At 46.7% G+C, this 57,671-nt stretch carries 54 protein-coding genes, 1 tRNA gene, 4 pseudogenes and 1 other annotated feature (2 of these 60 only partly in view); of the genes and pseudogenes, 16 read left to right on the forward strand and 43 right to left on the reverse strand.

Features of this window, described 5'->3' with window-relative positions; genetic code table 11:
• The 7 genes and pseudogenes from JO375_RS19280 to JO375_RS19310 form a co-directional block, all read right to left on the reverse strand.
• Positions 1–145 carry the 5' end (the start) of a DUF1361 domain-containing protein gene (locus JO375_RS19280; RefSeq protein WP_229525985.1) on the reverse strand. It extends 596 nt beyond the left edge of the window, so the window shows 145 of its 741 coding nt (coding positions 1–145); it begins with the start codon at positions 143–145; its stop codon lies off the left edge, out of view.
• A gap of 287 nt (positions 146–432) precedes the next feature.
• Positions 433–690, reverse strand: a complete 258-nt coding sequence (locus JO375_RS19285) for a hypothetical protein (protein WP_229526926.1) — start codon at positions 688–690, stop codon at positions 433–435.
• A gap of 26 nt (positions 691–716) precedes the next feature.
• Positions 717–874: pseudogene (locus JO375_RS19290) on the reverse strand (sugar phosphate isomerase/epimerase); the annotation flags it as partial.
• Positions 875–1,418: 544 nt separating this feature from the next.
• Positions 1,419–2,060, reverse strand: a complete 642-nt coding sequence (locus JO375_RS19295) for a hypothetical protein (RefSeq protein ID WP_229525986.1) — start codon at positions 2,058–2,060, stop codon at positions 1,419–1,421.
• Positions 2,061–2,745: 685 nt separating this feature from the next.
• Positions 2,746–2,871, reverse strand: coding sequence for a hypothetical protein (locus JO375_RS24635; protein WP_267497813.1), 126 nt, complete (start codon positions 2,869–2,871; stop codon positions 2,746–2,748).
• A gap of 78 nt (positions 2,872–2,949) precedes the next feature.
• Complete coding sequence (locus JO375_RS19305) at positions 2,950–5,526, reverse strand: beta-mannosidase (protein ID WP_229525987.1); 2,577 nt, start codon at positions 5,524–5,526, stop codon at positions 2,950–2,952.
• A gap of 247 nt (positions 5,527–5,773) precedes the next feature.
• The gene (locus JO375_RS19310; protein WP_229525988.1) at positions 5,774–6,802 is read right to left on the reverse strand and encodes a LacI family DNA-binding transcriptional regulator; all 1,029 of its coding nucleotides are present in this window, start codon (positions 6,800–6,802) and stop codon (positions 5,774–5,776) included.
• A 280-nt stretch (positions 6,803–7,082) separates the two neighbouring features.
• On the opposite strand from JO375_RS19310, the gene JO375_RS19315 reads away from it, so the two are divergent.
• The gene (locus JO375_RS19315; protein WP_229525989.1) at positions 7,083–8,774 is read left to right on the forward strand and encodes an ABC transporter substrate-binding protein; all 1,692 of its coding nucleotides are present in this window, start codon (positions 7,083–7,085) and stop codon (positions 8,772–8,774) included.
• Between the two features lie 322 nt (positions 8,775–9,096).
• On the opposite strand, the gene JO375_RS19320 is transcribed toward JO375_RS19315, so the two are convergent.
• Both JO375_RS19320 and JO375_RS25145 read right to left on the reverse strand, forming a co-directional pair.
• Positions 9,097–9,657, reverse strand: coding sequence for a GNAT family N-acetyltransferase (locus tag JO375_RS19320; RefSeq protein WP_229525990.1), 561 nt, complete (start codon positions 9,655–9,657; stop codon positions 9,097–9,099).
• A 78-nt stretch (positions 9,658–9,735) separates the two neighbouring features.
• Positions 9,736–9,804: a hypothetical protein gene (locus tag JO375_RS25145; protein ID WP_377532182.1), complete on the reverse strand. Its 69-nt coding sequence runs from the start codon at positions 9,802–9,804 to the stop codon at positions 9,736–9,738.
• A gap of 455 nt (positions 9,805–10,259) precedes the next feature.
• Here JO375_RS25145 and nrdI point away from each other — a divergent pair, with 455 nt between their 5' ends.
• The 3 genes from nrdI (at position 10,260) to nrdF (ending at position 13,863) form a co-directional block, all read left to right on the forward strand.
• Positions 10,260–10,619 (forward strand): class Ib ribonucleoside-diphosphate reductase assembly flavoprotein NrdI, encoded by a 360-nt coding sequence (gene nrdI, locus JO375_RS19325; protein ID WP_229525991.1) that lies wholly within the window; start codon positions 10,260–10,262, stop codon positions 10,617–10,619.
• Positions 10,606–12,690: a class 1b ribonucleoside-diphosphate reductase subunit alpha gene (nrdE, locus tag JO375_RS19330; protein WP_229525992.1), complete on the forward strand. Its 2,085-nt coding sequence runs from the start codon at positions 10,606–10,608 to the stop codon at positions 12,688–12,690. The genes nrdI and nrdE overlap by 14 nt, the downstream gene beginning before the upstream one ends.
• 207 nt (positions 12,691–12,897) lie before the next feature.
• On the forward strand, positions 12,898–13,863 hold the full coding sequence (gene nrdF, locus JO375_RS19335) for a class 1b ribonucleoside-diphosphate reductase subunit beta (protein WP_229525993.1): 966 nt from the start codon (positions 12,898–12,900) through the stop codon (positions 13,861–13,863).
• Positions 13,864–13,960: 97 nt separating this feature from the next.
• Here nrdF and JO375_RS19340 read toward each other — a convergent pair whose 3' ends face one another.
• The 8 genes and pseudogenes from JO375_RS19340 to JO375_RS19375 form a co-directional block, all read right to left on the reverse strand.
• Positions 13,961–14,386, reverse strand: coding sequence for a VOC family protein (locus JO375_RS19340; RefSeq protein ID WP_229525994.1), 426 nt, complete (start codon positions 14,384–14,386; stop codon positions 13,961–13,963).
• Between the two features lie 104 nt (positions 14,387–14,490).
• Positions 14,491–16,431 (reverse strand): class I SAM-dependent methyltransferase, encoded by a 1,941-nt coding sequence (locus tag JO375_RS19345; protein ID WP_229525995.1) that lies wholly within the window; start codon positions 16,429–16,431, stop codon positions 14,491–14,493.
• A gap of 235 nt (positions 16,432–16,666) precedes the next feature.
• Positions 16,667–17,635 (reverse strand): glycoside hydrolase family 43 protein, encoded by a 969-nt coding sequence (locus tag JO375_RS19350; protein ID WP_229525996.1) that lies wholly within the window; start codon positions 17,633–17,635, stop codon positions 16,667–16,669.
• A gap of 45 nt (positions 17,636–17,680) precedes the next feature.
• Positions 17,681–17,917 carry a hypothetical protein gene (locus JO375_RS19355; protein ID WP_229525997.1) on the reverse strand — a complete coding sequence of 79 codons (237 nt, stop codon included), beginning with the start codon at positions 17,915–17,917 and terminating at the stop codon, positions 17,681–17,683.
• Positions 17,918–17,942: 25 nt separating this feature from the next.
• A pseudogene (locus JO375_RS19360) lies at positions 17,943–18,164 on the reverse strand (arabinan endo-1,5-alpha-L-arabinosidase); the annotation flags it as partial.
• Between the two features lie 83 nt (positions 18,165–18,247).
• Positions 18,248–19,090, reverse strand: a complete 843-nt coding sequence (locus JO375_RS19365; protein WP_229525998.1) for a carbohydrate ABC transporter permease — start codon at positions 19,088–19,090, stop codon at positions 18,248–18,250.
• A 28-nt stretch (positions 19,091–19,118) separates the two neighbouring features.
• Positions 19,119–20,009 (reverse strand): carbohydrate ABC transporter permease, encoded by an 891-nt coding sequence (locus JO375_RS19370; protein ID WP_229525999.1) that lies wholly within the window; start codon positions 20,007–20,009, stop codon positions 19,119–19,121.
• Between the two features lie 91 nt (positions 20,010–20,100).
• Complete coding sequence (locus JO375_RS19375) at positions 20,101–21,444, reverse strand: ABC transporter substrate-binding protein (protein WP_229526000.1); 1,344 nt, start codon at positions 21,442–21,444, stop codon at positions 20,101–20,103.
• 534 nt (positions 21,445–21,978) lie between these two features.
• Here JO375_RS19375 and JO375_RS19380 point away from each other — a divergent pair.
• Together JO375_RS19380 and JO375_RS19385 are read left to right on the forward strand one after the other, a co-directional pair.
• Positions 21,979–22,410: pseudogene (locus tag JO375_RS19380) on the forward strand (transcriptional regulator); the annotation flags it as partial.
• 59 nt (positions 22,411–22,469) lie between these two features.
• Positions 22,470–22,712, forward strand: a binding site (T-box leader).
• Between the two features lie 42 nt (positions 22,713–22,754).
• A complete protein-coding gene (locus JO375_RS19385) occupies positions 22,755–23,939 on the forward strand; it encodes an aminotransferase class I/II-fold pyridoxal phosphate-dependent enzyme (RefSeq protein ID WP_229526001.1) in 1,185 nt (394 codons plus the stop codon).
• A 140-nt stretch (positions 23,940–24,079) separates the two neighbouring features.
• Here the strand turns inward: JO375_RS19385 and JO375_RS19390 are convergent, their stop codons facing one another.
• The 5 genes from JO375_RS19390 to fabF all read right to left on the reverse strand — a co-directional run bounded on the left by JO375_RS19390 (position 24,080) and on the right by fabF (position 28,840).
• Positions 24,080–24,658 carry an MFS transporter gene (locus tag JO375_RS19390; RefSeq protein WP_322098774.1) on the reverse strand — a complete coding sequence of 193 codons (579 nt, stop codon included), beginning with the start codon at positions 24,656–24,658 and terminating at the stop codon, positions 24,080–24,082.
• Between the two features lie 38 nt (positions 24,659–24,696).
• Positions 24,697–25,437, reverse strand: coding sequence for a zinc ribbon domain-containing protein (locus JO375_RS19395; protein ID WP_229526003.1), 741 nt, complete (start codon positions 25,435–25,437; stop codon positions 24,697–24,699).
• Positions 25,438–25,543: 106 nt separating this feature from the next.
• On the reverse strand, positions 25,544–26,497 hold the full coding sequence (locus JO375_RS19400; protein WP_229526004.1) for a helix-turn-helix transcriptional regulator: 954 nt from the start codon (positions 26,495–26,497) through the stop codon (positions 25,544–25,546).
• Between the two features lie 277 nt (positions 26,498–26,774).
• Entirely contained in the window at positions 26,775–27,131 is a 357-nt protein-coding gene (locus JO375_RS19405; RefSeq protein WP_229526005.1) for a hypothetical protein, read from the reverse strand.
• Positions 27,132–27,601: 470 nt separating this feature from the next.
• The gene (gene fabF, locus JO375_RS19410) at positions 27,602–28,840 is read right to left on the reverse strand and encodes a beta-ketoacyl-ACP synthase II (protein WP_229526006.1); all 1,239 of its coding nucleotides are present in this window, start codon (positions 28,838–28,840) and stop codon (positions 27,602–27,604) included.
• Positions 28,841–29,002: 162 nt separating this feature from the next.
• On the opposite strand from fabF, the gene JO375_RS19415 reads away from it, so the two are divergent.
• The 4 genes from JO375_RS19415 to JO375_RS19430 all read left to right on the forward strand — a co-directional run bounded on the left by JO375_RS19415 (position 29,003) and on the right by JO375_RS19430 (position 34,048).
• Positions 29,003–29,842: a helix-turn-helix transcriptional regulator gene (locus tag JO375_RS19415; protein ID WP_229526007.1), complete on the forward strand. Its 840-nt coding sequence runs from the start codon at positions 29,003–29,005 to the stop codon at positions 29,840–29,842.
• Positions 29,843–29,976: 134 nt separating this feature from the next.
• Positions 29,977–31,737, forward strand: coding sequence for a DEAD/DEAH box helicase (locus JO375_RS19420; protein WP_229526008.1), 1,761 nt, complete (start codon positions 29,977–29,979; stop codon positions 31,735–31,737).
• Between the two features lies 1 nt (position 31,738).
• Positions 31,739–32,695: a YqhG family protein gene (locus JO375_RS19425; protein WP_229526009.1), complete on the forward strand. Its 957-nt coding sequence runs from the start codon at positions 31,739–31,741 to the stop codon at positions 32,693–32,695.
• Positions 32,696–32,956: 261 nt separating this feature from the next.
• Entirely contained in the window at positions 32,957–34,048 is a 1,092-nt protein-coding gene (locus JO375_RS19430) for a hypothetical protein (protein WP_229526010.1), read from the forward strand.
• Positions 34,049–34,143: 95 nt separating this feature from the next.
• Here JO375_RS19430 and JO375_RS19435 read toward each other — a convergent pair whose 3' ends face one another.
• Positions 34,144–34,335: a YqzE family protein gene (locus JO375_RS19435; protein WP_229526011.1), complete on the reverse strand. Its 192-nt coding sequence runs from the start codon at positions 34,333–34,335 to the stop codon at positions 34,144–34,146.
• Positions 34,336–34,580: 245 nt separating this feature from the next.
• On the opposite strand from JO375_RS19435, the gene JO375_RS19440 reads away from it, so the two are divergent.
• Positions 34,581–35,342, forward strand: coding sequence for an N-acetylmuramoyl-L-alanine amidase (locus JO375_RS19440; RefSeq protein WP_229526012.1), 762 nt, complete (start codon positions 34,581–34,583; stop codon positions 35,340–35,342).
• Here the strand turns inward: JO375_RS19440 and JO375_RS19445 are convergent.
• The 6 genes and pseudogenes from JO375_RS19445 to JO375_RS19470 form a co-directional block, all read right to left on the reverse strand.
• A pseudogene (locus JO375_RS19445) lies at positions 35,317–36,269 on the reverse strand (divergent polysaccharide deacetylase family protein). The gene JO375_RS19440 and the pseudogene JO375_RS19445 sit on opposite strands and share 26 nt — an antisense overlap.
• A 297-nt stretch (positions 36,270–36,566) precedes the next feature.
• Positions 36,567–37,223, reverse strand: coding sequence for a 3-oxoacid CoA-transferase subunit B (locus JO375_RS19450; protein ID WP_229526014.1), 657 nt, complete (start codon positions 37,221–37,223; stop codon positions 36,567–36,569).
• Positions 37,216–37,884 carry a CoA transferase subunit A gene (locus JO375_RS19455; protein WP_229526015.1) on the reverse strand — a complete coding sequence of 223 codons (669 nt, stop codon included), beginning with the start codon at positions 37,882–37,884 and terminating at the stop codon, positions 37,216–37,218. The genes JO375_RS19450 and JO375_RS19455 overlap by 8 nt, the downstream gene beginning before the upstream one ends.
• A 39-nt stretch (positions 37,885–37,923) precedes the next feature.
• Positions 37,924–38,664, reverse strand: a complete 741-nt coding sequence (locus JO375_RS19460) for an acetoacetate decarboxylase (protein WP_229526016.1) — start codon at positions 38,662–38,664, stop codon at positions 37,924–37,926.
• An 80-nt stretch (positions 38,665–38,744) separates the two neighbouring features.
• A complete protein-coding gene (locus tag JO375_RS19465) occupies positions 38,745–39,929 on the reverse strand; it encodes an acetyl-CoA C-acetyltransferase (RefSeq protein WP_229526017.1) in 1,185 nt (394 codons plus the stop codon).
• Between the two features lie 1,058 nt (positions 39,930–40,987).
• Positions 40,988–41,075, reverse strand: a tRNA-Leu gene (locus JO375_RS19470).
• Positions 41,076–41,296: 221 nt separating this feature from the next.
• Between JO375_RS19470 and JO375_RS19475 the strand changes: the two genes are divergently transcribed.
• Positions 41,297–41,692: a hypothetical protein gene (locus JO375_RS19475; protein WP_229526880.1), complete on the forward strand. Its 396-nt coding sequence runs from the start codon at positions 41,297–41,299 to the stop codon at positions 41,690–41,692.
• 130 nt (positions 41,693–41,822) lie between these two features.
• On the opposite strand, the gene JO375_RS19480 is transcribed toward JO375_RS19475, so the two are convergent.
• The 5 genes from JO375_RS19480 to JO375_RS19500 form a co-directional block, all read right to left on the reverse strand.
• Positions 41,823–42,152 carry a carboxymuconolactone decarboxylase family protein gene (locus JO375_RS19480; RefSeq protein WP_229526881.1) on the reverse strand — a complete coding sequence of 110 codons (330 nt, stop codon included), beginning with the start codon at positions 42,150–42,152 and terminating at the stop codon, positions 41,823–41,825.
• 120 nt (positions 42,153–42,272) lie between these two features.
• Complete coding sequence (locus JO375_RS19485) at positions 42,273–42,497, reverse strand: hypothetical protein (protein ID WP_229526018.1); 225 nt, start codon at positions 42,495–42,497, stop codon at positions 42,273–42,275.
• A 139-nt stretch (positions 42,498–42,636) separates the two neighbouring features.
• Positions 42,637–42,981: a hypothetical protein gene (locus tag JO375_RS19490; RefSeq protein WP_229526019.1), complete on the reverse strand. Its 345-nt coding sequence runs from the start codon at positions 42,979–42,981 to the stop codon at positions 42,637–42,639.
• Positions 42,982–43,083: 102 nt separating this feature from the next.
• Positions 43,084–43,656: a xanthine phosphoribosyltransferase gene (locus JO375_RS19495; protein ID WP_229526020.1), complete on the reverse strand. Its 573-nt coding sequence runs from the start codon at positions 43,654–43,656 to the stop codon at positions 43,084–43,086.
• 85 nt (positions 43,657–43,741) lie between these two features.
• Positions 43,742–44,347 (reverse strand): DedA family protein, encoded by a 606-nt coding sequence (locus JO375_RS19500; protein WP_229526021.1) that lies wholly within the window; start codon positions 44,345–44,347, stop codon positions 43,742–43,744.
• Between the two features lie 140 nt (positions 44,348–44,487).
• On the opposite strand from JO375_RS19500, the gene JO375_RS19505 reads away from it, so the two are divergent.
• Positions 44,488–45,594: a YkvI family membrane protein gene (locus JO375_RS19505; RefSeq protein WP_229526022.1), complete on the forward strand. Its 1,107-nt coding sequence runs from the start codon at positions 44,488–44,490 to the stop codon at positions 45,592–45,594.
• On the opposite strand, the gene JO375_RS19510 is transcribed toward JO375_RS19505, so the two are convergent.
• Positions 45,591–46,715 carry a glycosyltransferase family 4 protein gene (locus tag JO375_RS19510; RefSeq protein WP_229526023.1) on the reverse strand — a complete coding sequence of 375 codons (1,125 nt, stop codon included), beginning with the start codon at positions 46,713–46,715 and terminating at the stop codon, positions 45,591–45,593. The two genes, JO375_RS19505 and JO375_RS19510, sit on opposite strands and share 4 nt — an antisense overlap.
• Positions 46,716–46,908: 193 nt before the next feature.
• On the opposite strand from JO375_RS19510, the gene JO375_RS19515 reads away from it, so the two are divergent.
• Positions 46,909–48,102 carry a GGDEF domain-containing protein gene (locus tag JO375_RS19515; RefSeq protein ID WP_229526882.1) on the forward strand — a complete coding sequence of 398 codons (1,194 nt, stop codon included), beginning with the start codon at positions 46,909–46,911 and terminating at the stop codon, positions 48,100–48,102.
• Between the two features lie 87 nt (positions 48,103–48,189).
• Here the strand turns inward: JO375_RS19515 and JO375_RS19520 are convergent, their stop codons facing one another.
• Together JO375_RS19520 and JO375_RS19525 are read right to left on the reverse strand one after the other, a co-directional pair.
• On the reverse strand, positions 48,190–48,972 hold the full coding sequence (locus tag JO375_RS19520) for a pseudouridine synthase (protein WP_229526024.1): 783 nt from the start codon (positions 48,970–48,972) through the stop codon (positions 48,190–48,192).
• Complete coding sequence (locus JO375_RS19525; RefSeq protein ID WP_229526025.1) at positions 48,969–50,633, reverse strand: RsmB/NOP family class I SAM-dependent RNA methyltransferase; 1,665 nt, start codon at positions 50,631–50,633, stop codon at positions 48,969–48,971. Before JO375_RS19525 ends, JO375_RS19520 begins: the two co-directional genes overlap by 4 nt.
• A 163-nt stretch (positions 50,634–50,796) precedes the next feature.
• Between JO375_RS19525 and JO375_RS19530 the strand changes: the two genes are divergently transcribed.
• Positions 50,797–51,324, forward strand: a complete 528-nt coding sequence (locus JO375_RS19530) for a thioredoxin family protein (protein WP_229526026.1) — start codon at positions 50,797–50,799, stop codon at positions 51,322–51,324.
• 88 nt (positions 51,325–51,412) lie between these two features.
• Here JO375_RS19530 and JO375_RS19535 read toward each other — a convergent pair whose 3' ends face one another.
• Genes JO375_RS19535 through JO375_RS19545 form a run of 3 tightly spaced genes read right to left on the reverse strand, consistent with a single transcriptional unit; the run spans position 51,413 to position 53,916 of the window.
• Positions 51,413–51,973, reverse strand: coding sequence for a DUF309 domain-containing protein (locus JO375_RS19535; protein WP_229526027.1), 561 nt, complete (start codon positions 51,971–51,973; stop codon positions 51,413–51,415).
• 3 nt (positions 51,974–51,976) lie between these two features.
• On the reverse strand, positions 51,977–52,786 hold the full coding sequence (locus tag JO375_RS19540; RefSeq protein ID WP_229526028.1) for a GTP pyrophosphokinase: 810 nt from the start codon (positions 52,784–52,786) through the stop codon (positions 51,977–51,979).
• Positions 52,787–52,821: 35 nt separating this feature from the next.
• Positions 52,822–53,916 carry a quinone-dependent dihydroorotate dehydrogenase gene (locus tag JO375_RS19545; protein ID WP_229526029.1) on the reverse strand — a complete coding sequence of 365 codons (1,095 nt, stop codon included), beginning with the start codon at positions 53,914–53,916 and terminating at the stop codon, positions 52,822–52,824.
• Positions 53,917–54,132: 216 nt separating this feature from the next.
• Here JO375_RS19545 and JO375_RS19550 point away from each other — a divergent pair, with 216 nt between their 5' ends.
• A complete protein-coding gene (locus tag JO375_RS19550) occupies positions 54,133–54,279 on the forward strand; it encodes a hypothetical protein (RefSeq protein ID WP_229526030.1) in 147 nt (48 codons plus the stop codon).
• A 27-nt stretch (positions 54,280–54,306) separates the two neighbouring features.
• Here the strand turns inward: JO375_RS19550 and JO375_RS19555 are convergent, their stop codons facing one another.
• The 3 genes from JO375_RS19555 to JO375_RS19565 all read right to left on the reverse strand — a co-directional run.
• A complete protein-coding gene (locus tag JO375_RS19555) occupies positions 54,307–55,719 on the reverse strand; it encodes a L,D-transpeptidase (RefSeq protein WP_229526031.1) in 1,413 nt (470 codons plus the stop codon).
• Between the two features lie 270 nt (positions 55,720–55,989).
• Complete coding sequence (locus tag JO375_RS19560) at positions 55,990–56,232, reverse strand: ferredoxin (protein WP_229526032.1); 243 nt, start codon at positions 56,230–56,232, stop codon at positions 55,990–55,992.
• Between the two features lie 161 nt (positions 56,233–56,393).
• Positions 56,394–57,671, reverse strand: the 3' portion of a protein-coding gene (locus JO375_RS19565) for a DNA polymerase IV (RefSeq protein ID WP_229526033.1). The gene runs 3 nt beyond the window's last position; only the last 1,278 of its 1,281 coding nucleotides appear in the window; its start codon lies off the right edge, out of view; it ends in the stop codon at positions 56,394–56,396.

The following is a 57,671-nucleotide window of genomic DNA, read 5'->3' on the forward strand; positions in this document are numbered from 1 at the left end:
TCCACCATATAAAAAAGTAAGGGTGCCCTCCTGAGGGCAACCGCACGTTAATGATCCATAAAGTGCTGATCACTGAGCATACGGCCAATACGATAAAAACATACCCTTTTGCAGGATAATTTAACGATCTTAAACGGGCGTACATGTATGTAATTTCCTCCTTTGCAACCGTCCAGCTTTCCTGACGTTCCAATTACACCTGTTCTGGACAGTGTACACTACAATGACTTCAAGCTCAATGGAATCGCTCTACCTCCGTATATATGAAAACACAAATATACTTCAGGCTTCAAGCTCAGGCAAAAGCGACATCCAGCATCGTGTCATTTCATTCACCAGCCTGTACTCTCCGCAGTAAAACTCCCCTCACGTCCAAAAACAAACTGATCTGCGTCATGCAATCTGCCGGACCCTCTGAGCGAAAACAAGCCTCTATACACCCTTCTCACGCCCCACATCGGCCCGTAGATCGTGCCGCTGTTCATGGGTTAACGGCCGTTTGTAATGCGAGAGCAGATACCAAGGACTGACCTCCTCCTGCGAGGCGGGTGGCAAATCCGAAGCCGCTACAGGGCCATAGTAGCCTTTGGCCTGATGACCTGCCAGTGTCCAGCCCGTTTCGTGGGCTGTCAGTTCCTGCATCGGTACAAACCCGGGCGAGAAATAGGAGGCAGCCTGTACTGCCAGCAACCGTGTATCTCCATGCTGCAGTGACAGGAACGATGAGGTCTCAGTATGCCGATCTCACCCCGTTCAATCATCGGCTCAATCGTCATCAGCATTTCCCGGGTAATGTTATAATTCAGCTCCACCCGGCTAAGCCGAGCTCGCGAATTTCCTTAATAAGCTCTCGACCGACGATATACTTTTTCATATACAAAATACCTTTGCAGCCACGGATAAACGAGCAGAATCGAAACCGTGGAGAAAATGACACTCGCCGCCTTCAATCCTTCAGACGTAATTCTTACTCCCCTGGCTCCCTCAGTTTGGCCAGCTCGGATTGCATGTTATTTTAAACCGACAGTGCAACTGTAGCTGCAAGCAGCAGACGCAGTTTCTTCAATGTTCCTCCGGCCTTACTTCCTCTCATTCCTGAACACCCCTTTGTCTGCTTTTTCCCGTTCATCGCCACTTCATTTATAAAAAGGATTTGGCGACATATTATGCATTGGCATGAGTCCGACCCCGTTGATCCGGGATGTGCCTTAGTATGCATGACCGCAGGAAAACTGACAATAAACTAGTTTTCCGTTTATCGGGTTTTATATATATGCCAGCCAAGTAATATGATAACGCTGTAGTGTGTGATGGTGGGAGTCCGGGAGATCGAGAAGAGTAAGTACGGACGATTATAGAAAAAAAGCTGCTAAGGAAAAATCCGCTTAGCAGCTTTTTAGAATTAATGACTCTTTGTTTTAAGTAAAGTAAGCGCTACCTGAATATCTTCCGTTTCCGGAAATATTCAGAATTAGTTTTCCATTCAGATGTTGAGGATTAACTTCCCAAATGCCAAAACTAGTCTTTATAGAAGATGTAGCACGGATTCCCCTGGGGTCGTCTGGACTTTGGTTAACACCTACGACTTCACTGTCTAAGTTCCATAAGCTCCAGGATGGAACATAGAAGCCAGTGGAAGGAACTGAGTTATACCAAGTAATTGAACTTCCGTTAGATCGATATTCTTGATCCATAGTATATGTCCATAAAAGCAGATTGTCTCCTGTTACAGCGCTATATGCTTTGAGGGATACTGTGGCCCAGCTAGTAGAAACAGCAGTAGCAAAAGAAGCCTTGGAAGATAATTGATCAATGTTAGCACTTAATTGTATGTAGCTTCCATCTTCAAAAGTGTGTGTGGCAGTGGGATGGGTTTCATCAATTGTTAATCCGTCTGCTAAAGCTTCTTTTAACTTAGCAGGGTCATTTGCATCAACACTTTGTGATCGTTGTTGAAGATCAGCGTTAGTCGGGTTTTCGATGTCGGATGCAAAGGTGGGGGTTGAAAATGAGAGAAGCAGAATCATAGAACAGAGAGAAGAGAGAAATTTTTTCACCATTTTTTCCTTCAATTTAGTATAATTTGTTACATAGCCATTATAAATGAATAACTTGGAAGTTGAAAGCCTTTTCTATGTGTTTATTTACAAAAAGCGAGGTAATTTCATTTTATGGGTAATAAAGTTAGAAAAAAAGATTATATCATTTTCTTTTTAGTTGTGTCGCTAGGATTAGTTCTGAATATCATCGACTCATCAGAAGCTATGTATATGGCCATAATTAAGATATTGCTAATTGCTCTTCTTGCTAGTTTTGTACTCGGATCAATTACTAATTTACTCTTCAAGAAAAAGAGTGGCTCCAAATGATCTACTCCTCAACTCCAGAGTGATCCATCAAACATCCAAAATTTTTTTGAGAGACGAGTCATGTGCTGGAAGCTTCAGGCCGATCCGGTCTGAAGCTTTCTTTGTTTCGTCTACCAGGTCCACTTTGAAGTTTGAGCCTTGAGAGGACCCGGGAGATACCTATAATAATTTTGTGATCTGAGATATTCGGCCTTGGGGCACGACAAGCCATTCAGCATATTCGCTCTGCTTGGCTTTTGGATGTTCACGCATGAGTTCCTGCGGATTTTAAGCATTTGTAATGTAGCCGATGGACTTTGTGTTTTTTCCGTAGGTTCAAGATATGGACATAAATATGGCATTTGAACCCCTGTGCCGCAATAAACTAAATTCCGGCTCATAAACCGGCTTGCTCTACCCGCCCAAAGGTGATTGAATTGGCATAACCAATCTGTGTCGCAATATGCTGACCGTCTCCGTGGTATTGCACAGCATTTGCTGGGCGTGATTCATACGAAGCCATGTCAAAAAATCAACAAACTTCATGTCGAATTCAGTTTTAAACAGATGACTGACATATTTGAATGATACATCAAAACGTTCACTCTAGTGATTTAGGGATAAATCCGCCTTGTATCCAATCTGCCAGTGATCGCACTGTCAGTGTACCTGGTGAAACAGTTTCAAACGTTGAGGTGTCGTTGTTCAGGGCCATAAATTCCACGATTTTCGGAATACCTGGTGCCAGGTCCAGATGGTTATCGCTGAAAATGCCCTCCCGCTCAGCCGACAGCCACACATGTCTGGCAAGCACATCCGAGTAAAGCATAAAGCTGCTGCCCCTGCTTTCCTGCACCTCCGTTACTTTAATATTCGCTGGCGGTAAATCCAACTCTTTTGTATCTGCAAAATAAACCTCACAGGAGGCCACCTGCTCGCCATGTTGTGTCAGATGTGCAACCAGCATATGCTCCGCACGGCCTAGGCCAGACAACCATTGCTCGGTTGGCAGTATATGTACGATTCCTGCGCCGCCTGCTTGCTGCTCTACCTGAATCTCCTCTTCACGGATCAATTGACGATCGCGAATATGCAAAAGCAGCAGCCGCAGCGTACCTGCAACCGGCTTCAGCGTATCATTGACGAGATGCAGCTCCTTATCCCCCTGCTCTGTATCTGTCACGCTTAACAGCACGTCGGCAAAGCTGCGCTTCGCCGCATATTGAAGAGCCTTCCAACGGCCAAAATAGTCCATACTCGACCAGGATGCGACAGGCCAGCAATCATTCATTTGCCAATATAATGTCCCCATACAATAAGGCTTGTGACGACGATGCGACTCTATGGCCATTTTCATCGCTTCTGCCTGTAAAATTTGGCTCATAGAAAGAAAACATATAAAATCCTTGGGTTCGCGCATATACCGTTTCATATATTCTGTAATCAAGCGGTTACCTGCCCCGTTCTTCTGATGAGCCAGCATAACCGGAGATTCCAGTCCCAAATCCTTCTCCTCTGCATAAGCACGCACAGACTTGTATTCAGGAAAAGACTGAAAACCGTATTCACTCATAAAACGTCCCACACGTATATGATAATTCTCAAACGGCTCCGATGCGTGCCACACCCCCCAGTAGTGAACATCTCCTGCCTTTGAGGACGGATGTGCATGCTGGTTTCGATCCCCGGTCAGGCCGATGAGCGGGGAGGAGGGCCAATAAGCCGTTTCCGGGGTCCAGGTTCGCACCGCCTCCGGTAAGATCTGGTGAAACAGCGTTTCATAATCAGCCCACAAGCGTTCCCGCTGCTCAGACGTGTAATCTTTTTTCCAGCCCCAGCCTCCGTTCTCCTCATAATGCGCCCATGCCGAATCAATCTCATTATTGCCACACCATAACGCAATGCAGGGATGATTCCGCAGCCGTTTGATGTTGTCTTCTGCCTCCTGTGCCACATTCTCAAAAAAAGCCTCATCCCCCGGATACATGCTGCATGCGAACATAAAATCTTGCCACACCAGCAAGCCGTTTTCATCACATAGCTCGTAAAATACATCTTGCTCATAAATACCGCCGCCCCAAACCCGCAGCATATTCATATGAGAAGCGGCCGCGCTGGCAATTTCATGCCGATATCGTTCCTTCGTAACCTCGGTGGCAAAGCTGTCATTCGGAATATGGTTAGCTCCCTTTACAAACACCGGAACTCCGTTCAGCTCAAAGTAAAAGCTCTCTCCCTCCGCATCCCGTTCACGTACAAGCCGGATCGAACGCAAGCCTGTTTTCACCTTTTTGTCTGCAATGACAGCGCCTTGCCCCCGCTCTATAAGTTCGGCTGTAAATGTATATAGATGCGGCTCTCCCAGCCCTCTGCACCACCACAGCTTCGGCCTACTCATATCCAGTTCCAGCTCCACTGTTTGCTTTCCCTTCAGCAGTTCGACAAATTTGGACCACACCTTGCTTTCCGTGGATATGCGCAGCTCGGACTCGGCCTCCTCACCCGCATTTTCGATTTCTATTATCGCCGTAAGTCTGGCCTCTTCAGGATGGACTTCATCCTGTCGAATAAACAAATCTCTCATGACCATACCAGACCAGGCCTCGATCCGCCCCTCTCTCCAAATGCCGCTCGTCACCAATCTCGGTCCCCAATCCCAGCCATAATGATAGGGGGCCTTGCGAGCGAAAACGCTTACCTTTTTATCGGCCAAGCCACCAGCTTCGGACTGATCATTTGGTGCGGGAAGCGCATAGCCCAACCCCTCCAGCTTGGGAACATCCTCCGCAACCGGGGAGCGGAAATAAATTTCCAGCCGATTTTCTCCTATTTGAACAAATGGCTTCACATCCCGTCTCCATTGCCGAAACATATTATTGGCCGACAACACATGCTGCCCATTCACTTTTACGTCCGCATAGGTGTCCAGCCCCTCCAGCACCAATTCGAGACATTGGTATTGCAGCTGTTTGGCATAGATTTCAAAGCGGGCTTCATATATCCAATCCTGCTTATCTATCCACTGTACCTCCGCCTCGTTCATACCGGCAAACGGATCAGGAATCTGGCCAAGCCGTAATAGATCGGTATGTACACAACCCGGCACTTTCGCATTAAACCACTCATTACTTTGCGCTTCCCTAAATCTCCAGCAATCCAGCCCTATCACATTGAACATTGTCACAAGCCTCCCTAGTAAAGGATGATTGGGAACATCTGGGTTTCTCTTTGAACATAACAAAAATAACATTAAGCTAACAAAATAATCAAATCGTTTTTTTCTCAGTGCGATTTTCCCACAGGCAAAAAAAGTCGCTTATGCCCCCTAAACAGGCTAAAAGCGACCTCTTCATCTCTAACACATATTCGGCGTAGTTTCCATGATAGCCGGATATTAGCTATATCGGATTGGATGCTCATGCCTATCATTCTCCCAATATGATCCGCGGAGCGTAGCCTTCCCGTATAACCAGCTCGGCGTGCAGCAGCTTTTTTTCGACAGGCGAATCCGGGTTGGTTATACGCCATAACAATTGATCAACCGCACGCATTCCCAGCAGTTCCTTATCCACTCGAACCGTGGCATAAATCGGCATTTGTTCGTTCGTATCGTCAAAACCGGTCACCCCGCAGCGCCTGGGCACGTCTATTCCCTTCCGTTTCAGCATATCCACCGTTTGGGCAGCCGTCACATCATTCGCGCATACAAACACCTCTGGCAGCTCATCCTCAGTCAGCCTGTCCAGTTTCTCAGCCAAAGCTTGTACTCCCCCGTGAAGAAGAGTCTTGTTCTGCTGTAATTCCACCCCGCTCATTTCCAGTGTTGAGCGAAAAGCTTCCCACCGTTCATAGAAGCTGTAAGCGTCATCAATGCAACCAACAAATTGAAAGCGTGTATAACCTCTGCACAACAAGTCCTTCGTTAATTCACTCATGCATGTGCGGTTGTCTATTAATACCGTATCGCTTAAAAACGCAGAATCCCAATGATCGACCATGACGACTGGAATATCCATCCGATAAATATTCAGCAGCAGCGACGTGGTAATCGACCCGACTGTGATAATCCCCTTGATCGCTTCCGGATTCAACAACGAAAACATATCTTCAGTCGAGGGCTCCGTTAACGTGATCATATCCATACCCTTGCGTTTCAGACGTTCAGAGATCCCCTCAAACACAGGCCCCCAGTATTTGGATTCTCTATTCTGGTGTCGTATATTAGGAAATAATACCAGTACATTGCCCGACCATGTTCTGGCATCCATGTCCCGGGGCTCTAGCCCAGCCACTTTTGCATGATTGCGAAAATAGCCCATCTGGGCAGCCAACTTGACCAGCACCGTCCTCGTCTCCTCGCTTACACCGGGCTTGCCGGACAATGCACGCGAAACGGCGAACTTTGAAACCCCCGCCGCGTCCGCAATTTCCTGCAATGTTACTTTTCCACGCATCTTCTCACCCAACCCTATTTGGAATCTTGTTCTACCTCAATCTTATAAATACAGGAGTGATACCCATAAACTGGTACCATCGTAGCATACTTTGTTTTAAATCATCAAACGATAGATTTGCACAAATCCGCATCATCACCAAAATATGTTTGTATAATAAAAAACAAACCACATAACAGTCCTAGTATAATTCACTTGACATAACTTCATTTATTTCCTATAATTTACTATTGTAAGCACTCGCATTGTGTGAATCATACATATTGAGGGGGATTTGTAAATGTTTAAAAACAGGTCGGTACACCGAAGTTCCATCCTGCTTCTGGCCTTGTTTCTGCTCGTAACAACGGGTTGTGCGAGCGGAACAGGCAGTACGGCAGTCAAAGATGACCCTGATGACACCAGCCCCATTACCTTAACTTTCTTTGGCGGTGACCCTAATTCCAACTGGAACAACATGAAAGACGCTGTTGGACAGGAAATCATCAAAAAAACAGGCGTTACACTAAATGCCGAACATGCTGTCAACGGTCGTGGCGAGGAAAAATTTGCATTAATGGTCGCCAGCGGAGAATATCCTGACCTCGTGTATCCCAAAGGAGAGGTTGGAAAAATGGTCGATGCCGGAGCACTCATTGACTTAACCGACCTGATTGACAAATACGGGCCTAATATTAAAAAGGTGTACGGAGACTATTTTAACCGTATCAAATATAGCAGTGAAGATCCTGGCATATATACGATCCCGACCAATCTGGGCGTGGATCACCTCGCATTTGATGCCCAAGCCGGCTTTGAAATCCAGCATCAGGCACTTAAAAAGCTCGGTTACCCCAAAATTCGCACTGTCCAGGATTTTGAAAAAGCACTCAAGGATTATGTCGTCAAATATCCGACCACCAACGGCCAGCCGACCATTCCCCTCTCACTTGATGCCGAAGATTGGAAAATTCAGATTACCGTGACGAATCCTGCTGTGACCGCCACAGGCGGACCGGACGACGGCGAGTATTATATTGATCCCAAAACACACCAAGCCATCCTTCACTACAAACGTCCAGAAGAACGGGAATATTTCCGTTGGCTCAATCATATGAACAACGAAGGACTGCTGGACAAGGATACTTTCGTACAAAAAAGTGATCAGTACAAAGCCAAGATCGCCTCAGGGCGGGTCATTGGACTTATTGATCAGGAATGGAACTATCAGGATGCCGAAAACGCACTCAAGGCAGCGGGTAATGATGAATTTACCTACGCCCATTTTCCGGTCACTTTAAATGAAAAATATAAAGATCATTCCCTCCAGCCGATCGGCTTCGATTCTGCATACGGAATCGGCATTACAACTTCGTGCAAAAATCCGGTACGGGCCATCAAATTTCTGGATTTCCTGGCCTCCGATGAAGGACAAATTTTGCGCAACTGGGGAATTGAAGGCCAGCATTATAATATAGAAAACGGCAAACGGGTTGTTCCGGCTGCTGTACAGCAGCGTAAAAACACTGATAATGCTTCTTTTAGCAGAGAGTCAGGTATCGGTTTGTACTGGATTTGGGGACCTCATTACGGAGATGGTATCAAGGACCCTTCAGGCAATTATTATACGACCAATTTTCCTGAGATGATTGCTGAAAATTACAGTCAAGCCGAAAAAGAATCCCTTCAGGCTTATAAAGCCCGGACGTGGAAGGACTTATTCCCGAACGAAAAGGATTTTCCGGTAAAGGAGTGGGGTGCTGCCTACAATATGCCTATTCCGACCAATACCAACTACAATGTCATTTTTCAGAAGTCACAGGACATTGTACGCAAGCGTATTCCTGAGGCTATACTCGCCAAACCGGATCAGTTCGATACCGTCTACGACCGCATGCTTCAGGAGCTAAACCAGGCGGGTGTACCGAAGGCTGAAAAAGTCTATACGAGCCTGATCCAAAATCGCCTGAAGCAATGGTACGGTAAGAAATAACACTCCTATAAGCTGAACTAAAGTTATCTATTGTGCCACTACGCAGTCGGATGGTGCTTCCCATCGCCACCGCTCCCGGATTTCTGGAATAAAGCCTCTGATAAGGGTAGAAATCCGGGGAAGTGATGCTTCCGAAGCGAGCTTTCCTACGGAAAGCTTTGAAAGCGACCGCTTCGCTTGTACAACACCATTCCGACTACTTCATTTTTATGTTTTTTTCAAGCCCAGCTTATAGTTCGAGTTTCTACTATTATATGAAAGACTACAAGGCGGACAGTCCGATGCTGTCCGCCCGGTTTAAAATATTAATGTGCCTTCACGCTCAAGATTCCGCCGCTTGCTCTGCGGCCTCGTATTCACTGCGCAAAATTCCCAGCTGGATGATGTCATAGTATTGGTCTTCTCTGAACAGCCTTTCCCGCAGCCGCCCTTCCTCCTTGAAGCCGCAAGCCAGGTAGCATCGATAGGCACGTTCATTGAACGCATATACCTCCAGCTCCAGCCGATGCAGATTCAGAGAATGAAATACAAATTTTTGCAGCAGCCGAATCGCTTCTCGTCCGTAGCCCTTACCCAGGTCACTTTCACGCCCGATCACAATACCAAGTGCAGCATGGCGATTCACCCCATTTATTTTGAATAAATCCAGTTGCCCGATATAATCCAGCGTGTCTTTATGCGCAATGATAAAGCCCTTGATCTCGGAGCTGCCGTCGATCATCATCTGTACAAACGATTCTGTATTGGATTGTGAATGCGGATAGATAAAAACATCGCTTAAACCATGTGTAATTTCCGGGTCATTAACCCATTTTCGTATCTTAGGTATATCCTCCAAACGGTATTCTCTCAATACAATTCGTTCCCCAATGATATGCGGCATTGTCATCTTCCTCCCGGTTATGTATGTTTGTCAGAAATTCCACTTCCTCATCAACACACGATTACGCTTCCATAACTCTCACAAACTCCTATAATGAAGCTCCCCGCGATCCCCAACCACAGTCATACCGAAGTCCGTATCCCTCACCTCCAGCTCCTTGTGTTCACCCCCGTCAAATTCAAAAGTGATATAATATCTACTTCATCCTTACTCTAGTAAAATGAAGATTTTCCATACTATTGCCCATTGACAAATGGTACATCTTTGGTGTCAAAAACTCCATTACTTTTTTAACAAACTTACGAAAAAAAAGTTCTTTCGCTCTTTCCCGCACCCTGCTTGGACTTACGCCCAATCTCGTCCCTCTCCCCCCCTTTGGACTGATTGACAAAACTATATATAGATATAAAATAGAAAATGTGCTCTAAATATAGTGTGAAAAACGTATTCTCACCCGATATCTTGAAGATACAGGTATAAGAGTACATGTAAATATTGAGTTCATAATTATAAATGGCACAGCCATCAAGGGACTACACACCACGATGAGCTTGGGGAATGCTGTTTTCTTTTTTTGCTAATTGTTAAGGAGGATGCCTACAATGCTGATTGCTTATGATTCCAAGACCGGCAATGTAAAAAGATTTATCGGAAAGCTCAAACTTCCGGCGGTTCAGATCCAGGAGCAAATGACTATAGATGAACCTTACGTACTCATTACATATACAACAGGGTTTGGTCAGATACCTGAGAGGGTATCTTCCTTTTTGCAAAAAAACGCGAAAAACCTTGTCGGTGTAGCTGCAAGCGGCAACCGGAACTGGGGCGATTTCTTTGCAAAAAGCGCAGATTTGATCGCTGATCACTATAATGTCCCCATTATTAGTAAATTTGAATTATCTGGAACGTTCGGAGATGTAGAGCGTTTCAAACAGGAGGTGAGCCGGGTTGCGGCATATTGAATTAAACAACATGTTGATGAAACGCGATACAGACGGCTTTTTCCAGTTGGAAAAGGATCAAGAGGCTGTACAGGAATTTATGAAGGAAGTTCAGGAACGAAGCTTGAAGTTTGCTGATACAGAGGCTCAAGTGCTGTATATGATTGAAAATGATTATTACGAGAATTTCTATAACAGCTACACAGCGGATGAAATTAAAGATATTTTCCATATTACCCATAGCTATCAGTTTAAATTTCCTTCCTATATGGCAGCATCCAAGTTCTATACCGATTATGCATTGAAAACCAATGACCGCAAGGTCTATCTGGAGCACTATCCTGATCGGGTAGCGGCTGTCGCCCTGCATTTGGGACGGGGAAACGTCGATACGGCTCGTTTGCTGGCCCGCTCAATGATGGAGCAGCGCCTCCAGCCAGCCACACCAACCTTCCTGAATGCAGGCAAAAGCCGCCGTGGAGAGCTGGTATCCTGCTTCCTGCTCGAAATGGACGACTCGCTCAATTCCATCAACTACGTGCTGAACACATGCATGCAGTTGTCAAAAATCGGTGGCGGTGTCGCAGTCAACCTGTCGAAGCTGCGGTCGCGCGGCGAAGCGATCAAAGGCGTAGAAGGTGCAGCCAAAGGCATTATGCCTGTGCTGAAGCTGATGGAAGACGGCTTCTCCTACGCGGATCAAATGGGACAGCGTAAGGGCTCTGGCGCGGCGTACTACAACATTTTCGGTTGGGATGTACTGGAGTTCCTGGATAGTAAAAAAATCAATGCGGACGAAAGAGTGCGTCTCAAAACCCTCTCCATCGGATTGCTTGTGCCGAATCGCTTTTACAAGCTGGCTCAGGATAATGAACCCTTGCATGTATTTGCTCCATACAGTGTGTACAAGGCTTATGGAACGCATCTGGACGACATGGATCTGGACGAAATGTACGATACGTTGCTCGCCGATGATCGGGTAAAGAAAAAAATAGCGATGAGCGCACGTGACATGCTGACGAAAATTGCCATGATCCAGTTGGAATCCGGATATCCATACATTATGAACAAAAGTAACGCCAATCAGGCACATGCCCTTAAAAACGTGGGTCAAATCAAGATGTCGAATCTGTGCACGGAAATATTCCAGTTGCAGGAAACCTCTGAAATTGCAAATTATGGCCAGCAAGATACCATCCGTCGCGATGTCAGCTGCAATCTGGCTTCTCTTAACATTGTCAATGTCATGGAGCATGGCAAAATCCGCGAATCCGTTCATGAGGGCATGATTGCACTCACCTCGGTTAGCGATATGACGCAAGTTGCTAATGCACCAGGGGTTGCCAAAGCGAATCGTGAAATGCATTCCGTGGGTCTGGGCGTCATGAATTTGCACGGTTACCTTGCCAAAAATAAAATCGCGTATGAAAGCAATGAAGCGAAGGATTTTGTCCGCACCTTCTTTATGACCATGAACTACCATTCCATAGAGAAAAGTATGGAAATCGCCAAAGCGACCGGACAAAGCTTTTACGGGTTCGAGGAATCGGATTATGGGACAGGCGTGTATTTTGAACGTTACCTGAATACAGATTACCGTCCGACTACCGCACGTGTACAAGCGCTGTTCAGCGGTATTTATGTTCCGACTCCGGCCGATTGGGACAAGCTGAAAGCCGATGTCATGAAAAATGGTCTGTACCACGCCTATCGTATGGCGATTGCGCCGACGGCCAGCATTTCGTATATTCAAAATGCGACCTCCAGCGTGATGCCGATTGTTGAACAGATTGAAACACGTACTTATGCCAATTCAACGACATACTATCCAATGCCTTATTTGCAAAGGGATAATGTGTTCTTTTATAAATCTGCATACCAAATGGATCAGTTCAAAGTCATCGACCTGATTGCCGAAATCCAGCCTCACGTGGACCAGGGAATTTCGACCGTGCTGCATGTGAACAGTGACGTGACAACACGCCAGCTAGCCCGCTCCTACCTGTATGCTGCACATAAAGGACTAAAATCGTTGTACTACACACGTACCAAAAAGCTGTCTGTGGAGGAGTGCCTTACCTGCTCAATCTAAAGCAGGATATATATGATAGAGATTAAAAATCTATGATATAAAAATGCTTTTCATTTCGAAGCTGTATCCAGCGTGAGGTTCAGCCCATTTCGGGATAGATCACAGTCATGCGGATGCAGCTTCCGTATGTCAAGCATACGATGATTCGCCTGCATCATTTCATTGTGATTCCGGGAATCTCGCAAGCTGAAGGGAGAATGCTAAACTATGACAGGTATACAAGCTGTAAACTGGAATCGCTCGGACGATGATTTCACACTCATGTTCTGGAATCAGAACATCATGCAATTTTGGACGGACGACGAAATTCCGCTGTCTGACGATAAAATGACCTGGGTGACCCTCAGTGATACTGAAAAAGAAGCCTACATGAAGGTGCTGGGCGGCTTGACACTGCTGGATACCATTCAAGGCGGGGTAGGTATGCCGCAAATTATGGAGCATGTGGATGGGCTTCAGCGTAAAGCCGTACTCAGCTTCATGGCGATGATGGAGCAAATTCATGCCAAGTCGTACAGCAGCATTTTTACCACACTGGCTTCTACAGAAGAAATTGACGGCGTGTTTCGCTGGGTAGAAGAAAATTCGTATCTGCAGACCAAAGCGGAAACCATTCGGCAATATTATATGAACATCCACACTCCAAAAGACCTGTATCTCGCGATGGCGGCCTCGGTACTGCTGGAAAGCTATTTATTTTATAGCGGCTTCTTCTATCCTCTCTACCTGGCAGGCCAGGGCAAGCTGACATGCAGCGGAGAAATTATAGACCTGATCTTGCGGGATGAAAGCATTCACGGTGTATATGTTGGTGTGCTGGCACAGGAGATTTATGCAGAACTGGACGAGGAAGAGCAACGCGATCTCTACCAGACGCTGGTAGGCTTGCTGCGCTATCTGCACAACAACGAAGAACAATACACGGAGCAAATTTACGCTCCTATCGGATTAGTTGATGATGTGAAAGTCTTTTTACGCTATAATGCCAACAAAGCCATGATGAACCTGGGCTTCGATCCGCTGTTTGAAGACGAAGAGGTGAACCCGATCGTATTCAACGGCATCAGCACTCACACCAAGCAGCATGACTTTTTTTCCAAAAAAGGAAACGGGTATGTACGTGCAATGAATGTAGAGCCGCTGACAGATGATGATTTTAATTTTGACGAATAAAAAACGGCTCAACATTCCTTCGTGAACATGGAAAAATAGCATACACGCAAAAAACGGCCAGATCGCCAAGATAGCTTGATCTGACCGTTTTCCATTTTTAAGGTCGAGCTTCCGTGAAAATTTGGAATGTGATCCCAAACTTGTCCGTTACATTCCCGTAGGCCGGACTAAAGTGGGTTTCTTGCAAGGGCATGCCTACCTGTCCCCCTTGCTGTAGAGCATCAAACATTTTTTGGGCTTGCTCCACACTGTCGGTTGTAATGCAGATGCTCACCTGGTTTCCGCTGCTAAACGGCGACCCGGGAAAGGTATCGGAAAACATAAGCTCGGTCTCACCGACTTTAAGGGTAGCATGTCCGATACGTCCTTTGACCTCTTCCGGAATCGGAAAATCCGGGTTTTCCGGCATTTCGCCAAAGGTTTGAACAAAAAGCTGTTGCGCATCCAATGCTTTTTCATAAAATTCGATCGCTTCTTTTGCATTTCCATCCATGGTGATGTAAGGAATTAAACGTTTTGACATCTTCAACACAGCTCCTTTATTGTCATTCACTAGGCACTCCACCTGTATTATATGCAAAACTTGTTAAGAAAAACAGAGCTGTCCGGTTAACGCTAATTCCAGTCCTATTGCGGCTTCTCAATCACGATCAGACAGGTACTGTCTGGCAAAGGAACCGGTTGCCCCTGTTCATCCGTCAACTCAATACGCCCGGACAACGCATCGGTATACCCCTCTTGTAAATAGTGGCGGCTCACCCGTATCATCGCCTGTGGTCCAAGTGTGCTGCGAATGCATTCCTCATACTGAGAGGGAGTAAAATAACCTCGCAGCAGCCATTCCATCCCATCCTGCTCCAGAACCCGGATACGTCTGCGCTGTTCTGCCGGTTCGGTCATGATGCCATCACGAATAATGATCCGCCCGCCGGGTGCCAGCACACGATAGGCGCTCTGCAAAGCAGTCGCCACCGTTTGCGGATTGAACCGGGTTCCATCTCGTTCGATGTAAGAATACAGCTCGTGGAGTATGGAAGAAAAAATGACGGTGTCCATGCTTTCCGCCTCCACAAATTCCTCTAATCGAAGCGCGTCCCCTTTGATCACATCCCAGCGGTGCCCCTCCGAATGCTTTTTCCGTTTTAGTGCCTCAATTACATTCACAGAGATATCAAGACCCAGCGGCTTGGCATCCGGCCTTTCCTGTTCGATCAGATCCAGCAGCACGCCCCCGCCAGGTCCAATATCCAGTATGCGGGTTCCGATGATGTAATCCAGAATGACTCTTTTGTAATCTGTGGTCCGGTTCATCTCTGTAAGATACGTCTCCTCATTGTGAAAACGATCATAAACATCACGCCGTAATCCGAACAGATCGAACAGCAGCAGCACCGCTTTGTCATACAGAGGCGTTTTTTCGGCTTCAATACAAAAGTCAATCAGCTTCTCGGCCGCAGATGAAAAGGCAAAATTGAAAAAAACGGTGCTAGGCAGCTCCTCCTTATGCTCTACAATCACACTCAAATGCGGGTTATGTTCGCGCTTTCCTTTTAAAACATCCTGCCAGGCCAGCGCACCTAAATATTGTTCAATCATTCGTTTTTTGTATACATTAATCTTCTTGACACCACGATAGTCATAATACATCGTGTTCATGAGAGATTCAAAGCTGATATGACGGACCGCAGCTGGCTGCTCCTGCCCTGTACTATCTCTCAATGTGAGCAAAAATACCTTAACCATCTCTTGAAGCGAAAAATCCTGCAAAGCCGACTCAACATACCAAAGCGTGCGATTCTCCAGCGGAGCAAGCGCCTTTTCTACATTCAGCTCACGCTCCAGCTCTGCGTATCCCTGTTCAAACGGCTCCCCTTCACGAATAGAAACGGATCGCAGTCGCTTGAGCCGCTCTTTTACGCCCCACACCACAGGCACGTTATCCCATGCAATCCAGCCGATCAACTGCTCTACCTCACCACGAACCTGCTCCCATAGATCAGGGTCCACCCCGGCGATAATACATTCGTTCAGAGCACGTAAAACAAGCTCCAGTTCCTCGGAGCTTAGCCAGCCCTTGCGGGTAATTTCCAGCAAAGCCCGATTTTCCGAAAAAGGAATTTCGCCCCGTATATACTGCCCGATTAGTCCATGCGTCTCAATCAAAATCCGGATCATGCTGTTGCGCGGGTACGCTGGGAACTCTGCTTGAGCCTGTCTGACATATAGCTGGGAGGAGCCAATATTATGCACAAATAAATTAATCCCCTCCTGCTGCCAGCGCAGCCGTTCACGGCCTGTGCCCCCTTTGGACGTCTCAGACCATACCAGCACATTCTCCAGCAGCTCCTTAATCCAGAAAGACAATGGGAGTCCGTCCAATATAAGCAACGTACGCTCCACATAATCCAGTACAGGATTGGAATCCTTTAGCTCTCCTATGGAACGGAAGCGTTCCAGATTGACAATACGCTCTTCAGCCGAAACGAGGATCTTCAGCCAAGTCGGAGCATCCCAGACCAGATCATTTTCTTTCCGATAGTTAGCAATGGCTTTTAACGATTGCAGCATTTTTCTCACCTCGTGTGATTCGGATTCGGTATGCACATGAGACTTTGGAAAAAAACGTTAGGATTTGTCTTGTTTAAGCTACACTTTACCATACTTTTGCTGCTTCTATCCCGTGGAAAATATTAAACATTTTTATCAATCCAGCTTTTTTCATACTTCTCCTAAAAGAAAAAAAAGACATCCTCCAGCTTTAAGCTCAGAGCATGTCCTATTATCCTTGTTATGCGCAGTAAAATTATACGTCTGTTATACCATCTGGCACTGGAATACCAAAATCAGGTGTTCCATCCTTATTCCAGTTCAACGGCTGAACGCGTGTATGGCGATTCGGATCATACAGCGGGTCGCCTGTAATTTCCTTATAATTGCGGGCGTGATATATGAGAACATCACTACCGTCGGACGCTACTGTAAAGCTGTTGTGACCTGGCCCGAATTGGCCTGTTTCCTCATTGGTACAGAATACCGGCACAGGCGACTTCGTCCACGATTTCGGATCGAGTAAATCCGCATTCTCATCCGCCGTCAGCAGACCCATACAATAATTGTGGTCAGTGGCGCTGGCCGAATAGCTGATAAAGATACGTCCGTTCCGTTTCAGAACCGCCGCTCCCTCATTCACCTTAAAGCCGATGACCTCCCAGTCATATTCCGGGGTAGAGATCATCACTTGCTCGCCGCGAAGCGTCCACGGGTTACTCATTTCAGAGATATACAGATTGGAATTTCCGACAATGTCCGGGTCCTTCTGAGCCCATACATAGTACAGCACCCCATGATGCTGGAAAGTTGTCGCATCAAGTGCGAACGATTCCCAACGGGTTTTGATCTGTCCCTTCTCCACCCATGCTCCTTCCAGCGGGTTGGCAGAATCATTTTCCAGTACAAACATCCGGTGATCGAACAGACCTTCCTTCGTTTCGGTTGTACGAGCTGCTGCAAAATAAATGTACCATTTTCCGTTAATATAATGAATTTCCGGTGCCCAAATGTTTGCGCTTAATGGACCTGTTTCATATTTGTGCCACACGGCTACAGGTTTTGCTGTTCTCAAGTCTTGAATGGTTCGTGCCCGCCGCACCTCAATGCGGTCATACTCCGGCACAGATCCGGTAAAATAATAGTATCCGTCACTATGCTTGTAAATCCAAGGGTCTGCCCGCTGCTCAATGACCGGATTCATAAAAGATACTGGTTGATTCATGGTTCTTCTCTCCTCTATGTGTAATATGTGATTTGCAAGCTGAACTTAAGATTCACATGAAGCACCACCACGCAGACGGATGGTGCTTACCATCGCTGTTGCCCCCGAATTTCCTGAATGTACTATTAAGGGAGAAAATTCCGAGGCAAAGGCGACCGCTCCGCTTGTCCAGCACCATTCCGCCTGCTCCGTTTTCCATATGTATTTTCTAAAGTTCAGCTCTATTTTGGGGTTTGTTATTGCTGATACGCCGCCCCAAATTGAAATTCCCTTATGATTCATGCCTGTAAAAACGAGCGTCTGGCGACACGATCTTGTTGCCAATCTCGTATTGAGGCAAATAACCGGTGTCTGCCATATCATGTCCATTCACATCCATGTAAGGTCCCATAATCGAAACCGAGCGGGCAACAAGCACATTGTAATCCTCAAACAGAGAATCATAAGAGACGAACAAATAATATTTACGGAAGACCGGATTGTACACAATGTAAGGCCCTTCCACAGCACCGTCCTCCGTTGCCCTGTCCATAACTGTTCTTCTCCCCCTTCCTCTATGGATTCCATCTTGTGATCGACTGGTTTCGTTCCTCGGTGTCTTCCATGTATCCACTACCCTTTGACACCAGAGATCGCAACCGATTCAATAATTTGTTTCTGGAAGATAAGGAATATCATCAATACGGGTAACAACGCAATAATGGAAGCTGCCATAATGAGCGGATAGTCCGTCTGAATGGCGTAAGTCGCATTAAAATTCGCTATAACCAGCTGCAATGTCTGCTTTTCCGGTGAGTTCAGGTAAATAATCGGCGCCAAGTAATCATTCCAGATGCCCATGAACCACAAAATAAGCTGGGCCGCAACTGCCGGCTTAATGAGCGGGAACGTAATGGACGAGTAGAGCCGGAAATAAGAGCTTCCGTCAATTTTGGCTGCTTCGATAATGGCATTCGGTACACTAAGCAAATACTGCCGCAGGAAAAAGATCATAACTACATTCCCGAACAAACCGGGAACAATCAGAGGCAACAGTGTATCTACCCAACCGAGCTTGGAAAACATCATAAACTGTGGAATCATCACGGTTGGATAGGGAATCATCATGGAGGCGATAAGTGCAAGAAACAGTTTGTTTCTATGTGGAAATCTCAGCTTTGCAAAGGCAAAGGCAGCCACACTGGAGGTAAAGGTGCCGACAATCGTAACACTTACAGCGACGATTACGCTGTTCTTGATCCCACTTAACAAAGGTCCTGCTTCCCAAATTTCCTTGTACTTATCAAACTGGAATACCTCTGGTATCCATACCGGCGGAAGAGCAAAAACATCCTGTTTTTCCTTCACCGAAGTAGACAGCATCCACAGCAGCGGCACAATCATCGCAATCGCTCCAATCGCCAGCACAATAAAAATGATCGTATTGGTAAGTTTCGTTCTTTGACTATGGGACATAAATCAGACTCACTCCTTTCCGCGAAAATCAATCTCCATCAAAAGAAGATTTTTCATTCATTTTGAATTGAATCAAAGTTACGATAAAAATGAAGATGCCGAGAATCATAGCCATCGCGGAAGCATATCCCATTTGCAGGTTTTTAAATGCCTTATCCCAAATGTAGAAAACGATGGAGGCGGATGAATATTCCGGACCACCTGTAGGCGTCATAATGTTCATTTCAGTAAAGATTTGCGAGCCGCCAATGATATTGGTTACGACCAGGAAAAAGGTTACCGGTTTTACCATTGGCCAGGTAATGTCGCGGAACATTTGGAATCCGCTCGCTCCATCCAGCTCTGCTGCTTCATAATAAGAGCGGGATACGCTTTGCAGGGCTGCCAAATACAGGAGCATTGTGTAGCCAAGACCTTTCCACACCGTCATCAGGATCAAGGCAGGCTTAACTGTATCCTTATCCATCAGCCAGTTGGGACCTTTAATACCGAATAAATCGAGGAATTGGTTCACCAGACCGTAGTCTCCGTTATATGCCCAGTTCCACATAATAGAAACGGCCGCCAAAGAAGAAATAACCGGGATATAGTAGATTACACGAAAGGTTGTCGTACCTGGAATGCCGCGGTTCAGCCCCAATGCCAGCAGCAAAGCTAACACAAGGCCAATCGGAATACCGAGCATTAGAAAAAGCGTATTATACATCGATTTATAAAACAGTTCATCGGTAAATAAATCTCTGAAATTATCGAAGCCAACGAAGTTCATTTGTCCTAATCCGTCCCAGTCTGTAAAAGAGCCGTAAAACGAATAGACAAACGGGAACAACGTAAAGATTAGCAAACCGAGAATAGGAGGAAGGATAAATAAATATCCATATATCTTCTCTTTGCGATAGAGATTAGATTTGGTTATCACAGGGCTCACCTCTGTTTCTGATTTGGAATAAAGATGATGCCAGCAGCATGATATCAGCCGCTAACACCATCCTTTATCCGTTATCTACATTTTATTTCTGTGATTTTTTCTCTTGCTCCACCGCTTTATCCAGCAGTTTCTGCATCTTTGGCTGTTCCTGCTTCACATAATCGACTGCTGTAATTTTACCGTCCAGCACAGGCTGAATGTCTGTGAAGAAAATATCGTACCATTCCGCGTTATACGTATAGTTACCTGGCAATGCACGCCCATAATCTTTTACAATATCAATAAATTCCTGTTTATTGTTAGGTTTGGTTTTGGTATCCTTCACCCACTCGTCTGCCATATCCAGCAGATTCGGAATTTGCACCTTTGCGTTAACGAGCTGCTTCATACCTTCTTTGGAAGTCGTCAAATAGTTAACCAATTCGGCTGCTTCATCCGGATATCTGGTTTTAGAAGAAACACCGATCCCCAAAGAGCCAATCCATGTTGCTGGTTTGCCAGTCGAGCCAACCGGGTAAGGCATTAAATCATATTCAAAAGGCAGCTTTTCAAATGTACTCATATCCCAAGGACCGACAGGGAAAAATGCCATTTCGCCCTTCATCCAGCGCTGATATGTGTCCAGCGTTTGTGATTGCTCGATACCAGGCGTAATTTTATATTTGTTTTGCATATCGGCAAAAAACTGAAGCGCTTCCGCAAATTTCGGATCATCAATCGTTACCTTCGTTTTGCTCGCGTCTAGCCAGTCCGCTCCATTGCTCCATACAAAAGCCTGCAATGCCCACTGAACGTTAAACCCTGTACCGTACTGATCCGGTTTTCCATCACCATTGGTGTCTTGGGTCAACTGCTGGCTGACCTTGATAAACTCATCCCATGTATATGGTTTATCCTTGTCAGGTACGGGAAGGCCTGCTTTTTCGAACATGGTTTTGTTGTAGCCAAGTGCGAATGGCCCCACGTCCTTCGGCATACCGTAGATATTGCCTTGACCAGCCATTTTACCGTCATAGCGGTATAAATCCACACCATATTTCCAAATGTTATCCAGATTTATATCCTTGCTCTTCTCAATGTAAGGTGTCAGATCCTTCAGCACGCCGCTATTGACATATGCTTTCAAATCTCCAGGGGCAAAATAGAAGACATCCGGAAGACTATTACCTGTAATGGCAGCTCTAAGCTTTGTCGCATACTGATCTGCTGACGTCACGACCATTTTAACCTTCACGCCAGGATGCTCCTCTTCAAATTTCTTGATCACATCCCTGTAAGCCTTCTGCTCATCCGTTCCACCACGGAACATGAACGTCAATTCCTTGCTGCCATCACTGCTGGAGCTGCCTCCCCCACAGCCAGCCAGTGCAGCAACCATCAACAACAGAACAACCATTGCTAGCGCAAAACCTTTTTTCTTTCTCAACTCGACCCCTCCTAAAAATTAAATGAAACCGCATACAATAAGCGCTAAAATAATCTTACACAACCCGGCTTTATCTTTACTTGTGCGGCATAAACCGTTGTTCATTGACACTGTGATTATCATCCCTCTCATGCACCATATAATTAACATTTTACTTTATCAATAATGAATTAGTTTACAAACAAAATATAGCATGCTCTTCTACGATTCGTCAATGCATTTATAAACCCTTTTAAATAAATATAAAACATTGGATTGAAGCGTACCAAAGCTAAAATGAGATCGTATTCACGTCTATTTTCGTTTTTATACAGCAACAAAATAACTTAAGTAAGATATGTTCATAAAAATAAGGTTGTTTTTGACATTTTATTTTAACATAAATTAAAGTAAGAATTATAAGCGCTTACATTACATTTTTTGTAGATAAGAAAGATCTATAGATATGATTTATATTAATGACTTAATGTCTGGATTAGATATTTTCAAAGCACTAGGCTCCAAAATTCGTATTCAAATCCTCGAATTACTTAAATTCAATTCTCCGCAGAGCTGGGCTCGGAAGCACCGGGATATTGCGAGGAATATCCTTCCGATATTTATTTTCATATCAATGGCATCCCGATTGGACACTGGACCAGCACCGGAGATTCTGGGGACGTGCCGGGGGTTCTGAATCCCGACTGGTGGCCTCCGCATTTGAATCAGTACGGGGTGATCAAATTAATTCGCATCAACCAGCATGGCAGCTTCATTGGCGGATGCCGCATATCAGAGGTCACAATAAACGATATTGGCCTTAACTATAAAAGTCATATTACACTACGCTTATCCGTATCCGATCAGTCGAAAAACAAAGGCGGGCTCACCATTTTCGGCAAAGGATTCGGCAATTTAAGTCAGGACTTGCTTGTGCGTGTGCTTTATCATGTGCACGGGGAAGACACCTGTAGCGGCTTTTTATAAAAAAAGACTTGCCATCTTGAAATGTTGTGCTTATAATTACACCTAACTTGATACGGCAACAAATTTCAATGACGAGAACGAGTAAGCTACATACACAGCGGATTTGCAGAGAGTTGGGGCAGGTGAAAGCCAACATTCCGAGGGTAGCCGAACGCCATCTCCGAGAAGCGGGCTGAACCAGCAGTAAGCTCTGCCGCCTTTCCAGCGTTAACCGGAACACGTATTGATGGATACGTGGACAGAGTGTCATTTCGCATGGAATGAAACTAGGGTGGTAACACGGGTATATACTCGTCCCTTTTACAGGGGCGGGTTTTTTTGTTTTTTATAAGGAGGAAATCAACATGACGAACGTATCGACAGCATCATTTATAACTGATTTTTTAACTCCGGCAGTAAGGGAAATGCCGCCTTCAGGCATTCGCAAGTTTTTTGAATATCGTACGGGTCGAAAAGATATCGTCTCACTTGGCGTCGGTGAACCGGACTTTGTGACCCCTGAACACGTTAGACAGGCCTGTATCACAGCTCTCGAAAATGGAAAAACCTCATACACACCAAATGCCGGTCTTCCCGAGCTTCGTGAGGAAATTGCCGGATATCTCAATAACAGCTTTAACACGTCCTACAACCCGGTGAATGAAATCATGGTAACCATCGGCAGCAGTGAAGCGCTGGATTTGGCGCTGCGTGCCCTGATTGCAGAGCACGATGAAATACTCATTCCGGCTCCATGTTACATTTCATATGCGCCTATTACGTTCCTGAACGGAGGGCATACCGTAACGGTCGAAACCTCTGCTGACCGGCAGTTCAAGCTGACAGCCGAAGCGCTCAAGGCCAAGCTGACCCCACGATCCAAGGTGCTTATTCTCTGTTACCCGAACAATCCGACAGGCGGGATTATGACCTATGAGGATTGGCTACCTATCGCTCGCCTGGTTGAGGAGCATAATCTGGTCGTCATATCCGACGAGATTTATGCTGAACTGACCTACGGGCAGCAACATACAAGCTTCGCTGCTCTGCCGGGAATGAAGGAGCGGACACTGCTCATCAGCGGCTTTTCCAAAGCATTTGCAATGACTGGCTGGAGGGTCGGTTATGTTTGCGGCCCGCAAGAGCTCATTGCTGCCATGCTGAAGATTCATCAATATACCGCCATGTGTGCTCCTATTATCGGACAAATTGCAGCCATTGAATCCCTGCGCAACGGGCTGGAGGAAAAAGACCGCATGATGGAATCCTACAATCTGCGCAGAACATGGTTTGTTGAAGGCCTGCGTCAGACAGGCCTTCCATGTCATGAACCGAGCGGTGCCTTCTACGCTTTTCCTTCCATTGCGCACACAGGGTTAAGCTCAGAGCAGTTTGCCAAGCGGTTGCTGGAAGAAGAAGGAGTTATTACGGTTCCCGGTTCCACATTCGGACCGGGAGGCGAGGGCTTTATCCGCTGCTCGTACGCATCGTCGCGAGAACAGCTGGAAATCGCTTTGGAGCGCATCGGCGTATTCTTGAAACGCCTCTAACCAGCGTAAAGGCAGGACTTGCTGAGGCGAAACATCAGGCAGCAGCCGTGCTTTTTTTACCGATACATGCACGGTGTCTTACGCTACTGATGTTTCTCACAGGTTCTGATTAAAAAAGACTGGCTAAATAGAAAGACAGGTTATGCATGATTTTTGCGGCTGCCATATGCATAAAGAAAGCCGAGTCCTCCTATGACCAGAGCTGCAATAAAGATTAGCACCAGGTTGCTGTAATGAAACGCGTTTGCCTTGGTCACAGTCGGAAGCAGAGGGGAAGCAAGCCATGGTTTTGTCATCAAGCCGCCAACCGTGGCCACTCCAATCCCTTCGGCCAGAAAGCAGGCAAAATTCAACAAGCCCATGCCCGAACCGGATTCCTCGGTACTCAAGGCTCCAGCTACGCTGGCGGATATGACAGTTTTCACAAACGAAAGTCCGCCGAATGTCAGAACCATGGTACCCGAAACAAGCCATGGCGTTTGATCCGGAAACAATGAGACAATCAAAAAGCTGGTGCCGATCATGCATAAGCCGAGCAGCATCGTGAATGCCGTCCCTGATTTATCGACCAATATACCGCCGATGATTCCGAACAGAACCACACTGACTGTCCCGGGAAACAGGACGCCGATTCCGATCAGACTTGTCGCCAATTGATGGACCTCTTTCATCATATATGGAACCATGGATACATAACCAGCGACTGTTCCTAACAGCAGGCTGCCTGCCCCTTAACGATTCGTCACCACAACATTTATCACTTGATCGCAATGTAAATCAAAACAGGTTCATCCGGGCCACCATATACTTCAAAATCACCAGTATAGGTCCGCTCCGCTTGTCCCGTTACCGCCCACTGCCAGATGGTCTGCCACACACCGATAACAGAAGCGGGCTCTTTTGATGCCTGAAAAACGGCATAACGCGCTGCCGGAATGACAAGCTCCTCCAGATCGTCAGGAGTCTGGAAATCCACAGCCGCTTCCTTTCCGATAAAAAAAGTATAGTCCCCCAAGGCTCCATTTTCATAATCGGTATAACAACCATAGACGGAAGCTTGTCCTTCATGACCTCTGATCCGGCCAGGCACATCTTCACTCCAAAAACGCCCCCACATCTTGGGAATGATCCCGCCGGATGTTTGTTCATTGAGATTGTTCGTACGTGCTTTCAGCCCGACCAAACGAATAGCTCCCCGACATTCCTCCCGAATCGGCCCTTCCCCATGAAGCCGCGTATCCGCTGAAGAACGCCACCGCTTCAAGTTCGGCAGGTAATTGCGCAGCATCGTATCCGCCTCTTCTGCCTGCATCCCCTCCCTTACGAGGATAGGCACACACTGCTGAATCATTTCCTCCATGGTCAAATCAGGTTGTACAAATACACCTTCCTTGTAACAATATTTGCAATACTCATCTGTTTTGGCATGCTGTGCATCTGTTCCATATTGCTCCTCATGCTCCAGCGGCATACCGCAGCTTTGACATATTTTATCCATTTCTGTTAAGCTCCCTTCGCTAACTGATATCTGATATGCAACCAGTATAACGAAACAAACCTGACAGCTATCCGTCAGGTTTCGCTTGCTTTAATCCAGCATGTCCTTATATTTTCTGGTTATCCTCATAATTAGACGCAATACGCAACGCCATCTCCCGAATCTTGGCTCGCAAATGGGCTGGTTCTCTGACAATCACATCGGGTCCCAGGCTTAGAATAAATCCGTACACCCACGTATCTTCGGGAAACGGGACTGAAACCGTATAGATTCCTTCCTCCTGCTCGTTTAATGCTTCCACACCAAACCAGTCCTCCGCCAGATGCCTGGATTTGCGGTTAAATTGTAATATAAACGGCTGTACGGCTCTGGACGCTGCCGTCCGGCCCTCATTCCATGGCAGCACCTCATAGGAAAGATCTCTGCGGGTAAAAGCCGTCTCGGTCACTACAGGATTACTCATACGGGATAGCTTGAACAGACGGAACTGCTCCCTGCCGCGACAATAAGCGTACATAAACCATTGTTGCCCCTTCAAAACGAGCGTATGCGGTTCGACATTCCGCTCCGTGAGTGCTCCTTCCGCATTTCGATAGGTAAAAGCGATCGTATGTGCTTGGCTTATCGCTTCTTTTACCTTGATCAATTTGCTTTCCTGCGCAGCCTGATTTCCCCAGCCGGAGTGATCAACGATGAACTGAGTGGTGCGGACACGAAATTGCTCTTTTTCAGATGCTGGAACGATACTTTCAAATTTGTTAAGCAACTGCGACACATTCGGACCGCCGAGCGATGAGGACAAGCTCTGCAGCCCCATGACAATATCCTTGATATCATGATCTGTCAGTATACTGCGGTCCAGACGGTACCCTTCCATCAGGCCGATTCCTCCACCTGCTCCCTGAAAGGTCACCACCGGGACACCTGCCATGCTGATTGCTTCAATATCCCTATAGATCGTCCGGATCGAAACTTCATACAAATCGGCAAGTTCCTTCGCCTGTATTCTATTTTTTTGCAGCAGCAAAATGACGATAGAAAGCAATCGGTCAATTTTCATTTTTCCAAGCCTTTCATTAAATTGAACACAATTTTTGTGCGCTAAATAAATATTTACATTAATGCCCGCTACGCGAACGGATCATTCCTTCGATCGCTGTTGCCTCTGAATTTCCTGAACTATTTTTTAAAGGGTGAAAATCCAAAAGCAAAGGCGAACGCTTACGCTTCTCCTGAACGATTCCGTCCTCTTCGCTACTTTTCAGCTATAGCATTACTATACTAATAGCAAAACTTAACTTCAGCATAATATAAAATCTATTACATCTATGGAGTTCTCATAGAATTTCAAATATTTTTGATCTTCTTATTTTCGAATCTAAATCTACATGTAATGAAATTCCTTGATCCTTTAAATATTGTTCTTTACAAGCTTTTATTATTTTATCCCCAACTTTAGTGAATTTCTCTATCGCCAATTGATTAATATTATTAGTCATCATTTGGACAATAGCATATTTTATTATTCCCGTTACATCCTGTCTTCCTGATAACCGCTTTAACCAATACGTTACATAGTCAGTCTTAACCAAAAGTTCACAGCCTTCAAACTGTATAAATAATTCATTCACTTTAGCTAACTTTTCTCTCAATTCCATATAACTATTAAATTGGACAATCAAGCGTTTAGGCAATCTTATACATAATTCATCAATTTTAAATGAACCAAACGTACTGTTATAACTACTTACTTGAATTTTAATTATTTCACGATAAGGAATTCCAGTTAATAGTATTAGTTTGATAATTAAACTTGGTATTCAGTCCCTTTACAAACTCATTTATATTTTTATCAGTCACATCCTTCGATTTTAAATAATCGTAAAAAATCATCAAGTCTTTATAATATCCTATGGATTTTTGGACTGATCCATTTCTTTAAAGAGTAAGAACTCTGTTACAGTTTCTTTAAAATTCATCTTTATACTCCTTTATTTTTATGTCATTGAACTATTTTAACTGATTTACCACAATCTTCATAGAAATATTTTCCTTCATATTACTCTATCTCTTATCTAAAATGAATGTTGTTTCTCGAAATAAAAAACCTCAAGAATTCCATCCAGTTGGATAGAATGCCTGAGGTTTTAATCACTCTTTACACTTATGGCTCATAGCGCTTCATCACTATGGCCGCATTATGACCGCCGAAGCCGAAGGAATTGGATAACCCGATATTTAATGACGCCTTGCGCGCTTGGTGAGGCACATAATCCAGATCACAAGCCGGGTCTGGGTTGTCCAGGTGCATCGTGGGCGGTATAATGCCTTCCCGCAGGCTTTGTACTAGCGCAATCGCTTCGACGCCACCCGCAGCTCCCAGCATATGGCCTAACATGGACTTATTCGCGGTAATCGGAATTTGGTAGGCATAGTCGCCAAACAACTTGTGGATTGCAAGGGTCTCAGCTTTATCCCCCGGCAACGTACTCGTTGCATGGGCGCTGATCACGTCCACCTCTTCCGGAGTGATACGTGCAGAATGGAGGGCCGCTTTCATCGCCAGATAAGCTCCAGTTCCATCAGGATGCGGCGCAACCACATGATAGGCATCCGAGCTGGCTCCATAACCGATGATTTCCCCGTAAATTTCCGCACCTCGCCCGATGGCATGCTCCAATGATTCCAACACCAGTATGCCTGCCCCCTCACTCATGACAAAGCCGTCCCGGTTCTGGTCGAACGGCCGGCTCGCAATCGCGGGCTCCTCATTGCGTGTTGACAGGGCAGTCGCATTGGAAAAGCTGGCCAAGGCTAACCGGGTAACCGCTGCTTCTGCTCCACCGGCAAATATGATATCTGCATCCCCTGTACGGATGGTCCGAAACGCTTCTCCTATCGCGGTATTTCCGATAGAGCAAGCTGTAACGGGAGAAAGCGTAGGGCCCATCGTTCCAAACGCGATGCTTATTTGAGCAGCAGCCATATTCGTGATCATCATCGGCACCAGTGTTGGGCTAACTCTGCCCGGACCACGGTTAAGCATCACTTCTACATTGTCTACCAACGTGTCCAAACCGCCGACTCCTGATCCCACATAGACCCCGACGCGCTCCAGATTGATATGATCCAGATCCAAAGCCGAATCCTTCAGCGCTTGCTCTGCCGCATACAATGCAAACTGAGTAAACCGATCCATTCGTCTGGCATCCTTACGCCCCCATCGCTGTTCTGCGTCAAAATCCTGTACCAGCCCGGCGATTTGTGACTTCAAATCAGACACTTCGAATGTATCAATTTTACGTATACCTGAATTGCCTTTCAGCAAATTGTTCCAGAGCGTGTCCACTTCATTGCCCAGTGGCGAAACGACACCCATACCTGTAATCACTACTCTTTGCATAAGTTATTCATTCCTCCTGCTCGATAACTGACTTACAATCCTCATTTTACCCTTGATTTATCCTATTACAAGTTTTTATTTATCCTGGTATAATCAACACTACTATCGAGAGTGTTGCACATGCTCAATTCTCGTTGACCTATGAATGGAGTGAAAATATCTATGAAAACGGAAGGACGCCTCGAGGCATTATCAGTTTTCCTTAAAACCAAAAGAGCCCGTATACACCCGCATATGGCTGGCCTTCCTCATGGATCGCGCCGCAGAACACCCGGCTTGCGCAGAGAAGAAGTTGCCCAGCTGGCTGGTGTGAGTACAACCTGGTACACCTGGCTGGAGCAGGGACGGGATATCAAGGTGTCCCCCTCCGTATTGGACGCCATTGCTGCCGCCTTGCAGCTAAACACGGATGAGCGCAAATATTTGTATGATTTGGCGCTTGAGGCCGGGTTCCACAGCCCGCCTGCTCCTGCAGAACAAGCGGTCATTTCCCCCTCATTGCAAAAGATCGTGCAGGAGCTGCGATACTGCCCTGCTATAATCTCAGATCGGCGCTGCCATATTGTCGGCTGGAATGCCGCTGCAGCTCATGTTTTTATGGATTTTGCCGAGCTGCCGCATGAGCAGCGCAATATGATTGAACTGCTCTTTACCAAAAAGGAGTTTAAAAGCCTGGCGGTGAATTGGGAGCATTTTGTAAAAGGGTTTCTTGCTATTTTCCGTGCATATTACGGACAATACGTAGCAGACCCCTGGTATGCACAATTTATACAAAATATGAGCCAGGTCTACCCTGAATTTAACGAGCTTTGGAATCAGAGTGAAGTAAGCTCCGCCCCGGAGGTGCTCATTGAATTTCGTCATGCCAAGGTCGGCAAAATGTTGTTTGACCTAACCTCCCTGCAGGTACAGGGGGGCGCCGAGCTACGCTGCAGCATTTACACACCCAACGCGCAATCCACTACGGAAAGCAAACTCCAAAAGCTAATGGAGGGCAGCTAAACGATTTCATCCCTCTTGTTATGAAGTTATCATTTTCCGTCCATACTACATCTACGATCTGCGCAAAATAGATGCCATAGATGTGACAGAGCCAAGAGCTTCAACTGCGCTACTACCAGGAGGGAGGGATCATCATGAAAGCCAAATCGGCAAGTTCCCCGTACACACAAAATCAAGCGCCATTGCCTGTTCCCGTGCAATTTGACCGCAGCTGGCAGGACGAGCTGGACCAACGCCTGCACAAGGGAGGCCCCTGGGGAGATTGGAATCTGTATCAGCTGGCGATCGAGGCGGAAAAAGCCAAGCTGGTGCCGAGCTTTGATGAGCTTCAATGTCTGCAGCATTTGCAAGACCTCACTCCATTGCCCCATCAGCTGGATACGGCTCGAAAGGTACTGTTTCAAATGTCTGGACGAGCCATTCTTGCCGATGAGGTCGGCCTGGGCAAAACGATTGAAGCCGGAATGATCCTCAAGGAATATCTGGTTCGCGGACTGGCTGCCAAAGTGCTCATTCTTGTTCCCGCTTCTCTCGTTTTGCAATGGGTGCGTGAGCTGAACAGCAAATTCGGCATTCCTGCTATCGCCCAGAAAAAGGCACATTCCTGGTCGTCCGAGGTTGTCGTAGCCTCGATGGACACCGCCAAGCGGGAGCCGCATAGCAGCATCCTGCTGGATACCGATTATGATCTGCTCATTATCGACGAAGCTCACAAGCTGAAAAATAAAAAAACATCCAACTACCAGTTCATTATGAAGCTGCGCAAAAAATATTGTTTGCTCCTGACGGCAACTCCTGTCCAAAATGATCTGTCAGAGCTGTTTAACCTCATCACCCTGCTCAAGCCCGGCCAACTGGGAAGACAAGGCGATTTTGCAGCCAATTTCGTTGTAGATAAGCGTCTGCCTAAAAATGAAGATCAGCTCAAGGACGAGCTGTCAAAAGTCATGATCCGTAATCGGCGCGGGGAAGGCCCGGTTCAATTCACCAAACGAAAAGTTTCTAACATTCATTTGGAGCTTTCCCCGGAAGAGCAAGCGCTGTATGATGGAGTGACCTCTTTTGTCAAAGAGCAATATCAGGCAAATGGCGGAAATTTAAGCAGCATGTTGTCACTCGTTACCCTTCAGCGGGAAGTGTGCAGCAGCCGGGATGCCGTATTCGTCACGCTCGTTAATTTGACCAAAAAGATGGCGCCGGACTCACCACTGCGAGATCGCGTCTGGGATTTGGTTGCAAATATTAAGGCGATCAAGGCCAACTCCAAAGCAGAAAAAGCGCTTGAACTGATCCGTCAGATGAACGAAAAAGTGATCATTTTCACTGAATACCGGGCTACACAAGAGTACCTGCTGAACTATTTCCGTGACCGTGGATTATCTGCTGTTCCTTACCGGGGCGGTATGAACCGGGGCCGCAAGGATTGGATGATGGATCTGTTCCGTGGACGCATTCAAGTCATGATCGCTACCGAAGCGGGCGGTGAAGGCATCAACCTGCAATTTTGCCACCATATGATCAATTTTGATTTGCCGTGGAACCCCATGCGGGTGGAGCAGCGGATCGGACGGGTGCATCGGCTTGGACAGAAGCATGATGTTCATATTTTCAACCTGTCCACCACCGGAACCATTGAGGAGCATATCCTTAATCTCTTGCATGAAAAGATTAATATGTTCGAGCTGGTCATTGGCGGACTGGACATCATTCTTGAGAAATTCGAGAAAAAAGAATCGATAGAAAAAAGCCTGTACAAAATCATGCTTGAATCCAGCAGCGATGATGAGATCCGCCGGAAAATGAAAGAGCTCGGGCACTCACTGGATTCGATCAAGCAGGAAATGGAGCAAGCTCCTGCAGCCAAAGCCCGGCGCAGTGTGAAAGGAGGTCGCTAATTTGAGCATGAATTCCCGGCAAATTCAGCGTTTTGTCCTCACATATCTGGAAGCTACCGGATGCAGCGTCATCGAGAGATCACCCTGCCATGTAACCGTCAAGCTTTCGCCCGAAGCGGATAAAGCCTTGACAAACCGGCCCTATTACTGGGGCTATGTAGAGCGTACTGGTGTTCCGGCGCAAACGATGTCCTTCACGTTCATTTTTGAAAGGGAAACCTACCGGGCAGAACAAGAACGTTTGTCCAATCAGGCTCCGCCAGTCCCGGCAGCCGGTAATCCCGCTCAAGACCAGGTAATGGGCCGGTACTTCGGCCATGTTCCAGCTTCACCGCAACTCGGGCCTGGGCGGATTCTGCAAGAGGAGCTGCAGTATGGAAGCCGTCGCCTGCATCAAATTTTTGAAGCCGCACGGGACGGGGGAAAATATGTGTATTTGTTCGAACAACCTGATGCCCGGCAATTGTCCGCCCGTTCTCCCGCCGTCTATGAAGCCTGGCTCGGTGTCTGTTATAAAGTTGAATTTGCCTGTGACTTGAAGCGAGAGGAACTTCATTGGCTGGGTATTTCACTCAAAAGCGGTACGATCGTGTCCGACTTTGGCGACATGCTTGAAGCCCGGCAGCTAAGTCCGCTATTGGCGGGCAATATGCATGTCCAGCCTGCCAGGCTGACTGTTCCCGAGGCTTCAGCTGCACTTGAGAGCTACCTCACCGACCAGCTTCGGCAGCAAGATTATAGCTGGGCTGAACAGGCAAGGGAACGGCTGCGGGAGGAACTGGAGGTCATTGATCACTACTATGAGGATTTAATCAAGGAGCAGAGAGATAACGAGGAAGAGGGAAAAAAAGAAGTCATACTGGAACAGCATCAAACCCGCCGTAAAGAAATGGTATGGCAATATGAGCCCAAGGTACTCGTATCCGCCATTAATTGCGGGATATTTCACCTGCGGTAACCAATATCTCTTGTTCCTTCGCAGGCTAGCCGCAGAAGTATCGTCAGCTTGTAACATGGTGCTTCAGACTGGACCGGTTTTTCGCTACTTGAACGACAAGCTTGGCTGAGCCTGTCCCTATTTATCGACAGCAAAAAACGAACATGGTCAAAAGCTTTGCACCGACAAGGTGCAGCAGTCTTTTTACCGGACAAGCTGTATGCTGGATAAAAAAATGCCTCCGCCGGGGCAAGCAAGCCGGCAGAAAGGTGGATTGCATTGATGAACAATCATTCCGGGCACCATAGCGTGGGTATGTTCGCAGCAGTTTTGATCGGTCTATCCGCAGTCTGTCCGTTCAATTCTATTCATGCTGCTCCCTCAGCCGCCCAGAGCAACAATTTAGGTTCAAACATCTTTTACCAGGCAAGCTCTGGCGTTTCCCCAGTGGAATCCACGAGTCCAGCCCAGGAACAAAAGCAGACTGAAACGGGGCCGAGCAACTCATCCCTTCATCCAGGCGGCACTTCTGCAGGTTCCCCTGTTCAAGAGCAAGGTGTGCCTTCGGGGTTAAAACAGGCCGCAGACGGCATGATACAATCCTTATCGTCGCAGCCTCCTTTTGCTGAGTGGAAAGATGCCGAGCTTAGCTACCACCCTCTTGGACCTGGAACCCATAGTTGGCTTGTTCAAGTCAACCGTGCAGGACAATCGATTGGCTACTTGGTTATTGGAACAGATACTAATGGCGTTTATCAACTCAACGAATACGGGAGCGGTTCAGGGGGACCTTACAGTATGGACGTACTTCGCCAATCTCTTCAATCTCTCTCAGAAACCGAACTTTCATCTACCGACAAGCTGCAAATCACACCTATGTACGAGGAACCGCTATTAGCCTACTGGCTGGTACGTTCCTCTACAGGCAGCCAAATATGTATTGATGCTATGACCGGCGATCCGTTACCGTTAGAAGTAGCTGATGGGAGCTGGAAGCATAAGCTTCACCATAACACCCCCCCTTTAACAATCGACTTTTTAGGTACACAAGCACAATCAGTTGCTTTCACGGCAGCCCCTTTTGATCCCTATGACGATCTTGGATGGCTTCAGCCCAAGCAAAAGCTCTCCATTCATAGCGCAGACCAATTTATAGACACCCTGCGTACATCACCGCGAATTATATTTTCTGCCACAGGTATCAACTTTGTTTTTGGCGGGCCCTTATCTATTAACGGATACCAATCCTGGATCTCTCCTGATGATTCGTCACATCCCATTTTATATGCCTTATCCCAGCACGATGGGCTCTCCCGATTTGTACCACTCAAGCAGTTATTGTCGTCAGGCGAATTCTATGGTTTGGACTTTTAGCCAATCATTTACCTTCATAAGAAATGATCACTTCAACATAAAAAGAGGCCTCAAACGGCATCCCCTATTGCCTCTTGTGGTCTCTTTGATTGGATTCAATATCGTTCCCTTCGTCCTCTGCGTGCGGATTTAATCCACATTTTAAGAGCGAGCGGCAGCATACCAAACCATTTGTTCAGCCACGGCTCCCTGGCCTTTTTTTGGCTGCGCCGTACATCGCGCGGTGTTTCGATATACTGAACTATCCGCTGCGTAATGTATGTCACCAACTCGTCACCCTTCGCCATTTTATAGCCTCCTTCATCTGCCCCTTCCCATTTCCATTCAAGTGAGTTGGAAATAACGGATTTACGTGTTAAGTGCAGATATACCTAGCTTGCTCATTTTCCAACAGGTCTAACCCCTTTCGGAATAACTATGCATAGTTGCCCATAAATGGAACATACTATTTCCAATGTCATCGTTGCCCGATACGAATGATTATAATGAGGCAGCAACACTGCGATCAATGAATTCACTGGAGGAATAGAACGTGCAAAACCAAAAATGGGACCGGATATGGCTGATAACGTTCGGATTAAGTGTATCTTTGCTTTGCAGTTCTGTATTTTCAACCCATATTTATGCAGCCGCTCAGCCCAGTCAAAAGAGCACTAAACCAAACAAGACCTCTGAGGGTCAATCGAACGTACATTTACCTTATCATGCATTTGCCAAGCCCGTTGTCCTGATTGATGTCGGTCATGGCGGTGTGGATGGAGGAACAAGTCACAAAGGCCTCTTGGAAAAGGATATCAACCTTGCCATCGGTCAAAAACTGTACCTGATTTTGCGCTCGCAGGGTTATCCAGCGGTCTTGAATCGGGACAAGGATTATGCCCTGAGTGACGATAACCGCTGGCATCAATCCAAATCAAGACATCTGAAAGACCTGGCCCAGCGCAAAAGCCTCACGGAACAGCTTCCTACCTCCCTGGTGGTAAGCCTGCATGTAAACTGGGCCAAGCGTGCTGACAAACGAGGGCCAATTGTTTTGTATCAGGATGAAGGCGGCAGTTATCTGTTAGCAGAGCGGATTCAACATTCATTAAACCGCTTGTTTTATACAAACAAAGAAACGATTTACGGAAAACCCTTTTATCTTCTCAACATGATCAAGTATCCCGCTGTAATTGTAGAAACAGGATTTATCAGTAATGAACAAGACAGGGCTATGCTATCAGCGGATCGCGGGCAGAAAAAGATTGCTGAAGCTATAGCTGAAGGTATTATCGCACATTTGACGCTATGGTAGTGTTGGCAAGAGGGTTCCCTTCCAGCCCCATACAGAATGCACCAAATCGCTAATCCCCACAAATTTGGCATGATCTTTTAGCGTAGGAACCGACGATTGAAGGGCAGATGACGTGTACATACCTGCAACTCCGACATGTCCAATCGTTATGCAGGTGTCGTGCTTGTCCAGCCATTCAACCACCTTCGTGATTTGCCGGTTCACATGGGCGAGCGTATGGGTGCCATCGAGAAAAATATCATTGCGCACCGGAGGCAATCCCTTTTCCGCGGCAAGTTCCGGTACGACTGACCAATAATTTGTACGACTATCGACAAAAAACAATCCATGCTCCTTACAAACATCAAGAACAATGGACATAATGCGCTTGTCTGAAGTGACTTTGGAACCCATGTGATTGTTCATTCCTATCGCATACGGAACCTCTTTTATGGCTGCTGTCACCTTGGCTCGTATTTCGTCATCCGTCATATTGGCCTTGATCGCTCCGGGGCCAAGCCATTCCGGCTTTCCATGCTTAGGCTCCATTGGCAGATGAATGAGCACATCGTGACCGCGCTTATGCGCTGCTATGGCATCCTGCTTGGTTGTAGGCAGGAATGGCATTACAGCCACCGTGATTTTGACGGGTAGTTGTAAAATTTGCTCCGTCCCTTTCATGTTATTTCCCAGATCGTCAATAATAACGGCAACCATCTTTTGCCGCTGTTCCTGCTTGTTTGGTGCCTTTGCAGGATCAGATCCCATGCTCCAGGCATTTCCGCACATCACGAACATCAGACAGACCGTAATACAACTCACAGCCATTTTTCGCAGTATAGGGCCTGGAGAATAACTATGCGTATACGTTGGCTCATTCCGGTTACGAAATGCGTCCAAAGCCTTTTTAATCATATTTCTCATGAACAGCTTCCGTCGTTTTCTCATGTGGGTCAGCCTCCTTCTCTGTCCCTTCATTGTGTGAGTATCCTCGTCTAAATATGTATTCGGCGGACCAGTGAATTCATCCCGATCTGCCTCAAGTCCATAAAATCAAACAATTAAATTTTGGTAAATAAAAAAAGCTCCCAAATCTCCATTTAGGAAATTCAAGAGCTTAATCGTAAGTATCGTGCAGCCCGAGAGAACTCGAACCTTCACGTGGATTAGTCTATATGGCTCTGTAGCTTCTTTGTTATTTCAGTCCCCATTTCTCCTTAAAGGCTTTTTTTGTTCCTATGACCTTCATACCGCAATGGCTTTCAAATGTGGTGAAACGATCAGTTCAGCCTCTGTTGCCATTTGAACATCTTTCACCGATAAACCCGGAGCAATCTCTTTCAGCACCAGTCCTTTACCCTGAATAACATCGATGACGGCCTTTTCGGTTACGATGGTGTTTACAACATTTACAGCGGTCAGGGGCAGCTTGCATTGTTTCAGTATTTTCGGTGCCCCATTTTTGTTTACGTGCTCCATGGCTACAATCACTCTTTTGGCTCCGACCACCAAATCCATGGCTCCCCCCATGCCCGGCACCTTTTTCCCCGGGATCATCCAGTTTGCAAGGTTGCCTTTCTCATCGACCTCTAAAGCGCCCAAAACAGTAATATCTACATGCCCTCCGCGGATAATGGAAAATGAAAGGGCACTGTCAAGAAAGCAGGCTCCTTTTACAGTTGTAACGTAGTTGCCGCCTGAATCGATACACTCGAGCTTTTCCTTTCCCGGAGCCGCTTTGGGGCCAACGCCAACGATTCCGTTCTCCGCATGCAGCATAATATTAATGTTGTCCGGGATATAATCCACCGCCATTGTAGGCATTCCAATACCCAGGTTGACAACTTCACCATTTTTAAATTCCTGGGCTATTCTTCTAATAATAAATTCTCTGTTATTCATTGTCTCCACCCACCTTTACAATCGCGTCAACAAATATTCCGGGAACATTGATATGATTAGGGTCAATTTCCCCTGTCTTTACGTATTCGTCTGTCTGAGCAACTACATACTCTGCCGCTGTAGCCATAACCAAATTGAAGTTGCGTGAAGAGCCATTGATGACCAGATTCCCTGCTTCATCAGCCTTATGGGCTCTGATTAGCGCCACATCCGCTTTGAGCGGCAGTTCGAGCAAATATTCTCTTTCGTCAATTTCTATTTTCTTTTTTCCTTCTTCTACAATGGTGCCTACACCTACAGGTGTTAAAATACCGCCCAGACCGGCACCTCCTGCGCGTATTTTTTCAGCGAGCGTGCCTTGCGGGAAAAGTTGAACATCCGCTTCTTTCGTCATAAGCAGCCTACCCGTTTCCGGATTGGAGCCAATATAGGATGCTAATATCCGCTTTACTCTGCCGCTTTTTACAAGGTTATAGATAGGTAATTCCGGTGTGCCTGTGTCGTTGGAAATAATCGTAAGATTGCCGGCAGAATTTGTCTCGACAAACGCACGCACCAGTTCCCCCGGAAAGCCTCCTGCCAAAAAACCTCCGACCATCACCGTGTCTCCATCCTTGACCTTCTTCACTGCTTCTTCAGCAGAGATTACTTTGTTATTCATGGTTCCGTCTCCTTTTATATATTTTTAGGAAAGCAAGCTTTATTGGAGATAATCATAGAGGACTCTTCCATATGGAAGCGTTAAATCGGCAATAAAATGTTTTCCGCCAATATAAGATTTAACCGGCAAATCGGCCACAGGAGCGTTGACATGGGGAATCAGGCTTAATCTGGCAGGCCCTGACCAGGCTCCTTTTACAGTAATGTTTTCAAGATTATACGCCACTAACTGAGCAATCTTTGGGGTACCATCAACATCAGGAATCAATTTTAAATTAACCTGCGTTTTTGCGATGGATTTAGCCGTTTCCTGTTCATCAAGAATGTTATATTTAAAAGGCATCGTTCCCATGGCCACCAAGGCGTTATTATAAAGTAATGTACCTGTCAGCGTCTCCGTTTCCTCAACGCTCAGGCGGGGCCTCGCCCATTTTTTCGGAAATCCCCAAATTTCACGTCCCCCAAGAATAGCAGGCGCGTTATCCAAATACATTTGGGCCACAAAATTACATGGTTCTCCATGAAAAGTACACGGAATGACAATACCGCTTTCCTCATAGCTTCCTAAACCGGATGAATCAGGCATCTTGATCCATTCATAGGAAACAGTATTGCTTCCATCCGGCTCAAGAGGTTCCGGGACCGCCTGTCTAATCGCAGCGGGATCAGATTCATAGGTAACTATAAAAAATTCCCGGTTGATGAAGCGGCATGGCGGGCGTCCATAACTGGCGCTGGCCGCCGGCATGGATTGGAGTGAAAGTACATCTTTTTGATTCATAGCGATCTCCCTTCCTTGTATGAGGCAGTTCAAAAAGTCATCACTTCGGTGCGAAAAACCTTGTTCTTTTGAACAGCACTTTAAATGAGTGCATTTTCAACCAGCATCGCTATTCCCATTCCCGTTCCGATGCATAACGAAGCTATGCCGTAACGGGAAGATCTTCGCACCATTTCATGAACCAACGTAACCAAAATCCTAGCACCGCTTGCACCAACAGGATGCCCGATCGCGATCGCGCCGCCATTGACATTCGCCTTCTCCGGATTGACCCCAAGCTCTTTCATTACCGCTATTGCTTGTGCGGCGAATGCTTCATTAATTTCAAAAAGATCAATGTCATCAATGGACATTCCCTGTTGCTTAAGAAGTGTCGAAATGGCTTTCACCGGTCCCATTCCCATATATGCAGGGTCAACACCTACAAGTGAATAACCCTTGATATATGCCAATGGCTTTAACTCATGCTCCTTGCATTTGTCTTCCGACACTACAAGCATAGCCGCTGCACCATCATTGATCCCCGAAGCATTTCCGGCGGTAACCGTTCCGTTCTCCTTAAACGCAGTTTTTAAAGTAGCAAGTTTTTCTTTCGTTGTATTTCCTCTTATGTGTTCGTCCTCTGTGAAATAAATCGTTTCTTTTTTGTTTTTGATCATGACCGGAACAATCTGCCCTTCAAAAACCTTCTTGTTTTTTGCATCTAAAGCCTTTATTTGGCTTTCATAGGCAAATTCATCTTGCTCAAGTCTTGAAATTCCATATTTTTCGGCAACATTTTCTGCGGTAATTCCCATATGGTAATTGTTGATCGGACACGTAAGGCCGTCGGCCACGAGACAGTCTACCAATTCACCATTGCCAAGCTTGTAGCCGTTTCTTGCATTCCTTAACAGATAAGGTGCGTTCGACATGCTCTCCATGCCTCCGGCCAAGACGATGTCCCCTTGTTCCGCCAATATCGAATTGTAGGCTAAAGCGACGGCATGAAGTCCAGAACCGCAAACCGTGTTTATCGTTGTTTCGGGTACATCGATGGGAATACCGGCTTTTAGGGCCGCCTGTCTGGCAGGATTTTGGCCATTGCCCGCCTGAAGAACATTTCCCAAATAAATCTGATCAATTAAAGCAGGCTCTAATTTACTTTGCTGAAGGCATGCTGTCATCACGGTTGCTCCCAGTTCAGGAGCGCTTAGGGGCGCAAGGGATTTGTTAAAAGAGCCAACCGCCGTTCTCAACGGGCTTACTAAAGCTACTTTTTTCATAAAAACTCACATTCCTTTCGCTGTGTTCAAAACACAATACATCCATGATTGCACTTCAATTCGTAATTTCTGCTCTTAACGTACGACACGCGAGCGACTACAAAATACATTTACATGCGAGCATATCACGGTGCCTAAGACGGTGAGTGTGACGGTTCGATCGCCTTCTTTCCCTCTTTCTCCCATTGGGAATAAAAAACAGTTTTATCATAGTTCCAATACCGTTTTTGCTCAATGCTCAAAAAAATACATATTTTTTTATACTGATATGTATAAAGCTATATAACCTAAAATAAACAGCTCATTCTAATGTTTTCTGTTAATTTCTTTATTTTTCTGAAAACCATAATCAAAAATTCAATTTATTGTTAAATACAGACTTCTAATCAACATGTGAGAAAGACGAGCCTCATCGTTAATTTTTCCCATTTCCCTCCTCATTTCGCCCTTCTTTTCTTCATAAAAGCCTCTAACTCATCACTGGGAAATTAAAAATTGTACCCAAAATTTCCCAAAGTGGTTTCTCCTTTAAATATTTATTGATCTTCGTCATGGTTCAATATAACTTGCGATCTCAAGAAATCTCGGAAGAATTCTATAAAACTCCGACTCTATTCATACGTCGTAAAGATACTTATGAAACTGTAGCTATATCCGAATTTATCCGGATTTCAAGACAGAGGTTCAATCTTACTTAACCTGCCATCGAAAGTAATCGGCAATATCCTACATTTTGGAGCAGTGTCAACATCTCTCGAATAATAACAACCAAAAGTAAAGGGGCTGTCCCATAAGTCATGAAAATGACGGGGACAGCCCTTTTAAACGCCGACACAGTTGTACCAGCTTGCTGCTTGCTAACGGTGTCAGTTTAAAGGAAATACAGGATGGTTGGAGCATAGCCATTATTCCACCACCGCCACCATTTATGTTCATCTTGAATACAGTTTAAAGCTTTCCTCAGCTCAAGTGATCAGCAATACCTTGCAAATTCCGATTATGCAAAAAGCTCCTGAATCTCCTCGGGAGGAAACTCAAGAGCTTGTTCATTGTTAGGTTGGTGCGGTCGAGAGGACTCGAACCTCCACGGGGGGTTAGCCCACACGGACCTGAACCGTGCGCGTCTGCCAATTCCGCCACGACCGCATGTATTTTGCCAATATCTTAGAAAGATAACTTTCTTAGCGACAAGATAGATCATACCACTCTCGTATCAAGATGTCAAATCTTTTTTATTTTTTAATTCTCGCTTGATAATTCAGGAATAATAGATTAGAACAGGAACATAAGTTCTCAGGAACGTAGGTTCTATATTCATTCAGCCAGATATGCGTTATCACCCTATTCCCCTAAGGCGGTGAATGGTTATAATCTCTTCTGTTATTGCTCAGAATGAATTGTCGCTTGTAAAAAGTTATCTGCTGCTTTCCTTTATTCAAAAAGTACTTGAGCGGGACAGTCTGATTCTTGAAGAAAGCGGTGCCACCTATATAAATAAAGGAAATAATAAGCAGTTCAGTATGGCTATGCCTGCATTCCGCAAGGAAATGTATGAACGAATGCGTGCATATCTGGGACTCCCAACCTCTATACCTCATACCGCTACCTTTCCTTTACCTGAAAAACATCGCCCCGATTTTCCAGACAGCCACTTAGCCATCAAACCTCTCCGGTTCGCTGAACGGAATCTGGTTACACCTTCCCCAGCCTATAAACGTAATTCGCTTCGCCCCGCTGCTACTGCCACAAACGGAAGCGCATAATCCCCGTATAACCCGCAACCGCAAGAAGCTTCCACAAGCACCAACCGTGTGCCCGGAAGCTTCTCTACATCAATGTTACTTAGGACTGCCCTTCCTACCCGCTACGAACGGTATCTATAAATCATTCGCTTTATTGTAGCGCCTTCTGTACTCGGGTAACCCCTTGACTAAGTGCATGTCCTCCGCCTACCGCTGCCGCCACAGCAATGGTCTCCATGATCTCCTGATCACTGGCTCCTTTAGACCGGGCCTCGTCCACATGATAAAATGTGCATACCTCATTGTTGGCAAATAAACCAATGCCGAGTGCAATCAGTTGCTTGGTTTTCTCATCCAGACTACCGGCTTGAAAGCACTCTCCGGTAAAACGATGATAGGCATGAACGACCTCCGGCAGCGTATCTTCCAAATGGCTGATTTGATCCTTGTATGCATGTACTTTTTCACTCATAACCGTCATTGACACAGCACGTCCTCTCATGTTGAAGTTATTCCTCTTTACTGTGTCCGGTTTAGAGTTTCTGTATGCCTGCTGAGGCACCAAAATTATGATATCCACCCCTAGTTAAGGGGTATCCCCCTAATCATCTAGTTCTACCGGATTGTGACGTGGCTCACTGAAAGGCTGATATGTATAACTGCGATCCAGTTTGACCACACGCCGATTCTGGCGGCGGATGAGCACTTGCTTATCATCCCAGGCCAAGACAATACCAATGACATCATTGGACTCCAAGCCATCCCGTACGACACGCACTTTCTCGCCAGAAAGCCGATAAGCATCCAATTCTTCATCTAAAATCATACTTCTCCCCCTTTCACACCCTCTTTAGGTATCAATCGTCTTCAAATATATACATTAAAAAGCTTAAAAAGAGACCTAAACGAATCAATTAGGTCTCTTCTCACTTACTTCTTATATGGATTGCCAACAGAGCGACAAATTATCCCGACTGATTTACACTGTGATCGTGTTCTTTTGTATCGTTCTTCTCGTACCAGAAGTCCAGCACTTGTGCAGACAACACTCGCTGCTCTACATACTCCACTTGGTGGGCAGTAAATTCTTCTTTCCAAGAGAAGGACAATTCATCGCATAGGTTAACCAACGTCAGCAACTCAGACCAGGCCACATAGCGTTTATACCAAAAAAACTGAGGATGTTCAATCATATAGGGATACAAATCATCGAATTCCGTATGCTTACAATCCAAAGCGCGTTCAAAATGTACTTTAGCCGCTGCCAGTTTTTCCAGAAAAAACTGTTCGGTCAAATGTTCTTGCCCCATGTTGCTGCCTCCTCTCCCAAAACCTTATCTACATTATAAGCGAAATTGAGGTTCATGCAAAGGTATTATTACAAATAGGGGGCAGGAACCGTCGAATTGTTACTATTCAGCAAATTCGATCTTACCCTCAGCGAGCGATGAGATTTTGACCAATGACTCTACACGAATGCCCTGTTCACGAATCGTTCTCGCTCCAGCTTGAAAGCATTTTTCCACTGCGACGCCAAATCCGACGAGCTCGGCTCCCGAACGCTGAATGATTTTAACCACGCCCCGCGCGGCATCGCCATTAGCGATAATATCATCAATGAATAACACACGATCATGCTCATGAATAAATTGGCGGGATAGTATAATATCCGTGACAATCCCTTTCGTGAACGAAGGTACGCGCTCACACAAGGCGTCCGAGTCAGCCAATAAAGTCTTTTTACGCCGGGCAAATACCAACGGGACTCCCAGTTCCAGCGCTGTCGCAAAACCGACGGCAATGCCTGAAGATTCCACGGTCACTATTCTGGTGATCTTTTCTTCCCGGAAACGGGCTGCGAACTCTCGTCCCATTTCCATCGTTAGTTCCGGATCAACCTGGTGGTTAAGCAAACTATCCAGCTTCAACACCTGATCTGACGCAATCACACCTTCATTTAAAATTCGTTTCTTCAATACTTCCATTCCATGACCTCCCAAGGCATTCCTATGCGGTAAAAGTACCATACTTCACCAGTCGCTTTCAAGCTAAAGTCTGCTTTGCAAACGGTCACGTCACATTTTTTTTACGCTTGTTCCAGAACCATGCGGTAATTCCCCCCAAAATGATCAAAAGAATGACGACTAAACCTATCCGATGCGTCACCTTCTCCATCAGCCTTGCCACCTGTTCCCAGTGCATGCCCACCGCATGTCCAATTCCCAGAAAAGTCCCACACCACAGCAGCGCTCCTGCGGATGCATAACTGATATAGCGAAAAACACTTAGACGAGTTGTACCTGCCAGATATGAGGACACATGTCTCAAGCCGGGGACAAAATACCCGAACAGAATCCCCCAGGTACCGTAGCGTCCGAACCAATTTTCGGAATAGGCAATCCTGGAGGGGGTAAGCCTCACCCATTTACCATATCGGTTCAGCAGCGGCTTGCCCAGCAGACGGCCGAGCGTGTAGCTAAGCATCATACCTGTCATACTTCCAGAAAATGTAACTACCAGCGCGACAATAAAATTGTAGTGTCCCTGAGACACGAGTCCACCGAAGGCGATCATCAGCACTTCGTCAGGGATCGGTATGCCAGCTACTCCAAGAGCAAGCAAGCCGAACATTGCCAAATATCCGTATTCCAGTATCCATGCGAGGATTTGACCCATAAATTACGCTCCCGTCAAGCTATTCATTGATTTCACTATAGTTATTTCAGTTTCATCCAGTCATGTCCCATTTCAGTTGAACATAGTTTGTATTATATGCTCGGTGTAGCGTCATTCAAGCAAGATGAGGGGGACAGGAAATGAAACGAAATATTCATGTTTTGCAAATTGCTTTTACATACATCGGCACAATCGTTGGTGCCGGATTCGCTACCGGACAAGAAATATTACAATTCTTTACTCAGTATGGACGTTGGGCTACACTCACGATTATGTTGTCCACACTCGTATTTATATGGCTGGGTACAAGAATGATGCTAATGGCTCATGATATTTCAGCTCAATCCTACGAGGATCTGAACAAGCACCTGTTTGGCTCCAATGCCGGAAAATGGATCAGCTGGTTCACGCTCATTGTATTGATCGGCGTGAACAGTGTCATGCTGGCGGGATCCGGCTCTGTTTTTGTAGAGCAACTGCATCTGCACTACCAAACCGGACTGCTCATTACACTGATTGGAACTTACCTGCTGCTAAATAAAGGCATTAAAGCGATTCTCCATATGAATACCATTGTTGTCCCGCTGATGATCACGATATCCATTCTGCTTGTTCACAGCACCCTCTCTATGCCCAACCCGCATAGTTTTATTACGAATACCACGGATCACAGTGCATTGCGAACATGGATTTCCCCAATTTTGTACACGTCCTTTAATCTGGCTATGGCCCAGGTCGTGCTTGTCCCCCTGGGGAGCCAAACCTACTCCCGCAACACCATCCGTTGGGGCGGCGTTTTGGGTGGAATTGGTGTCGGCTTTATGCTGATGGCTGCGCATTTTGTCATGTCAGCGCAAATGCCGGGTATTCAGCAATTTGAAATTCCGATGGGCAGTATTGCCTATCGGCTAGGCGCCCTCGTCGAAATTATTTACATTTTACTTATTTTCATGGAAATCTTCAGTACTTTTGTGGCTGATATTTATGGACTCAGTCTACAAATTCGCCAGCATGTCCAAGTTTCACCCAAGCTGGTCACATTATTCATTATGCTCACATGTTTTCTAATCAGTCAGTTCGGCTTTAGTTCGCTGTTATCCGTTCTCTACCCTATTTTCGGAGTACTCAGCCTGATATGGGTCAGCAAACTGATTATGGCAGGACGCGGAAAACCCATCCGCTCCTCACGTCCTCATTCCAGCTTCCGGTATCCTAACTCCAAATCAGGCGATACACGCCATGGTTAATGCGGAAACTTCAGATACATTTTCTTAAGTTCATTAACCGCTCTACTCAAGGAATAGTTTGATTTAGCCTTGTCGCAAGCAGATCTAGCCAGCTCATAACGGTAGGCAGGATCTGCAATAACCTTTTCCAGTGCGTCTGCCAGTGCCTTCGGATTATCAGGCGGCACGAGCAGACCATTAACCCCATCCTCAATTTGCTCCGATATTCCCCCCACCTCTGTACCGACCAATGCCAGGCAGCTTAACGCTGCTTCGGCAAAGACGGATCCAAAAGCCTCCGCCCGTGAAGGCAGAACAAACACATCAAAGAAAGGCATAAACTCTTCCGGATGAAGGGTATAACCATAAAAAATCGTCTCATGGTAAATATCCAGCTGACGCGCCATCTCTTCCAGCTCCGGGCGAATCGGACCGTCCCCGATAATATGAAGTACATAGTTCTGATTTCTCTTCTTCAGTTCAGCACAGGCCTTCAATAAAATATCCAGTCCTTTGGCCGGAACGAGGCGACAGACGGTGATCAGCTGTGCCACTTCATTTTCGTGAGGGATGGGCTTGAAGCGCTTCTCATCATAACCATTCGGAATGACCGAAATATCTTGCGGATTCTGTACATACGGTGTTAAATAATGCTGGAAAGAATGAGATACCGCGATCAGGCGATCCGCCTTATGCTCCATTTCCCGATACAGCGACACCAGGAATTGGTGCTCAGGCCCGCCTTCCTCTATTTTACCGTTTAGAATGAGCTCCTTTTCATAAGATGAGTGAATCGTCTGTACGAGCGGTGTGTCCGGAAAGACGCTTTTCATGGCGATCCCGGCAATCGGGTGATGAGCATGAATGAGATCAAAGGACTTCTGAATACGAAGCCGGGTCCACCACAAATAGTCACGGTATGTCTGGATATATTTTTGAACTACTGGATATTGTTCATATTGCCTCCAGTCAAAGGTATCGAATAGTACCTTGTCTCTCCCTTTGTTACGAATCCGCTTAGGGATTGAGAACAGCTCCATTTCCCAACGGGGAGACATAAATCGCTCTTGCAAATACGGAACCATGGATGAAACACCGCCCGGTTGCTCGGGTGGGAAAAAGAGAGCCTGTAGCAATTTCATGACTTGCTTCCCCTTTCAAGCATTGTACTGCCCGGAACACTGCTGTATGTATAGGTTTCCGGAAATTCTGAAAGATGTTATATTGAAAATAAATGTTAGGCTCAAAAGAAAATTATAACATTTTAAATCGAATCAATCTTGTCTATTGTATCGGAACGATATCTCCCGTTCAATAGATAAACTATCTAGACAGATGGAGTCGGTGACGGTGACGTTGTTGTCCTTAAGGGGAACATGGGGATTCCCATCTTTGGCCGAGGCCGTAAGTGCAGCCTGCGGTTTGTATATTATACTCATGATGGCGCTTATGTGCGTAATCATTTATAGCAGACAGCGAAAAAAAGCCTATCTTCTTTTTTCAGTTGCCGCTATCTTTATTATGACATATGAAGCCATGAATCTCTATTCGGCATGTGGAGGTCAGGTGCAGTTGCATTGGATTGTGTGGAAAAACACACTGGAGGCGTCTGCCTTCATGCTCATCAACGCAGCCGTACTTCAGCTTTACCGGAAGCTCAAACGTGCGGGAGTATGGGCTCTGCTGGTGCTGGGCGCGTTATTGATATTGCCGGTTCTTGCCTGGGCTGCGAGCTTACTGCCCGCCTGGATCAGCACAGCGAAGCTGGTGGAATTTACGCTGTTTTATCGAGCATTGGTGCTTATACTAAGCGCCGTATTCATTCTCCCGCGAATCGGACAGCCCAAGAAATATTCAGCCAGTCTACTTCTGTATTTGCTCTGGCTTGCCTATCTGTGGCTGGGAGGTGACATCCCTGCTGGAGAAGGTATGGAAAATACAGTGCTGTGGATGTCATTTTTGCCTTTGCTGTATTACACCACGCTGTTTATCATCCTGTTTGAACGGATTGTGGAGCTGCTGCAAAGGATTTACCGTTCTTCCATCACAGATGGCCTGACGGGGCTGTACAACCGCAAATACTTTTCGGGACGATTGCGGCGATACATGGAGCAGGGAATACGTGTATCCGTCATTTTTTGTGATATCGATAATTTCAAAAAGCTGAATGATACACAGGGACACGCCCGTGCCGATGAAGTACTGAAGCAGGTCGCTCAGATTATGGAGGATGAGCTGGATGAAATCGGACTGACCGGACGTTACGGCGGCGAGGAACTGGTCGCGATGGTTGTAGATCGACGGGCCAAGGTCGAGCAACTTGCAGAACGTATTCGTGAACGGGTCGCCGAGGAAAGCATTGTAACCATCAGTGTCGGCTACAGTACAGTCAAGAAGGAAATGACTCCGGAGGAACTGGTCAATCAGGCCGATGAGGCGATGTACATCTCCAAAACTACCGGTAAAAACAAGGTTACAGCTTATAAAGCGGCAGAAGTAAAAAAAAGCCGGACCGCACGCGCACAATAATTCGCGCCCGCCATCCATTATCTGTGAATATAAAATGACGCACAGTGAGCTCTTATAAGAGCCTGTGCGTCACTCATTTTATCGCCATTAAGTCTCTGACGTTGCAGATTCCATATCCCGCCCGATCCATGCCAATTCCTCTTGGGTCAGCTCACGATAACTACCGAGCGGCAGCTGTTCATCCAGCCTTAATGGGCCCATGGCCGTTCTTTTTAAATAGGTTACCCTTTTACCGACCGCCTCGAACATCCGCTTCACCTGATGAAATTTCCCTTCATGGATCACCAGGGAAATATAAGAAATCACTTCTTTATCCGCCTGCTGCGGATATTCGTGCCGAAGGATGGTCAGTTGGGCTGGAAGCGTAACATAACCGTCATCCAGCTCCACTCCTGCAGCAAAGTGATGGACATCCTCTTCCGTAACATGTCCCGATACGACAGCCTCGTACGTTTTGGGTACATGACGCCGTGGGGACAACAGTTCATGCGCCAGCTTGCCGTCGTTGGTCAGCAGCAACAGCCCTTCTGTATCTTTATCCAGTCTCCCTACCGGAAAAGGCTCAAAATGTCGCTCCTCTGCACTAAGCAAATCCAGCACCGTTCGTTCCCGCAGATCCTCGGTGGCAGATATGACACCTGGCGGCTTGTGCAGCATGATATAAATATGCTCCCGAAAATCAACACGTTCCCCATTCACTTCAATCTGATCATGGTAAGGATGCACCTGCAGGCCGCTATCTTTGACGGTTTGACCGTTCACGGTGATCGTCCCTTGTTTCACCTGCTTCTTGATATCGCTCCGGGAACCATATCCCATATGGGTTAACACCTTGTCCAGACGCTGCGTCTGTCTGCCCTTTCCACTCATGCTGATGTCCACCTCCAGCCTGATGGATATTCATTTTTGAGGATGCCGTCCTGCCATTTCCCCCATCCGACAGCATATCCGTCAATGCATATCAGAGCATAACCTTTGGGCTGTGCCCCATTTTGCAGTGTGATTCGCTGAACCGGGATAGATAAGGTCTCACCCTTTAGATAACGGATAGCCTCAGCATCCGAACTGGAGAGGTTTATGCTTCTTACCGCCTCAGATGGCCGCAAAGCTGCCGCCAGCGGATGCGATGGGACAAATCGACCGTTCTTGTCCGTTCCCATATACCAGCCCGCGCGCACCACTTTAAGGCCTTTCAAACGATGTGAGGCCAGCGGCGACTGATAGATGTGATCTCCATAGGCGACCGTGTATCCAGTAAGCGACACCTGCAGTTGCTCTTGTACAAACTGACGATAAGATTCCGTTACATCATGCGATGTACGTGCAGCCGATTTTGCGGTCTCTTTGCCAGCACGGAATTTACTACCCTCAAAGCCGCGTGCGCTCGCTCCTTTACCTAACTTCCCGTCTGTTCCTTTTTTACTTCGTGTTGGCTCGGCAGCGTCATATCTGCTCAGTTTGCTGCGGGTTAACGATCCCCCGGCAGACGAATACCGATTTGTAGGCGAACGTTTCGCACCTATATTCAAAGCCTTTTCAGCCTTATCGGCGGATTGAATTGAAGCCCCGGCTCCCCAAAGATCTGCTGCCGTAGCGACACGATTGCCCTTATGCTGCAATACCGCGATAAAATGCCCCTCGCCCTCTATAAGGTGCGGCCAAAGACGGGCTGTTCCACGCAGTTCAGGGTGGGCTGCCGCAACCGCTTCACTCACCCATTCCGGGTGCCCTGGTGCAAAACCCGCTTCCTCAGGCACAGGCATAACCTCAAAATCAGGATGCGCCACCAGAAATTCCGCGATCATCCCCTCATTTTCCTCCGGTGCGAAGGTGCAGGTCGAATAAACAATCCTGCCCCCTTCCCCCAGCATCGAAGCCGCTACACGTAAAATGTCACGCTGCATGACCACACATTTTTCTACGGAATGCGTTTCCCATTGCTTGATCATGTTCTCATCCTTGCGAAACATGCCTTCTCCCGAGCATGGCGCGTCAATTAAAATCTTGTCAAAAAAATGGGGAAAAGCATCGGCGATGCGCTCCGGACTTTCATTCAGGATCACGGCATTACGCACCCCGCATAATTCCACATTTTTGGCCAACGGCTTGGTTCGTTCCGCATTAATATCATTCGTTACCAAAACGCCGCTACCTTGCAGCTTGGCAGCGATTTGGGTCGACTTCCCTCCCGGTGCAGCACACAAGTCCAATACAGCTTCACCCGGAGCTACATTCAGAAGCTCTACAGGAGACATGGCACTGGGTTCCTGTATATAATACAAACCGGCAAAATAGTAAGGATGCAAGCCAGGCTTCATACCGTATGGAATATAAAAGCCAGTGCTGCACCATGGAATCGGCCGCAGCTCCAATGGCAAAATCGCCTTGAACGCCTCCACCGGAATTTTTAACGTGTTGACACGTAATCCCGCATGAGGCGTATGATCATAAGCAGCCATAAAAGCTTCAAATTCATCACCGAGCAGTTGCTCCATGCGCTTCGCAAATGCTGTAGGGAGCTGTACACTCATAATCGCAATCATCCTGTCCTGTTAAAATAAAATTTATTGTACCATAATCAGCCCGTGATACCGCAATATTCATGTAATTTGCAAACTTTCACTACAGTCTGTAATGTTGTATAATAATGAGATTCCTAGTTACATATTTTGAAATTTGATAGGAGAGATTACATTGAACGCTCAAAAATCCAACAAAAAAAAGCTTATCCCTGTCATCGGCTTTTTTGTTGTACTGGCCATTTTATTGGGAGTGCTGTTCGCTTTGAATTCCGGAACTAAAAATAAGCTGTATGGCGTACCCACAGCTTCTTTAAAGCCTGCCACTCAAGAACTGCTGAATGATCCAAACTATCAGCAAATTATTAAGCCAGAGGATCTGCAGAGCAAAATTGACAAAAAGGAAAGTTTTTTTGTTTATCATTTCGCATCCGACTGTGTTCATTGCCGCGCCACTACTCCTCAACTGATGCCTTTGAGCAAGCAGGAGAATATCACAATGCATGAGTTTAATCTGCGCGAGTATGAAGACGGCTGGAACAAGTACAACATTGAATATACGCCTACGCTAGTCTATTACGAAAAAGGCGTGGAAAAGGATCGTATGGTCGGCGGCTTGAAGGAGAACCCTTCTGATAACGGCTTTACGCTTGACGATTTCAAAGCTTTTTTTGAGAAATACAAAAAGAACGTAACCTCCTAAAGGACCGTTCGTTCATTTCGGAACGATAAAGCAGCCCGATCCTCCTGCAAATGGATCGGGCTGCTTGCTTATTTCGGCGCGCTTCGAATTACGTCGCGTCCTTCGTCCCAGGCGAAAAGCCGCCAGCAGCCTGTCTGCGCCTGATTGAAGCTTCCAGCGCCTGCTGGCGCTGCGCATGCTTCTCCCCACGCCGGGGGCCCCTCTGCTGCGGGATATTGGCCGGAATGGACGACGACGCATCCTTCACCGCCTGGCGCAACCCGGGCTCGACGATTTCAATCGTCAAATCCCGATAAATCAGCGGCTGGTGCCCACGATGTTCCACACCAGCGCCAACAAACTCGGCGAGCTGGCGGGCATAAGCACGCGCCTCGTTCACCAGCTTTGCCAAATTAATGCCGAGCGCGTGCGGAGGAGCATGCTCCAGCCTATGTACCGCACTGTCAAGCATCATATGCCCGCCACGATAGTTGCCATTGCGAAAATGATACAGCCCTACAGCTACTTGCAGCAGTCCTTTATATACAGGGTCACGGTCCAGCTTAAGCCATAGCTCTTCCAGTGCCTCATGACATTCAAAATAATCCCGATCCCGATTGAAGTATACCAGGTAAGCCACGTATAACGGTTCATAGGAAGGGTTCACCATTTACTATTCATCCCTGTCTTCTTCCTTGTTAGAGGACTCCAGCATTTGTTTAACCTCATCGTGAAGCTGCTTGATTCCTTCCATGTCATGCTGCTCCCACAGCTCATTGAACCTGCGCTGTGCATCGATCGTTTCGCTGATTTTATGGTAAAAATACAAGCGGTGCATTCCCGTTAGCACTTTGGAAATGATATTGGCCTCATCCTCAAATTTTCTCTGCGCTTCCAGAATTTCCAGGCGAATAGAGGACATCTCATTATCTAATACAAAGGCTGCCTCAGCTGCCTTTTTCAACCGTGTCCGTATTTCATCCGGCAGGCTTTCACGATACTTATAGCTTAGCGAATGCTCAATGGTGGCCCAGAAGTTCATAGCCAGTGTACGAATCTGAATTTCTGCCAGTACAATTTTCAACCCCAATGCTGTCTGCACCGGATATTCCACAATCATATGAAAGCTACGATACCCGCTATTTTTATAGTTGGTGATATAGTCCTTTTCATACAACACGGTCAAATCCTTGCGTTCTCGAATATACTCGGCTACCCGCCGGATATCCTCCACAAATTGACACATAATACGGATACCAGCAATGTCCTCAATTCCCGTCTCCAGCTGATCGGAAGGAACCTGCAATCTCTTGGCTTTATTCAGAATGCTTGATATTTTTTTAACCCGTCCGGTTACGAATTCGATAGGAGCGTATTCCTCGCGCTTTTTCAGCTCCGCGCGCATTGTTTTGAACTTGACCTTAAGCTCCTCCACCGCCTGATCGTAAGGCAGTAAAAATGTTCCCCAGTCTCTACCGTCCATCCCCGTACCTCCTGTCTCTTCCGACACCACATTTTTTATCTGTGATCTGCACCAACAGCCTCGGTTATATGTCTAAAGCCGTCCTTTCGAAGCAGTTCACGCAGACCGGCATGTAATGCCCGGTTCACTTCCGGCCCTTCGTAGATCAATGATGTATAAATTTCAATCAGGCTCGCGCCTGCTTTAATTTTGTCATAAGCATCACAACTGGTGAAAATGCCGCCCGATCCGATAATAGGCAGTTTCCCCTCCGTCTGGCGGTATACCCGTCCGATGACCTCTGTGGAACGGTCACGTAGCGGCTTACCGCTCAGTCCTCCCGTTTCGCTCGCATTTCGGTGCGTCAGGCCAGCCCGGGATATCGTTGTATTGGTCGCAATGATCCCGTCCACTCCGCTGGCAGCAATCGCATCGGTCATATATTCCAGTTCCTCATCCGACACGTCAGGCGCAATTTTAACAAGCACAGATTTGACTGCGCCATACTTGGCCGCCTGCACTTTGATCTCTGCCCGAACCGCTTCCAGCAATGATTTCAGCTCACTGCCGTGCTGAAGCTTTCGTAAATCCGGTGTATTCGGTGAGCTAATATTCACCACAAAGAAGTCCGCATACGGATATAATGTGGAAATACACTTTTCATAATCCTTGTGTGCATCCTCATTGGGTGTAATTTTGTTTTTGCCAATATTAACAGCGACCGGAACAGGCCGATGCTTGAGTGCAGCCAATCGTTCGGCCATACTCTCCGCACCCAGGTTGTTAAAGCCCATCCGATTGACCAATGCCTCATCCGGAGGCAGCCGGAACAAGCGAGGTCGGTCATTTCCGGGCTGTCCCACAGGTGTCACCGTGCCTACCTCCATAAAGCCAAACCCGATCGAGGAAAAACCGGCAACCGCTTCGGCGTTTTTATCCAATCCTGCAGCCAGTCCAATTGGGTTGGGAAAATGAATGCCAAACAGATCGACGGCAAGATCCTCCGTTTCCTTGACTCCGTACATCCCCCGCAGCATTGCTGCCCCGCCGGGAAGCGACCCTGCATGCTTTAAACCATCAATGACTACATGATGAGCCGTCTCCGGGCTCATTTTGAAAAAAACAGGTTTCACAATCCTTCGATACAACACGTTTCATCCACTCCGTTCTATGCCTTGCGCAGTCCTTAAAAAACACCACTACAAAATAGTTTAGCTTTTTCCATTCCAAAAAGAAAGTAATTTGCGAGGTTCGGCATCAGAACAATTCAGCTGTCATGGATATGTCATTGAAAATGTATAATCAAACCATTTACAATGGACATTAGTAAGACAGGCTTTTAGCCCGTCAGAAAAGAGGGATTGCTGATGAAGACCAAGCGTAGGACGCCCAGTCTGCAAAAGAAAAAGGACGAGGTGAACAAGAAGGCGATTGTATGGACCGCCGTCAGCTTTGTTCTCCTCATCGTTGTCATTGCACTGGTCATTGTATTGGCACAAGCGGGGACCCGTTAACAGCAAGCAGCTACCGCTTCAAGGAGGCTAATTTAGCCAGTGATAGGTTTTGCGGGGATTCATCTGATCATGCTTCGGCTCACTCGCAAATCGGGTACCGGGCACAAGCACCTGATCAGGCAATCCCCCGTTACCAATAACTACTTCGGTACCTGAAGGTACGAGAGCAAACAATTCCTCTACATCCTTCTTGCCCATACGGACGCAACCCAACGATTCGTTTTTGCCGATGCTGTTTGGCTCGTTTGTACCATGGATAGCGTAATTCGTTGCAGACAGCTGCATTCCACGGCTGCCAAACTCACCGTTCGATTTGCCGTTCGGATTAACCACTTTATCAGTAATTACAAATTTCCCTTCCGGTGTCCTTTCCCCGCCTAATCCGACAGGATAATTGCGGATTAGCACGTTGCCGCTCACCAGTCCGAGCCTGTGCCTGGATTTGTCTACTACAATCCGCAGCGGCTGGCCCAGATAAGGCCGTCCATGCAGTGACGATGCCAGCAAAGGACTGTTTTCAGCCGCGGAGCCGGTTTGCTCTTCTGCCTCCTGTCCCGGAGAAGCAAGCAAATTGCGCATAGGCATAAAAGCCTTCTTTATCCCTCCCGTCGTACCGTACATGGTGTTATCGGGAAAATCTCGGGTCAGCTCATCCAGACTCCGGGGAAGACGTTGATGCTGCGAACGAAAAGCACGCATGGAGCTATTCATAACAGCCAGTTCTTCCTGGCCGGCGGCCCATTCCAGACCTGCCTTGCGAAGCTTTTCCCTGTCAGACGGCTTGCAAGCGCACGCAGCGGCGTCATAAGACTGAACAGCTAATCCGCCGTTACCTTGGTTCTGTACACGAAGCAAGGGCTGCATTCCTTCTCTCCAAAGTAACCATGATCCGCTTTGCTCCATGCCCAGCACAGTGGTTTTGAACGGCAGACGATTGGTCTTTGCCAGCATTTCAGCAAGCGCCGTGCCAGCTCCACTCCCTTTTCGGGCTTGGGCCGTAAACACGCCATTAGCATTCGTCATGTCGATCGGAGCTGTCTCCTTTGGATCAGCACTCGACACTTCCACGCTACTATCGACTGCGGAACGCCCGGTTTCGGATGCAACGAATGCGTTCTCGTTTGAATGCTTCGGCGCGTTGGCTGAGGGGACCCACATGAGCAAAATTACCATAAGCGCAGTTAACAGATAACGTCTTCGGGCCGATCGCCGCTCCCTCTCCTTGGACATCTGAACCAGTTTTTCCTGATATTCCATCCATACGTCTGCCGGAATCTGTTTATGCTCGAAGGCTTCGAACACTTCCCCCGCGCGATTGAAGCAATAATTTGCTTTACCCTCCTGACCGCTGCTTTCATACTCTTTACCGAGTAAATACCAGGCCATTTTATTATCAGGATGCTTTTTTACATACGATTTAAGATGCGGCGAACGGTCCATTATATCCTCCTGATCGTGTAATCTTGCATACTTGCCTATTATGTAATATCGGTCAAAACGGGCCAGATGGACAGCACATAAGAAAAACGTCTATCGACGTATTTTCACGGAAGCCAGACAGCGCAAGCGGAAGTTTTTCTTGCGATTATAGAATAGTACAGCCTCGCTGAACCCATTCTATAATTTTAAAAAAACAGCATCGACAGCATACTTTCACCGATATACGGCGAAGGTAGCTGTCGATGCTGTTCCGATCCAAGAGACCTGTACTTAACCTTCTTTATTGAACGGCTCGTCCGCCACTTTGATGGAATCTGTGGGGCAGCCATCGCAAGCATCCTGCATATCATCATACAGGTCTTCCGAGATTGCCTTGATGCCTTGGTTTCCATCTCCCTCAAAGATCACTTCAGCCAAACCTTCATCATCATAATCATAAATGTCCGGTGCTGTAGCGCCGCAGGCTCCGCAAGCAATGCATGTATCTTTTTCTACCCAGGTGTATTTAGCCATAACTGTTCTCTTCCTCCTATACAATCAAACAAACCAGCTTTTGTATTCTATTCACATATTAATACAAACACAAAATTATTACAAATTATTTTCCTTTATCCTTAACGCAAAAAACACTTATAGTACGAGCTTTCGAGACTTTTTATCCATTCACCAGGGACTCATTCCGGAGCTGGCAAATTGTCCCTTTGCAGCGAGGTTCCGCGCAGCTTGGAATTGCGCAGAAGCACAGAAGGATCATCCCCCAGCATCGCGGCTGTCACAATGGCATTTTCACCAAATTTGTCGCGCAGCGCATCCATTGCTTTCAATAAACTTTCTTTCTTGGGCTGGTCCTGATAATCAAAAAGATCCAGCTGAACGGCCGCTTCCTCCTTCGGAATGAGCTGCTGCAGCGTAATACCCAGCAAGCGTACAGGCTTGCCCTCCCCCCAGTGGCGGCGATACAGCGCACATGCTTCCTTATATATGTCTTCAGCGCTTTCCGTAGGGGTGCTTCTCATCTGAGAACGGGTAAAGGTCTTCATTTCCGGCGTCCGGATCGTCAGCTGAATGCCACCTGCCAACATTCCATGTCGTCGAAGCCTCCGGGCTACCTGATCGCTAATATTAAGAAGTACCCGCTGAGCATCTTCCAGCTCCACCGCATCCATAGGCAGGGTAGTCGTGTGACCGATGGACTTGTTGGGCTCCCGTTCTGTGCTGACTGGGGAATGATTAACTCCGTTAGCCGCCAATTTGAGCCACGATCCAGTCACGCCAAATACGCCAATTAGCATGTGTTCATCCGCCTTGGCCAATTGCCCGATGGTGCGAATGTTCATTTGTCGAAGCTTATCTGCCGTTTTGTGCCCCACTCCAAACAACTGACTGCAAGGAAGATTCCATAAAACGCCAGGTACATCACGCAGCCGTAAAACCGATATCCCACGCGGTTTTTTCAGATCAGAGGCCATTTTCGCCAACAGCTTGTTGGGCGCCACTCCGATCGAGCAGGGCAAGCCCAGCTCATCATTTATTCTGCGCTGGATTTCCTCCGCAATTTCCAAAGGTGTTCCAAACTGCTTGGAGCCTGTAATGTCAAGATAACATTCATCAATTGAAGTTGCTTCCAACATAGGCGTATACGAATATGCAATGCTCATAAATGCTTTGGAATAGCGGCGGTACAGGTGAAAATCAGGCTGTATAACGATCAGCTGCGGACAAATGCGGCGGGCCTGCTGGACAACCATCCCTGTTGAAATCCCCAAGCGCCGGGCTTCGTAGGAACAGGTTACAATTACACCTCTGCGCAGCTCACTGCTGCCGGCCACGGCAGTAGGCAATCCCGTATATTTTTCCGGCTCCTCCGCTGCATGGACGGAACAATAAAAAGCATTCATATCTACATGCAAAATAACTCGTCCATCGGCCGGATAATAAGCACTGACATCTTT

The organism is Paenibacillus farraposensis (assembly GCF_020736845.1).
GTDB lineage: Bacteria > Bacillota > Bacilli > Paenibacillales > Paenibacillaceae > Paenibacillus > Paenibacillus farraposensis.

Bases quoted from the DNA above. Each gene is read 5' to 3' on its own strand.
- JO375_RS19465 (WP_229526017.1), bottom strand. From the start codon at position 39,929: ATGAAAAAAGTAGCTTTAGTAAGCCCGTTGAGAACGGCGGTTGGCTCT.
- JO375_RS19320 (WP_229525990.1), bottom strand. From the start codon at position 9,657: ATGCCGCATATCATTGGGGAACGAATTGTATTGAGAGAATACCGTTTG.
- JO375_RS19385 (WP_229526001.1), top strand. From the start codon at position 22,755: ATGACGAACGTATCGACAGCATCATTTATAACTGATTTTTTAACTCCG.
- JO375_RS19495 (WP_229526020.1), bottom strand. From the start codon at position 43,656: ATGGAAGTATTGAAGAAACGAATTTTAAATGAAGGTGTGATTGCGTCA.
- JO375_RS19310 (WP_229525988.1), bottom strand. From the start codon at position 6,802: ATGCGTGGAAAAGTAACATTGCAGGAAATTGCGGACGCGGCGGGGGTT.
- JO375_RS19535 (WP_229526027.1), bottom strand. From the start codon at position 51,973: ATGGTGAACCCTTCCTATGAACCGTTATACGTGGCTTACCTGGTATAC.
- JO375_RS19415 (WP_229526007.1), top strand. From the start codon at position 29,003: ATGAAAACGGAAGGACGCCTCGAGGCATTATCAGTTTTCCTTAAAACC.
- fabF (WP_229526006.1), bottom strand. From the start codon at position 28,840: ATGCAAAGAGTAGTGATTACAGGTATGGGTGTCGTTTCGCCACTGGGC.
- JO375_RS19555 (WP_229526031.1), bottom strand. From the start codon at position 55,719: ATGGACCGTTCGCCGCATCTTAAATCGTATGTAAAAAAGCATCCTGAT.
- JO375_RS19485 (WP_229526018.1), bottom strand. From the start codon at position 42,497: ATGATTTTAGATGAAGAATTGGATGCTTATCGGCTTTCTGGCGAGAAA.
- JO375_RS19295 (WP_229525986.1), bottom strand. From the start codon at position 2,060: ATGGTGAAAAAATTTCTCTCTTCTCTCTGTTCTATGATTCTGCTTCTC.
- nrdF (WP_229525993.1), top strand. From the start codon at position 12,898: ATGACAGGTATACAAGCTGTAAACTGGAATCGCTCGGACGATGATTTC.
- JO375_RS19420 (WP_229526008.1), top strand. From the start codon at position 29,977: ATGAAAGCCAAATCGGCAAGTTCCCCGTACACACAAAATCAAGCGCCA.
- JO375_RS19480 (WP_229526881.1), bottom strand. From the start codon at position 42,152: ATGACGGTTATGAGTGAAAAAGTACATGCATACAAGGATCAAATCAGC.
- JO375_RS19460 (WP_229526016.1), bottom strand. From the start codon at position 38,664: ATGAATCAAAAAGATGTACTTTCACTCCAATCCATGCCGGCGGCCAGC.
- JO375_RS19430 (WP_229526010.1), top strand. From the start codon at position 32,957: ATGAACAATCATTCCGGGCACCATAGCGTGGGTATGTTCGCAGCAGTT.
- JO375_RS19365 (WP_229525998.1), bottom strand. From the start codon at position 19,090: ATGTCCCATAGTCAAAGAACGAAACTTACCAATACGATCATTTTTATT.
- JO375_RS19500 (WP_229526021.1), bottom strand. From the start codon at position 44,347: ATGGGTCAAATCCTCGCATGGATACTGGAATACGGATATTTGGCAATG.
- JO375_RS19525 (WP_229526025.1), bottom strand. From the start codon at position 50,633: ATGAGTGTACAGCTCCCTACAGCATTTGCGAAGCGCATGGAGCAACTG.
- JO375_RS19395 (WP_229526003.1), bottom strand. From the start codon at position 25,437: ATGGATAAAATATGTCAAAGCTGCGGTATGCCGCTGGAGCATGAGGAG.
- JO375_RS19400 (WP_229526004.1), bottom strand. From the start codon at position 26,497: ATGAAAATTGACCGATTGCTTTCTATCGTCATTTTGCTGCTGCAAAAA.
- nrdI (WP_229525991.1), top strand. From the start codon at position 10,260: ATGCTGATTGCTTATGATTCCAAGACCGGCAATGTAAAAAGATTTATC.
- JO375_RS19490 (WP_229526019.1), bottom strand. From the start codon at position 42,981: ATGGGGCAAGAACATTTGACCGAACAGTTTTTTCTGGAAAAACTGGCA.
- JO375_RS19305 (WP_229525987.1), bottom strand. From the start codon at position 5,526: ATGTTCAATGTGATAGGGCTGGATTGCTGGAGATTTAGGGAAGCGCAA.
- JO375_RS19350 (WP_229525996.1), bottom strand. From the start codon at position 17,635: ATGAATCAACCAGTATCTTTTATGAATCCGGTCATTGAGCAGCGGGCA.
- JO375_RS19515 (WP_229526882.1), top strand. From the start codon at position 46,909: ATGGAGTCGGTGACGGTGACGTTGTTGTCCTTAAGGGGAACATGGGGA.
- JO375_RS19340 (WP_229525994.1), bottom strand. From the start codon at position 14,386: ATGTCAAAACGTTTAATTCCTTACATCACCATGGATGGAAATGCAAAA.
- JO375_RS19450 (WP_229526014.1), bottom strand. From the start codon at position 37,223: ATGAATAACAGAGAATTTATTATTAGAAGAATAGCCCAGGAATTTAAA.
- JO375_RS19550 (WP_229526030.1), top strand. From the start codon at position 54,133: ATGAAGACCAAGCGTAGGACGCCCAGTCTGCAAAAGAAAAAGGACGAG.
- JO375_RS24635 (WP_267497813.1), bottom strand. From the start codon at position 2,871: ATGGCTTCGTATGAATCACGCCCAGCAAATGCTGTGCAATACCACGGA.
- JO375_RS19560 (WP_229526032.1), bottom strand. From the start codon at position 56,232: ATGGCTAAATACACCTGGGTAGAAAAAGATACATGCATTGCTTGCGGA.
- JO375_RS19455 (WP_229526015.1), bottom strand. From the start codon at position 37,884: ATGAATAACAAAGTAATCTCTGCTGAAGAAGCAGTGAAGAAGGTCAAG.
- JO375_RS19540 (WP_229526028.1), bottom strand. From the start codon at position 52,786: ATGGACGGTAGAGACTGGGGAACATTTTTACTGCCTTACGATCAGGCG.
- JO375_RS19510 (WP_229526023.1), bottom strand. From the start codon at position 46,715: ATGAAATTGCTACAGGCTCTCTTTTTCCCACCCGAGCAACCGGGCGGT.
- JO375_RS19520 (WP_229526024.1), bottom strand. From the start codon at position 48,972: ATGAGTGGAAAGGGCAGACAGACGCAGCGTCTGGACAAGGTGTTAACC.
- JO375_RS19345 (WP_229525995.1), bottom strand. From the start codon at position 16,431: ATGCTGCAATCGTTAAAAGCCATTGCTAACTATCGGAAAGAAAATGAT.
- JO375_RS19435 (WP_229526011.1), bottom strand. From the start codon at position 34,335: ATGGCGAAGGGTGACGAGTTGGTGACATACATTACGCAGCGGATAGTT.
- JO375_RS19505 (WP_229526022.1), top strand. From the start codon at position 44,488: ATGAAACGAAATATTCATGTTTTGCAAATTGCTTTTACATACATCGGC.
- JO375_RS19355 (WP_229525997.1), bottom strand. From the start codon at position 17,917: ATGAATCATAAGGGAATTTCAATTTGGGGCGGCGTATCAGCAATAACA.
- JO375_RS19315 (WP_229525989.1), top strand. From the start codon at position 7,083: ATGTTTAAAAACAGGTCGGTACACCGAAGTTCCATCCTGCTTCTGGCC.